The sequence below is a fragment of the Streptomyces sp. NPDC059787 genome, assembly GCF_042732315.1.
Taxonomy (GTDB): Bacteria; Actinomycetota; Actinomycetes; order Streptomycetales; family Streptomycetaceae; genus Streptomyces; species Streptomyces atrovirens.
The window spans coordinates 229721-284999 of record NZ_JBHWHX010000001.1 but is presented as its reverse complement, the minus strand read 5'-3'; the positions used below and the strand labels follow the sequence as shown (position 1 = coordinate 284999).

At 69.1% G+C, this 55279-nt stretch carries 62 protein-coding genes and 2 pseudogenes; 6 read left to right on the top strand and 58 right to left on the bottom strand.

Annotated features, from left to right (window positions below; translation table 11 throughout):
• Positions 1–364: 364 nt before the first annotated feature.
• The 4 genes from glmM to ACFV5H_RS01440 all read right to left on the bottom strand — a co-directional run bounded on the left by glmM (position 365) and on the right by ACFV5H_RS01440 (position 4456).
• Positions 365–1723 carry a phosphoglucosamine mutase gene (gene glmM, locus ACFV5H_RS01455; protein WP_385052225.1) on the bottom strand — a complete coding sequence of 453 codons (1359 nt, stop codon included), beginning with the start codon at positions 1721–1723 and terminating at the stop codon, positions 365–367.
• A 306-nt stretch (positions 1724–2029) separates the two neighbouring features.
• Entirely contained in the window at positions 2030–2542 is a 513-nt protein-coding gene (rpsI, locus tag ACFV5H_RS01450; protein WP_004927169.1) for a 30S ribosomal protein S9, read from the bottom strand.
• Between the two features lie 42 nt (positions 2543–2584).
• Complete coding sequence (gene rplM, locus ACFV5H_RS01445) at positions 2585–3028, bottom strand: 50S ribosomal protein L13 (RefSeq protein ID WP_019526965.1); 444 nt, start codon at positions 3026–3028, stop codon at positions 2585–2587.
• A 231-nt stretch (positions 3029–3259) separates the two neighbouring features.
• Positions 3260–4456: a glycosyltransferase family 87 protein gene (locus ACFV5H_RS01440; RefSeq protein WP_385192127.1), complete on the bottom strand. Its 1197-nt coding sequence runs from the start codon at positions 4454–4456 to the stop codon at positions 3260–3262.
• A 296-nt stretch (positions 4457–4752) separates the two neighbouring features.
• On the opposite strand from ACFV5H_RS01440, the gene ACFV5H_RS01435 reads away from it, so the two are divergent.
• The gene (locus ACFV5H_RS01435) at positions 4753–5640 is read left to right on the top strand and encodes a hypothetical protein (protein WP_385052219.1); all 888 of its coding nucleotides are present in this window, start codon (positions 4753–4755) and stop codon (positions 5638–5640) included.
• Positions 5641–5654: 14 nt separating this feature from the next.
• Here ACFV5H_RS01435 and ACFV5H_RS01430 read toward each other — a convergent pair whose 3' ends face one another.
• The 44 genes and pseudogenes from ACFV5H_RS01430 to ACFV5H_RS01215 form a co-directional block, all read right to left on the bottom strand.
• Entirely contained in the window at positions 5655–7469 is a 1815-nt protein-coding gene (locus ACFV5H_RS01430; protein ID WP_385192125.1) for a glycosyltransferase family 39 protein, read from the bottom strand.
• Positions 7466–8500, bottom strand: coding sequence for a glycoside hydrolase family 26 protein (locus ACFV5H_RS01425; protein ID WP_385192123.1), 1035 nt, complete (start codon positions 8498–8500; stop codon positions 7466–7468). The genes ACFV5H_RS01430 and ACFV5H_RS01425 overlap by 4 nt, the downstream gene beginning before the upstream one ends.
• Positions 8500–9915 carry a glycosyltransferase family 2 protein gene (locus tag ACFV5H_RS01420; RefSeq protein ID WP_385192250.1) on the bottom strand — a complete coding sequence of 472 codons (1416 nt, stop codon included), beginning with the start codon at positions 9913–9915 and terminating at the stop codon, positions 8500–8502. The genes ACFV5H_RS01425 and ACFV5H_RS01420 overlap by 1 nt, the downstream gene beginning before the upstream one ends.
• A gap of 270 nt (positions 9916–10185) precedes the next feature.
• The gene (truA, locus tag ACFV5H_RS01415; RefSeq protein WP_385052210.1) at positions 10186–11052 is read right to left on the bottom strand and encodes a tRNA pseudouridine(38-40) synthase TruA; all 867 of its coding nucleotides are present in this window, start codon (positions 11050–11052) and stop codon (positions 10186–10188) included.
• Between the two features lie 143 nt (positions 11053–11195).
• Positions 11196–11693 carry a 50S ribosomal protein L17 gene (gene rplQ / locus ACFV5H_RS01410; RefSeq protein WP_385052208.1) on the bottom strand — a complete coding sequence of 166 codons (498 nt, stop codon included), beginning with the start codon at positions 11691–11693 and terminating at the stop codon, positions 11196–11198.
• 183 nt (positions 11694–11876) lie between these two features.
• The gene (locus ACFV5H_RS01405) at positions 11877–12899 is read right to left on the bottom strand and encodes a DNA-directed RNA polymerase subunit alpha (RefSeq protein ID WP_003966937.1); all 1023 of its coding nucleotides are present in this window, start codon (positions 12897–12899) and stop codon (positions 11877–11879) included.
• Positions 12900–13143: 244 nt separating this feature from the next.
• Complete coding sequence (gene rpsK, locus ACFV5H_RS01400; RefSeq protein ID WP_003956432.1) at positions 13144–13548, bottom strand: 30S ribosomal protein S11; 405 nt, start codon at positions 13546–13548, stop codon at positions 13144–13146.
• A gap of 66 nt (positions 13549–13614) precedes the next feature.
• The gene (gene rpsM, locus ACFV5H_RS01395) at positions 13615–13995 is read right to left on the bottom strand and encodes a 30S ribosomal protein S13 (protein ID WP_004984507.1); all 381 of its coding nucleotides are present in this window, start codon (positions 13993–13995) and stop codon (positions 13615–13617) included.
• 192 nt (positions 13996–14187) lie between these two features.
• On the bottom strand, positions 14188–14301 hold the full coding sequence (rpmJ, locus tag ACFV5H_RS01390; protein WP_003998809.1) for a 50S ribosomal protein L36: 114 nt from the start codon (positions 14299–14301) through the stop codon (positions 14188–14190).
• A 59-nt stretch (positions 14302–14360) separates the two neighbouring features.
• Entirely contained in the window at positions 14361–14582 is a 222-nt protein-coding gene (gene infA / locus ACFV5H_RS01385; protein WP_004927214.1) for a translation initiation factor IF-1, read from the bottom strand.
• Positions 14583–14971: 389 nt separating this feature from the next.
• Positions 14972–15808 carry a type I methionyl aminopeptidase gene (gene map / locus ACFV5H_RS01380; RefSeq protein WP_385192120.1) on the bottom strand — a complete coding sequence of 279 codons (837 nt, stop codon included), beginning with the start codon at positions 15806–15808 and terminating at the stop codon, positions 14972–14974.
• Between the two features lie 192 nt (positions 15809–16000).
• A complete protein-coding gene (locus ACFV5H_RS01375) occupies positions 16001–16654 on the bottom strand; it encodes an adenylate kinase (protein WP_385052200.1) in 654 nt (217 codons plus the stop codon).
• Positions 16654–17967 (bottom strand): preprotein translocase subunit SecY, encoded by a 1314-nt coding sequence (secY, locus tag ACFV5H_RS01370; protein ID WP_385052197.1) that lies wholly within the window; start codon positions 17965–17967, stop codon positions 16654–16656. The genes ACFV5H_RS01375 and secY overlap by 1 nt, the downstream gene beginning before the upstream one ends.
• Before the next feature lie 243 nt (positions 17968–18210).
• Positions 18211–18666, bottom strand: a complete 456-nt coding sequence (gene rplO / locus ACFV5H_RS01365; protein ID WP_006140897.1) for a 50S ribosomal protein L15 — start codon at positions 18664–18666, stop codon at positions 18211–18213.
• A gap of 2 nt (positions 18667–18668) precedes the next feature.
• A complete protein-coding gene (gene rpmD / locus ACFV5H_RS01360) occupies positions 18669–18851 on the bottom strand; it encodes a 50S ribosomal protein L30 (protein ID WP_004984515.1) in 183 nt (60 codons plus the stop codon).
• Between the two features lie 2 nt (positions 18852–18853).
• Positions 18854–19459 carry a 30S ribosomal protein S5 gene (rpsE, locus tag ACFV5H_RS01355; RefSeq protein WP_189558415.1) on the bottom strand — a complete coding sequence of 202 codons (606 nt, stop codon included), beginning with the start codon at positions 19457–19459 and terminating at the stop codon, positions 18854–18856.
• A 40-nt stretch (positions 19460–19499) separates the two neighbouring features.
• Positions 19500–19883, bottom strand: coding sequence for a 50S ribosomal protein L18 (gene rplR / locus ACFV5H_RS01350; protein WP_030860987.1), 384 nt, complete (start codon positions 19881–19883; stop codon positions 19500–19502).
• A 3-nt stretch (positions 19884–19886) separates the two neighbouring features.
• Entirely contained in the window at positions 19887–20426 is a 540-nt protein-coding gene (rplF, locus tag ACFV5H_RS01345) for a 50S ribosomal protein L6 (protein WP_073932757.1), read from the bottom strand.
• A gap of 24 nt (positions 20427–20450) precedes the next feature.
• Complete coding sequence (rpsH, locus tag ACFV5H_RS01340; protein ID WP_030831671.1) at positions 20451–20849, bottom strand: 30S ribosomal protein S8; 399 nt, start codon at positions 20847–20849, stop codon at positions 20451–20453.
• A 212-nt stretch (positions 20850–21061) separates the two neighbouring features.
• The gene (locus ACFV5H_RS01335; protein ID WP_003948630.1) at positions 21062–21247 is read right to left on the bottom strand and encodes a type Z 30S ribosomal protein S14; all 186 of its coding nucleotides are present in this window, start codon (positions 21245–21247) and stop codon (positions 21062–21064) included.
• Positions 21248–21252: 5 nt separating this feature from the next.
• Positions 21253–21810 carry a 50S ribosomal protein L5 gene (rplE, locus tag ACFV5H_RS01330; protein WP_030860981.1) on the bottom strand — a complete coding sequence of 186 codons (558 nt, stop codon included), beginning with the start codon at positions 21808–21810 and terminating at the stop codon, positions 21253–21255.
• Positions 21810–22133, bottom strand: a complete 324-nt coding sequence (gene rplX, locus ACFV5H_RS01325; protein ID WP_030860979.1) for a 50S ribosomal protein L24 — start codon at positions 22131–22133, stop codon at positions 21810–21812. Before rplX ends, rplE begins: the two co-directional genes overlap by 1 nt.
• A gap of 2 nt (positions 22134–22135) precedes the next feature.
• Entirely contained in the window at positions 22136–22504 is a 369-nt protein-coding gene (gene rplN / locus ACFV5H_RS01320) for a 50S ribosomal protein L14 (protein ID WP_030831680.1), read from the bottom strand.
• Between the two features lie 145 nt (positions 22505–22649).
• The gene (gene rpsQ, locus ACFV5H_RS01315) at positions 22650–22937 is read right to left on the bottom strand and encodes a 30S ribosomal protein S17 (RefSeq protein WP_004927263.1); all 288 of its coding nucleotides are present in this window, start codon (positions 22935–22937) and stop codon (positions 22650–22652) included.
• A complete protein-coding gene (gene rpmC, locus ACFV5H_RS01310) occupies positions 22934–23158 on the bottom strand; it encodes a 50S ribosomal protein L29 (RefSeq protein ID WP_007494763.1) in 225 nt (74 codons plus the stop codon). Before rpmC ends, rpsQ begins: the two co-directional genes overlap by 4 nt.
• Positions 23158–23577, bottom strand: coding sequence for a 50S ribosomal protein L16 (rplP, locus tag ACFV5H_RS01305; RefSeq protein ID WP_004927269.1), 420 nt, complete (start codon positions 23575–23577; stop codon positions 23158–23160). The genes rpmC and rplP overlap by 1 nt, the downstream gene beginning before the upstream one ends.
• A gap of 5 nt (positions 23578–23582) precedes the next feature.
• A complete protein-coding gene (gene rpsC, locus ACFV5H_RS01300; protein WP_030860973.1) occupies positions 23583–24410 on the bottom strand; it encodes a 30S ribosomal protein S3 in 828 nt (275 codons plus the stop codon).
• Positions 24410–24757 (bottom strand): 50S ribosomal protein L22, encoded by a 348-nt coding sequence (rplV, locus tag ACFV5H_RS01295; protein WP_019329637.1) that lies wholly within the window; start codon positions 24755–24757, stop codon positions 24410–24412. Before rplV ends, rpsC begins: the two co-directional genes overlap by 1 nt.
• A 43-nt stretch (positions 24758–24800) precedes the next feature.
• Positions 24801–25082, bottom strand: coding sequence for a 30S ribosomal protein S19 (gene rpsS, locus ACFV5H_RS01290; protein WP_003948639.1), 282 nt, complete (start codon positions 25080–25082; stop codon positions 24801–24803).
• 12 nt (positions 25083–25094) lie between these two features.
• The gene (gene rplB / locus ACFV5H_RS01285) at positions 25095–25931 is read right to left on the bottom strand and encodes a 50S ribosomal protein L2 (RefSeq protein WP_004927281.1); all 837 of its coding nucleotides are present in this window, start codon (positions 25929–25931) and stop codon (positions 25095–25097) included.
• A 38-nt stretch (positions 25932–25969) separates the two neighbouring features.
• Positions 25970–26389, bottom strand: a complete 420-nt coding sequence (gene rplW, locus ACFV5H_RS01280) for a 50S ribosomal protein L23 (protein WP_385052182.1) — start codon at positions 26387–26389, stop codon at positions 25970–25972.
• A complete protein-coding gene (gene rplD, locus ACFV5H_RS01275) occupies positions 26389–27048 on the bottom strand; it encodes a 50S ribosomal protein L4 (RefSeq protein ID WP_385052179.1) in 660 nt (219 codons plus the stop codon). The genes rplW and rplD overlap by 1 nt, the downstream gene beginning before the upstream one ends.
• Positions 27049–27056: 8 nt before the next feature.
• Complete coding sequence (gene rplC / locus ACFV5H_RS01270) at positions 27057–27701, bottom strand: 50S ribosomal protein L3 (RefSeq protein ID WP_030046373.1); 645 nt, start codon at positions 27699–27701, stop codon at positions 27057–27059.
• Between the two features lie 17 nt (positions 27702–27718).
• On the bottom strand, positions 27719–28027 hold the full coding sequence (gene rpsJ, locus ACFV5H_RS01265; RefSeq protein WP_003948644.1) for a 30S ribosomal protein S10: 309 nt from the start codon (positions 28025–28027) through the stop codon (positions 27719–27721).
• 546 nt (positions 28028–28573) lie between these two features.
• The gene (locus ACFV5H_RS01260) at positions 28574–28774 is read right to left on the bottom strand and encodes a DUF397 domain-containing protein (RefSeq protein ID WP_385052176.1); all 201 of its coding nucleotides are present in this window, start codon (positions 28772–28774) and stop codon (positions 28574–28576) included.
• A pseudogene (locus ACFV5H_RS01255) lies at positions 28771–29313 on the bottom strand (DUF5753 domain-containing protein); the annotation flags it as partial. The pseudogene ACFV5H_RS01255 and the gene ACFV5H_RS01260, both read right to left, overlap by 4 nt.
• A gap of 228 nt (positions 29314–29541) precedes the next feature.
• A complete protein-coding gene (locus ACFV5H_RS01250; protein ID WP_385192117.1) occupies positions 29542–30108 on the bottom strand; it encodes a hypothetical protein in 567 nt (188 codons plus the stop codon).
• Between the two features lie 175 nt (positions 30109–30283).
• A complete protein-coding gene (locus ACFV5H_RS01245) occupies positions 30284–30925 on the bottom strand; it encodes a hypothetical protein (RefSeq protein WP_385192115.1) in 642 nt (213 codons plus the stop codon).
• Positions 30926–30980: 55 nt separating this feature from the next.
• Entirely contained in the window at positions 30981–31454 is a 474-nt protein-coding gene (locus tag ACFV5H_RS01240; RefSeq protein WP_385192113.1) for a hypothetical protein, read from the bottom strand.
• 10 nt (positions 31455–31464) lie between these two features.
• Complete coding sequence (locus ACFV5H_RS01235) at positions 31465–31998, bottom strand: hypothetical protein (RefSeq protein ID WP_385192110.1); 534 nt, start codon at positions 31996–31998, stop codon at positions 31465–31467.
• Positions 31999–32014: 16 nt separating this feature from the next.
• Entirely contained in the window at positions 32015–33607 is a 1593-nt protein-coding gene (locus tag ACFV5H_RS01230) for a VWA domain-containing protein (protein ID WP_385192107.1), read from the bottom strand.
• 8 nt (positions 33608–33615) lie between these two features.
• Positions 33616–34824 (bottom strand): AAA family ATPase, encoded by a 1209-nt coding sequence (locus ACFV5H_RS01225; protein WP_385192104.1) that lies wholly within the window; start codon positions 34822–34824, stop codon positions 33616–33618.
• 27 nt (positions 34825–34851) lie between these two features.
• A complete protein-coding gene (locus ACFV5H_RS01220; protein WP_385192101.1) occupies positions 34852–35499 on the bottom strand; it encodes a hypothetical protein in 648 nt (215 codons plus the stop codon).
• 214 nt (positions 35500–35713) lie between these two features.
• Positions 35714–36046 carry a cupin domain-containing protein gene (locus ACFV5H_RS01215; RefSeq protein WP_385192098.1) on the bottom strand — a complete coding sequence of 111 codons (333 nt, stop codon included), beginning with the start codon at positions 36044–36046 and terminating at the stop codon, positions 35714–35716.
• Between the two features lie 139 nt (positions 36047–36185).
• On the opposite strand from ACFV5H_RS01215, the gene ACFV5H_RS01210 reads away from it, so the two are divergent.
• The gene (locus ACFV5H_RS01210; RefSeq protein WP_385192095.1) at positions 36186–36953 is read left to right on the top strand and encodes a YqjF family protein; all 768 of its coding nucleotides are present in this window, start codon (positions 36186–36188) and stop codon (positions 36951–36953) included.
• Positions 36954–36971: 18 nt separating this feature from the next.
• Here the strand turns inward: ACFV5H_RS01210 and gdhA are convergent, their stop codons facing one another.
• Entirely contained in the window at positions 36972–38330 is a 1359-nt protein-coding gene (gdhA, locus tag ACFV5H_RS01205) for an NADP-specific glutamate dehydrogenase (protein WP_385052149.1), read from the bottom strand.
• A 791-nt stretch (positions 38331–39121) separates the two neighbouring features.
• On the opposite strand from gdhA, the gene ACFV5H_RS01200 reads away from it, so the two are divergent.
• Complete coding sequence (locus ACFV5H_RS01200) at positions 39122–39943, top strand: SAM-dependent methyltransferase (protein ID WP_385192093.1); 822 nt, start codon at positions 39122–39124, stop codon at positions 39941–39943.
• 64 nt (positions 39944–40007) lie between these two features.
• Here the strand turns inward: ACFV5H_RS01200 and ACFV5H_RS01195 are convergent, their stop codons facing one another.
• Positions 40008–41189, bottom strand: a complete 1182-nt coding sequence (locus ACFV5H_RS01195) for an endo-1,4-beta-xylanase (protein WP_385192091.1) — start codon at positions 41187–41189, stop codon at positions 40008–40010.
• A gap of 222 nt (positions 41190–41411) precedes the next feature.
• Between ACFV5H_RS01195 and ACFV5H_RS01190 the strand changes: the two genes are divergently transcribed.
• Together ACFV5H_RS01190 and ACFV5H_RS01185 are read left to right on the top strand one after the other, a co-directional pair.
• Positions 41412–42359, top strand: a complete 948-nt coding sequence (locus tag ACFV5H_RS01190; protein WP_385192089.1) for a LysR substrate-binding domain-containing protein — start codon at positions 41412–41414, stop codon at positions 42357–42359.
• Between the two features lie 17 nt (positions 42360–42376).
• Positions 42377–42712 (top strand): annotated as a pseudogene (locus ACFV5H_RS01185) (carbohydrate-binding protein); the annotation flags it as partial.
• A gap of 70 nt (positions 42713–42782) precedes the next feature.
• On the opposite strand, the gene ACFV5H_RS01180 reads toward ACFV5H_RS01185, so the two are convergent.
• Positions 42783–43442: an SMI1/KNR4 family protein gene (locus ACFV5H_RS01180; protein WP_385192087.1), complete on the bottom strand. Its 660-nt coding sequence runs from the start codon at positions 43440–43442 to the stop codon at positions 42783–42785.
• A gap of 284 nt (positions 43443–43726) precedes the next feature.
• On the opposite strand from ACFV5H_RS01180, the gene ACFV5H_RS01175 reads away from it, so the two are divergent.
• Positions 43727–44392 carry a DUF4241 domain-containing protein gene (locus tag ACFV5H_RS01175; RefSeq protein WP_385192084.1) on the top strand — a complete coding sequence of 222 codons (666 nt, stop codon included), beginning with the start codon at positions 43727–43729 and terminating at the stop codon, positions 44390–44392.
• Positions 44393–44790: 398 nt separating this feature from the next.
• On the opposite strand, the gene ACFV5H_RS01170 is transcribed toward ACFV5H_RS01175, so the two are convergent.
• The 7 genes from ACFV5H_RS01170 to ACFV5H_RS01140 form a co-directional block, all read right to left on the bottom strand.
• Complete coding sequence (locus ACFV5H_RS01170; RefSeq protein WP_385192081.1) at positions 44791–45699, bottom strand: hypothetical protein; 909 nt, start codon at positions 45697–45699, stop codon at positions 44791–44793.
• A 180-nt stretch (positions 45700–45879) separates the two neighbouring features.
• Positions 45880–47073, bottom strand: a complete 1194-nt coding sequence (tuf, locus tag ACFV5H_RS01165) for an elongation factor Tu (protein ID WP_030839706.1) — start codon at positions 47071–47073, stop codon at positions 45880–45882.
• Positions 47074–47242: 169 nt separating this feature from the next.
• Positions 47243–49369: an elongation factor G gene (gene fusA / locus ACFV5H_RS01160; protein ID WP_385052123.1), complete on the bottom strand. Its 2127-nt coding sequence runs from the start codon at positions 49367–49369 to the stop codon at positions 47243–47245.
• A 39-nt stretch (positions 49370–49408) separates the two neighbouring features.
• Positions 49409–49879, bottom strand: a complete 471-nt coding sequence (gene rpsG / locus ACFV5H_RS01155) for a 30S ribosomal protein S7 (protein ID WP_003992340.1) — start codon at positions 49877–49879, stop codon at positions 49409–49411.
• A gap of 2 nt (positions 49880–49881) precedes the next feature.
• Positions 49882–50253, bottom strand: a complete 372-nt coding sequence (rpsL, locus tag ACFV5H_RS01150; protein ID WP_003948652.1) for a 30S ribosomal protein S12 — start codon at positions 50251–50253, stop codon at positions 49882–49884.
• Between the two features lie 278 nt (positions 50254–50531).
• Positions 50532–51077: a DUF1707 and DUF4190 domain-containing protein gene (locus ACFV5H_RS01145; protein ID WP_385192079.1), complete on the bottom strand. Its 546-nt coding sequence runs from the start codon at positions 51075–51077 to the stop codon at positions 50532–50534.
• A 138-nt stretch (positions 51078–51215) separates the two neighbouring features.
• Positions 51216–55115, bottom strand: a complete 3900-nt coding sequence (locus tag ACFV5H_RS01140) for a DNA-directed RNA polymerase subunit beta' (RefSeq protein ID WP_385052117.1) — start codon at positions 55113–55115, stop codon at positions 51216–51218.
• Positions 55116–55279: the final 164 nt, after the last annotated feature.

Genomic DNA, 55279 nt, shown 5'->3' with positions numbered 1-55279 from the left:
CGTGCGGACCGGGGATGGCCGCACGGTCCGGCGCCGTACGGGGTGCCCCGGCGTGGGGGTGGGCCGGGGGTGGTTCGCGCTGCCCGGCGCCGTACGGGGTGCCCCGCGTTGGTGCGGGCCGGGGGTGGTTCGCGCTGCCCGGCGCTTGCGGGGTGCCGTCGCGCCCACCCGTGCCGCCCCAGCGGCACGACTGCCCGCGGCAGCAGCGGCAGGCAACCACCCGCGGCAGCGACGGCAGGCAACCACCCGCGGCAGCGACGGCAGGCAACCGCCCGCGGCAGCGGCGGCAGGCGACCGCCCGCGGGAGCGGCGGCAGGCGACCGCCCGCGGGAGCGGCGGCGGGGCGGCGGCACCCCGTGCCGTGCTAGCCCAGCGCCGACTTCACCGCGTCCGCCAGGCGGCTCGCGACCGAGCGGGCCTGGTCGATGTCCGCTGCCTCGACCATGACGCGGACCAGGGGTTCCGTGCCCGAGGGGCGGAGGAGGACGCGGCCGGTCCCGCCCAGTTCGCCTTCGGCCTCGGTGACGGCCGTGGCGAGTTCCGCGGAGGTCTTCACGCGGGACTTGTCGACGTCCGGGACGTTGATCAGGACCTGCGGGAGGCGTTCCATCACCGAGGCCAGGTCCCGCAGCGTACGGCCGGTCTGGGCGACCCGTGCCGCGAGCAGCAGGCCGGTGAGCGTGCCGTCGCCGGTCGTCGCGTGGTCGAGGACGATGACGTGGCCGGACTGCTCGCCGCCGAGGGCGTAGCCCTTCTCCTTCATCTCCTCCAGCACGTAGCGGTCGCCGACCGCGGTCTGCACGAACCGGATGCCCTCGCGCTCCATGGCGAGCTTGAAGCCGAGGTTGGACATGACGGTCGCGACGACGGTGTCGGAGCGCAGTGCGGAACGCTCCCGCATCGCCAGCGCGAGCACGGCGAGGATCTGGTCGCCGTCGACCTCCTCACCGGTGTGGTCCACGGCCAGGCACCGGTCGGCGTCGCCGTCGTGGGCGATGCCCAGCGCGGCCCCGTGCTCGACGACCGCGGCCTTCAACTGGTCGAGGTGGGTCGAGCCGCAGCCGTCGTTGATGTTGAGCCCGTCCGGGTCGGCGCCGATGGTGACGACCTCGGCCCCGGCCCGGGTGAACGCCTCCGGCGAGACCTTCGCGGCGGCGCCGTGCGCCTCGTCGAGGACGATCCTCACACCGTCCAGCCGGTTCGGGAGGACGCCGACGAGGTGGGCGACGTACCTGTCGAGCCCCTCCTCGTAGTCCCGTACGCGGCCGACGCCGGCGCCGGTCGGACGGTCCCAGGGGGCGCCGGTGCGGTGCTCCTCGTACACGGACTCGATGCGGTCCTCCAGCTCGTCGGCGAGCTTGTGGCCGCCGCGGGCGAAGAACTTGATGCCGTTGTCCGGCATGGCGTTGTGGCTGGCGGAGAGCATGACGCCGAGGTCGGCGCCGAGCACGCCGGTGAGGTGCGCCACGGCCGGTGTCGGCAGCACGCCGACCCGCAGGACGTCCACGCCCGCGCTGGCGAGGCCCGCGACGACGGCGGCCTCCAGGAACTCCCCGGACGCGCGTGGGTCACGTCCGACCACGGCGGTGGGCCGGTGTCCTTCGAACGTGCCCGCCTCGGCCAGTACGTGCGCGGCGGCGACGGACAGGCCGAGCGCCATCTCCGCCGTCAGGTCCGCGTTGGCGACACCGCGCACACCGTCCGTGCCGAAGAGTCGTCCCACTTGTCCTCCTGAGGAAGCGTCAGTATCGAAAGCCGTCGCCGAGGCCGTGCCGGGGCGCTGGGCCCGTCCGTGCGGTCGCCGGTCGTACCGCTGACGGAGCTTGTGATGTGTTCGACGGTCGTGACGCGTATGCGGCTCCGCGTCTCCGTCCGGCATGCGCGCCATGGCGACATGCCCGACCATCCGATCACATTAGCCTTTGAGCGCCTTGTGCCGTTATACGCCCACAGCTATGAATAAACGAACGCCCCGACAGCACTGTGGCGTGCCGCCGGGGCGTTCGGAGTACGCGCGAGCGCCTGCGATTTAGCGCTTGCTGTACTGCGGGGCCTTACGGGCCTTCTTCAGACCGGCCTTCTTGCGCTCGACCGCACGGTCGTCGCGCTTGAGGAAGCCGGCCTTCTTCAGCGGGCCGCGGTTGTTGTCGACGTCCGCCTCGTTCAGCGCGCGGGCGACACCGAGACGGAGCGCACCGGCCTGACCGGAGACACCGCCACCCGCGATGCGGGCGATGACGTCGTAGCGGCCCTCGAGCTCGAGCACCTTGAAGGGCTCGTTGACTTCCTGCTGGTGCACCTTGTTCGGGAAGTAGTCCTCGAGGGTGCGACCGTTGATCTTCCACTTGCCGGTGCCCGGGACGATCCGGACGCGGGCGATGGCGTTCTTGCGACGGCCCAGGCCGGCGGCCGGCTGGGGCTCACCGAAGCGGGAGGCCATGGACTCCGAGGTGTACTCGCCCTCGACGGGCACCTCGGACTCGGTGGTGTAGCTGTCGATGTCAAGCTCTTCGAGCGGCTGCTCGGCAGTGGTCTCGGCCACGATTCTCCTCAGATTCTGTTCAGTCTTAGGGGGTGGCCGGACTTACTGCGCGACCTGGGTGATCTCGAACGGCACCGGCTGCTGGGCAGCGTGCGGGTGCTGGTCGCCCGAGTAGACCTTCAGCTTCGAGAGCATCTGACGGCCCAGGGTGTTCTTGGGGAGCATGCCCTTGACGGCCTTCTCGATGGCCTTCTCGGGGTTCTTGGCGAGCAGCTCGTCGTAACGGACGGAGCGCAGACCACCCGGGTAGCCCGAGTGGCGGTACGCCATCTTCTGGGTCCGCTTGTTGCCGGACAGGTGCACCTTGTCGGCGTTGATGATGATGACGAAGTCACCGGTGTCGACGTGGGGCGCGTAGATCGGCTTGTGCTTGCCGCGCAGGATGGAGGCCGCAGTGGAGGCCAGACGACCCAGGACGACGTCCTGAGCGTCGATGACGTGCCACTGGCGCGTCACATCGCCGGGCTTGGGGCTGTACGTACGCACGGTTCGTAGCCTTCGCTTCTTCAGTGAATGGTCCTGACAAGGTCACCGAAGACGATCACGACAGCCTTGACCGCACCACGGTGACGCAAACCGGGTACTGGTCGCTGGTCATCGGTCCGGTGGACCGGTGTAAGGGCCCCTCACGTGAGAATGAGCAAGCCACTACACACAACGAACATGCAGAATACCCGCCCCCGGCCGGGCGGGTCAAAACGGCTCCGCCCCGGCGGGCTACGCAGGTTCCACGGCCGTACTCCGCTCCCCCGGCGCCCCGCTCGGGCCGTCCGCGTCCCGCGTCCCGCGTACGCAGTGGTACGCGACCGTCACCGCCAGGACGCACAGCGTGAAGGCGTCCCGGAAGGCCCGGCGCCTCCCCGACTCCAGCCACGGCCAGGTCACCCCCGGAAGCTGCGGCACCAGGGCGAGCCAGAACCAGGGCCGCCGCGCCACCGCCCCGGCGTACGGCAGACCGGCGAGCAGCAGCGGCAGGACGGTCAGGAGGTAGTGGTTGTAGGAGGGGCGGGAGACCAGGAACGCCGAGAGCATCAGGCCCGCCGACGTCTCCGCCAGCCGCGGCTCCGCCGGGCCCGGCCCGCGCCGGCGCCGGTACGCGCACACCACTCCCGCGGCGGCCGCGAGCAGCGCGAGCAGCGTGGCCGGGACCCTGGGCACACCGAGCCGGGGCAGCACCGCCGCCGGCGAGGCCTCGTAGAGCCGCACGAAGGCGTCGTCGCCGCTCAGCAGGAAGGGCAGGGTCCGGGTGAGGAAGCCGGTGGGGTCGGGCAGGAGCAGTGCCGCCACCACCGAGGCGACCGCCGGGATCAGCACCAGCACCGCCAGCGCCCGCCACCGGCGCGCGAACAGGAACAGCAGCGCCATAGGGGCAAGCAGCGGCTTCAACGCCACCGCCACCCCGATGACCACGCCCGCCGCGACCCACCGGCCCCGGCTCGCCAGCAGCAGGCACAGCGGCAGCGCCAGCACGGCCGTCACCGTCCAGTTGCCCAGCCGCACCAGCTGCCCGAACGGCGCGAAGCCGGCCGCGAGGCCCAGCAGCCCGAGGACGGCGAGCCTGCTGTGCAGCGGCACCCGGTGCAGCCGCAGGGCGCAGGCCCAGCCCAGCGCGAGGGCGAGGACCACCACCACCGGCACGGCCACGTCGAGCACGGACCGCGGCAGCAGCGCCTGCGGGGCGGCGGCCACGACCGCGCTCGGAAAATAGAGGAAGTGCCGGTCGTCGTAGGGCGAACCGCCGTCCAGCCAGGTCCGCCCGGCGTCCACGACGATCGCGTTGTCCATCCCTCCGTCCGAGGTCACCAGCACCGTATGCACCGTCAGCGCCCCCAGCACCGCCACGAGTCCGGCCCACAGGGGCCCGCTCGCGGGGCGCACCAACCACCCGGAGATGTCGCTTTTGCCCGTCGCCATGCGGGCAACGCTAGGGCCCCCGAGGCCCGTTGACGGGGACCAGCACACCCGGTGCCCCGTTAGGGCCTGTCCGGCGGATCATGCCGCAGACGCGGGGCCTGGCACGCCCATCTGCCGCGTTGTCGTCACTCTCCCCCACTATCGGCTTCGCTCGAGCGGGAGGGGCCCCCATCGCTCCGCGTCGACTCCCTCCTCCGCCTTGCAGCTGGACGCACCAGGCCCCGCTCGCCTGAGCTGACCAGGCACCGTAAGCTTCCTGCGACTTGACCCCCCGGACAGGCCCTAAGATGCGCCCCATGAGTCTTGGGCAGGGGGGACCTCAGCAGCAGTGGGATCCCTGGAAACCGAATTCCCAGCAGCCCTGGAGCGGCGGCGGCTCCGGTGAGTCACCCGACTGGGCCGCGCTCGCCGACGCCTCCGAGGCCCGCGCCAAGCGGCGCCGGCTGCTGTTCATAGGCGGCGGGGCGCTCGCCACCGTCGCGATAGGCACGGCCGTGGCCGTCGCCGTCGTCTCGGCGAACGGCGGCGACGAGGCCTCGCCGGGCGCCTCCTCCCAAGTGCCCGGGGCCACCGACTTCGACATACCGAGCCCGACGGGCACGGCCCCGTCGTTCGCCCCGACGAGCGCCCCGCCGCCACTGGACCCGAAGGACTTCATCGCCAGCGCGAAGAAGGACAAGGCCCCGCTGAGCCCCGACATCCTCTTCCCCGGCACCCAGCTCACCATGGGTGAGACGGTGTACAGGAAGGGCCCGACGGCGGACACCGGGAACTGCGCCTCGGCCGCGAAGTCCACGCTCCCGAAGGTCCTGAACGACAACGACTGCACCCGCCTGATCCGGGTCACCTACACCAAGGACGGCATGGCGGTGACGGTCGGCGTGGCCGTCTTCGACACCGAGGCCCAGGCGACCAGGGCGAAGCAGCAGGCCGACAAGAAGAGCATCGTCAAGTCGCTGTCGGGCGGTGGCGTCAAGGACTTCTGCTCCGGCGCGGTCTGCCGCTCCACCACCAACTCCTACGGCCGCTACGCCTACTTCACCATCGCCGGGTTCACGGCCGGCAAGGACGTGACGACGAAGGACACGGCCGTCTTCGCCACGGGCGACGACCTCCAGGAGTTCACGTTCCGCCAGATCCGCCGCAGGGGCGAGGCCCAGGCGTCGGCGGCCGCGAACGAGTAGCCGCCGCCCGGTGCTCAGGAGGTCTTGATCCAGACGCGGTACTCGCCGGTGCCGGCGGAGTTGCGGAACGGCAGGTCCGCCAGGAGCCGGTAGTGCGGATTGCCCCTGACCGCGTCCGCGATGATGTCGTCCACACGCGGGTTGGTGAGCCCGTCGAGGACGATCAGGTCGAACTCGCCGTCGCGCAGCGCCGCCCGGTAGGCCTCGTCCCCGGAGAGGTATGTGCCCTTCTCGTCCGTGTACTCCATGCCGAAGACGCTCTGCCACTGGCGGTGCGTGGTCTCCTCGCGGAAGTAGTAGAGGGGCACCTCCGGGGTGGAACCGAGGTAGTGGCCCCGGGAGTTCATGTAGGGCTCGATGACCCGGACCATCTTCGAGGAGTCGGGCCAGAGGGCGAACCGCCAGTCCGCCTGCGTGATGCCCAGGCAGAGCATCGCCGTCCACAGCATGATGCCGAGCTGCGGGTACCGGAAGTGCGCGCCCACCAGGCGGGTCACGCCGACACCGGCCATGGGCGCGGCGAAGAGCAGACCGAAGCCGATGTGCTTGAACAGCGACACCTGGGTGGCCAGGTGAACCTGGTAGGCGGGCGCGAGCACCGCCGTGCCGCACAGCACCAGCCCGAGCAGGGCCCGCCGGCGCCGGCCGGGGTCGTCCAGCCGCCGCGCGAGGGGTGACTCGTGCATGCGGCTGCGCCGGACGTAGGAGACGGCGCCGCCGACGGCGGTGAGGAACATCAGGCCGCCCCACTCCGCCGACCGCCGCAGCAGGAAGCCCGCACCGTCGGTGCCGTGCTCCCGGTCGGTGGTGGTCTGCCGTACGCCGGCCAGCAGGTCGGTGGCGTACACGCCGGCCGCGAGGAGCGCGCCGATGCCCAGGCCGAGCAGCACCATCCGCCCGACCGCCGCCCCGGCGCCCCGGCGGGGCCGGGCGGTGAGCAGGGCCAGTACGACGACGGTCGGCAGGTACAGCGCGGCCGCGTACTTCACGCCGACGGCCAGGACCGCCACGGGCGCGGCGAGCAGGACGGCAGCGGCGGGCGCCCGGTCGGTGCGGACGACGATCCAGGTGGCGAGCGCCAGCAGGAACACGGCGGCGGCGTCGTAGGTGGCGTAGTACCCCATGACGACGGTCGAGTGCAGCACCGCGAACAGCGCCGCCGCGGCCAGTGCCGCCCGCTCGTTGAACAGGCGGCGGCTGAGGGAGTACAGCAGCCCGGTGGTGGCGAGCATGAAGGCCAGGCTCAGTGACCGCGCCCCCGCCAGCCCGAACCGCCCGTCCACGAGCGCGGCGAGCACCGGGTAGAGCTGCGGCGAGCCGGAGAAGTACGCCGCGTAGTCCTTCGGGAGCGGGGTGCCGTGCAGCAGTTGGTCGAGCTGGGCGTGCCCGGCCGCCAGGTACAGGGCCTCGTCCTGGAAGGCCGTGTTGGACAGTCGCAGCGAGAGCACGGCCTGGACGGTCAGGACGCACAGCAGCACGGCCCGGCTGATCCGGACCCGCCGTCTGCCGGCGGCCATGTCCCAGGCCACCTCGGGGGCGTCGGGCACGTGGTAGCCCGGCTCGGCCGGCGCCTGTTCCGCCACGACCCGCAGCGCGCGGGTCGGCCGGTCGTCGTGACCGCCCTGCGGCTGCTCCGGGATGCCGGGCCGGTACGACTGCTGCTGGTACGGGTAGGTCCGGGCGTCGTGGCCGTGGCCGTGGCCGTACCCGTCCTGTGGATCGCCCGGCTGCCGCGGTACGAACCCGTCGGAGTCGAACCAGCCGCCGGCCGTGCCCTCCTCGGCGTACGGGTCGTGGGGGCCCGGCGCGTAGTGGTCGTGTCGGCTCATCGCGGCTTCCGTACGTCGAAGCCGAACCGGTCGTCGGCGGCCAGGCGTCTGAACTCCTCCAGCGCCAGAGGGCTCGCCTCCAGCCGCCAGTCGGCGCGCTTCCTGTGGTTGAACCAGACGAAGCCGAGCATGTCGTCGTCGGCCGTGACGCCCTCGAAGAGGCTGCGGATGTCGGCCCGCCGCCGCTCGCCGGCCATGGCCGCCGTCTCCAGCAGCAGCATCGGCTTCCCGGTGAAGGTGCGGACCTGGTCCCGGGTCGGCCCGAAGACGCTGTCGAAGGTGCTGCCCCCCTCGGTCGTCCAGTAGCCGATCAGGCCGATCCAGTCGACGTAGCCGTCGCCCGGGTAGTACGGCTCGAGCTCGACCTCGCTGACCGGGTTGACGATGTTCGGCGACCAGGCCCAGATGACGTTCGAGGCGCCGGCGTCGACGAAGGTGTCGTGGACGCGCCGCCAGGCGGCCACGTACTCCTCGGGGGTGGTGTGCTCGGTGCCCCACTTCTCCCAGTGGCCGTTGAACTCGTCCGCGAAGGAGATCACGACGGGCAGGTTCAGCTCGCGCACCGCCGTCGCGTACTCCTTGACGTAGGCGTCCGACCCGCCGGCCGCGATGTCGGCCGGCGGGGTGTCGAAGGGCTCCCAGGACATCAGCGTCAGGGCGCCCTCCGCCCAGGCGTTGCGCACACCGGTGGCGTCGAAACCGTCGCCCCAGGCGGCGTAGTACTCGATCAGGTTCGGCTGCTTGCCGACCATCCCGGTGTAGGCATTGATGCCCTTCATCGAGTGCGGCGAGCCCTCGACGGCGGCGCCGAAGTACTTCCTCGACGGCTTCAGCAGCGGTACGACGTCGTAGGGGACGCTCGCCCCGGCGCTCCCGGCGCTCCCGGCGCTCCCGGTGCTCCCGGCGCTCGGGCCGCCGCCGGCCGCGTCCGGTCCGGCCGGCTCGTCGCCGGGCGACGAGCAGCCGCCGAGCAGCAGTGCCGCGAACAGGCAGGAGGACAGCACCGTACGGGTGCGGGCGAGGAAGCGCATCAGGCCGTCACCTCCGCCCGGGGCTGCACCAGGACGCGGGCCACCACCAGGGCGTAGAAGAGCCCGGAGGACAGGATCAGCGCGAAGTCCGGGGCGTTCATGGTGAACGTGCGGTACACCGCGGCGACCACCCACACCAGGGCGGTGCCGCCGCTCCACACCCACATGCCGATCCAGAGGCGCCGGGTCCTGTTCCTCCTGGCACCGGACGAGCCGGTGGGCTGCCAGCCCATGCGGTTCTTGCGGAGGATGTCCCAGATGGCGAAGACGTGCGCCCAGCCGTACATCATGCGGGCCGCCCACGCCTCCAGGCGGTAGGGCGCCTTGTGCCACATCGGGAAGACGATCGTGGTGTAGACGATGCTCGGGAGCACCAGGACCAGGTGTTCGAGCAGGAGCTTCTCCGGCATCGCCAGCAGCAGCACGATCGGGATCACGGGGGCCGCGAAGGTGAACAGCGCCGTGTGGATGTAGTAGAAGAAGCCGGACAGGTAGCACAGGCGGCTCGCCGGCCTGATCCTGACCCGCCAGAACTTCCTGCTGCCCAGCAGGCTCATGGAGCCGGAGCACCAGCGGTACTGCTGGTCGAAGAAGGCGCCCGCGCTGTCCGGGCACACGCCCGTCGACACCGCGACCGGCACGTAGCGCAGGTCCCAGCCGAGACTGCGCAGGTCGAAACCGGTGTGCACGTCCTCGGAGTGCTCGATCAGCGTGGTTCCGCCGTTGGTGTCCAGGGCCGCGCGCCGGTAGACGGCGCAACTGCCCACGCAGATCGCGCCGTCGCTGCCCTGCCGGGACACCTGCACGGACCGGTAGAACAGCTCCTGCACGGCGCCCGCGCCGCGCTCGATCCAGTTCTGCGAGTCCAGGACACGGAAGTACTGCGGCGACTGGACGATGCCGATGCGCGGATCCGCCGCCATGTACGGCAGCAGTTCCTGGAGCAGGTCGGCGCGCGGTGTGAAGTCGGCGTCGAGGATCAGGATGAACTCGCCGTCGGACCGGCCGAAACCGAAGTGCAGGTTGCCCGCCTTCTTGAACCAGCCGCGGTTCTCGCGGGTCCCGTAGCGGAAGCCGAAGTCCCTTGCCATCGCCTCCAGTTCGGGGCCGACGCCGTCGTCCAGCACGAACGGGACGCAGACGCCCGGGTAGTGGTCGGCCATCACCCGCACGTGCTTCCAGGTGTTGTGCAGGACCTCGATGGGCTCACCGCACACGGGCAGGAACACGTCGACGGTGGGGTACACCTCCGGCCGCCAGTCGTGGACCAGCCGTCTGTGGCGGGCGATGTCGAAGTCACGGCTGAAACCGTTCACCCGGAGCGACACCAGGTAGTAGACGACCGTGAAGGCGAGCAGCGGCGTGTACGCCCACAGCAGCGGCGCGGACTGCGCCAGCTTGACCTGACTGACCACCAGGCAGCAGAAGCTGACCAGCGAACTGATCGTCAGGATCCATAAATGCCGGCGCGCGTAGGCGTACTTCTCCCTGTCCGTCGGCGGCAGCGGCAACAGCCCCGGCGGAGCCTCAGCACCGCGTAATGCCCTGCGTCGCCCCCCGGTCCGCACCGGTCCCACTGACCCCATAGGCCCCCCCGGACCTCGACCGGCCTCCCCGAACCCACGATCGAGCTGCACAAGGTTATACGAGGGACAGGAGGACCGTAAGGGGGTGAAGGGATGGAACTAACAGGCCGTGCACCCTGAACTGCCGGGCAGCGACCGCTTGTTGCGGGCCTCCTTGCTGCGGGCGGCGAGGAGGCCGTCGGCCGGGTAGCCGACCTCCTCCAGGGTCAGGCCGTGCGGGCGTACGACATGGACGGCCGAATCCCGTACACCCGCCGCCAGCACCTTGCCCGGCCAGTCCGGCGACCGGTGGCCGTCTCCGACGAACAGCAGCGCGCCGATCAGCGAGCGGACCATGTTGTGGCAGAAGGCGTCGGCCCGGACGGTGGCGGTGATGATCCCGTCCTCGCCGCGCACCAGGCTCAGCTCCTGGAGGGTCCGGATGGTCGTGGCGCCCTCCCGCTTCTTGCAGTACGCGGCGAAGTCGTGCTCCCCCAGCAGACCGCGGGCCGCCTCGTTCATGGCGTCGACGTCGAGCGGCCAGTCGTGCCACAGCACATGGCCGCGCAGCAGCGGGTCCACCCCGCCCGGGTTGTCGGTGACACGGTAGGCGTAGCGCCGCCAGATCGCGGAGAACCGGGCGTTGAATCCGTCGGGCGCCTCCCTGAGCGCCCACACCCGTACGTCCCTCGGCAGCCGCCCGGCGAGCCGCTTGAGCAGCTTCGTGTGATGCTCGGCCCAGACCTCCCCCGGCAGATCGACGTGCGCGACCTGCCCCCGCGCGTGCACCCCGGCGTCGGTACGGCCGGCCACGGTCAGCTCGTACGTCGTCCCCCCGGACCGCGTCACGGTCCGCAGCGCGTCCTCGATCTCCCCCTGCACGGTCCGCCGCCCCCCGGCCTGCTTGGCCCACCCGGAGAACTCGGTCCCGTCATAGGAAAGGTCCAGACGCACTCGTACGAACCCGGCCTGCACTTCGTCACTCACACGGAGATCCTCTCACCCACACGAAAGCGGGCCCGCTCCTCGAAAGGAACGGGCCCGCAACAACGCCCTGAAGGGGCGCGGGGAACTGCGCGACAAGCCACAACGGTGCCGCAGCCGCTGTCACACAGCCCCCGGCAGAACGCTTACGCGTCCTTCGACTCCTCGGCCGGAGCCTCGGCAGCCTCGTCCTTGGTCGTGTCGACCTTGGTCTCGGCGGCCTCGGCTTCCTTGACCGCACGCTTCGTCGCGGCCTCGGCCTCGCCGGTGGCCTCCTGCGCCACCGTCAGCGCCTCGACCAGCTCGATGACGGCCATGGGCGCGTTGTCGCCACGGCGGTTACCGATCTTGGTGATACGGGTGTAGCCACCGGGACGGTTCTCGTACCGCGGGCCGATCTCGGTGAAGAGCGTGTGGACGATGCCCTTGTCCGTGATCACCTGGAGCACCTGACGGCGGTTGTGAAGGTCGCCCTTCTTCGCCTTGGTGACCAGACGCTCGGCGTACGGACGCAGCTTGCGCGCCTTCGCCTCGGTGGTGGTGATGCGGCCGTGCTCGAACAGCGCCTTCGCGAGGTTCGCGAGGAGCAGCTTCTCGTGCGCGGCACTGCCGCCCATACGGGCACCCTTGGTGGGCCTCGGCATGGTGTTTCTCCTAGGTGTCTGCCCCGGCCGTATCAGGTACCGGGGTCAGTATCCGAGCAGGCGGTCGCCCGTCGGAGATCCGAGCACAGGTCCCGAAGGGGCCGTGCCCGGAAGGGGCGCGGGGAACTGCGCGACAAGCCACAGCGCACCCGCACCCGAAAATCCGGCCTCCTCGCGGAGCGCTCAGTACTGCTCGGTCTCCACGAAACCGGCGTCCGCGTCGTCGTCCGCGCCGAACGCGTCCGCCGCAGCGGTGGGGTCGAACCCGGGAGGCGAGTCCTTGAGCGCGAGGCCCATGCCGGCCAGCTTCGCCTTGACCTCGTCGATGGACTTCGCACCGAAGTTACGGATGTCGAGCAGATCCGCCTCGGAGCGGGCGACGAGCTCACCCACGGAGTGGATGCCCTCACGCTTGAGGCAGTTGTACGACCGAACGGTGAGCTCCAGCTCCTCGATCGGCAGCGCCAGGTCGGCGGCGAGGGCGGCGTCCGTGGGGGACGGGCCCATGTCGATGCCCTCGGCGTCGATGTTCAGCTCGCGGGCGAGACCGAACAGCTCGACCAGGGTCTTGCCGGCGGAGGCCATGGCGTCACGCGGACGCATCGCCTGCTTGGTCTCGACGTCGACGATCAGCTTGTCGAAGTCGGTGCGCTGCTCGACACGGGTCGCCTCGACCTTGTAGGTGACCTTGAGGACCGGCGAGTAGATCGAGTCGACCGGGATACGGCCGATCTCCTGGCCGACCTGCTTGTTCTGCACGGCGGAGACGTAGCCGCGACCGCGCTCGACGGTCAGCTCCATCTCCAGCTTGCCCTTGCCGTTGAGCGTGGCGAGGACGAGGTCGGGGTTGTGCACCTCGACACCGGCCGGCGGGGCGATGTCGGCGGCGGTGACCAGACCCGGACCCTGCTTGCGCAGGTACATCACGACCGGCTCGTCGTGCTCCGAGGAGACGACCAGCTGCTTGATGTTGAGGATCAGGTCGGTGACGTCCTCCTTGACGCCCGGCACGGTGGTGAACTCGTGCAGAACGCCGTCGATGCGGATGCTGGTGACGGCGGCACCGGGGATCGACGACAGGAGGGTGCGGCGGAGGGAGTTGCCGAGGGTGTAGCCGAAGCCCGGCTCCAGCGGCTCGATCACGAACCGGGAGCGGAATTCGTCGACGACCTCTTCGGTCAACGAGGGACGCTGAGCAATCAGCATGTGGTGATCCTTCAGTCAGGGGCGCCCGCTATTTGACGCCCGACCAGTACTGCAAGGGTACGGGCGATACGACCCGAAAGAGTCGTACCGCCCGTGAAAACCCTGGTGAAGCAAGATCAGACGCGTCGGGAACGACGCGACGGATCAGACGCGACGGCGCTTCGGCGGGCGGCAGCCGTGCTGCGGCATTGCGGGGGACGACCCCCGCACCCCCAGCAGGGAGCCGACCGCCTGAGCCCGTGCGTCAGACGCGACGACGCTTCGGCGGGCGGCAGCCGTTGTGCGGGGTCGGGGTGACGTCCTGGATGGAGCCGACCTCGAGACCGGTCGCCTGAAGCGAACGGATGGCGGTCTCACGACCGGAACCCGGGCCCTTGACGAACACGTCGACCTTGCGCATGCCGTGCTCCTGGGCGCGGCGGGCGGCCGACTCGGCAGCCATCTGCGCGGCGAACGGCGTGGACTTGCGGGAGCCCTTGAAGCCGACGTGGCCGGCGGAGGCCCAGGAGATCACGTTGCCGGACGGGTCCGTGATCGACACGATCGTGTTGTTGAACGTGCTCTTGATGTGCGCGTGGCCGTGAGCGACGTTCTTCTTTTCCTTGCGGCGCACCTTCTTGGCAGCGCCCTGACGTCCCTTGGGGGGCATGTCGTTCTCCTACGGGAGGTGGTCGGTCCTACAGCGAAGACCGCTGGACGGCGAGTCCGCTGCGGACTACTTCTTGCCCGGCTTCTTCTTGCCGGCGATGGCGCGACGCGGGCCCTTGCGGGTACGCGCGTTGGTGCTGGTGCGCTGACCGCGGACGGGCAGACCGCGACGGTGACGCAGACCCTGGTAGGTGCCGATCTCGACCTTGCGGCGGATGTCGGCCTGGATCTCGCGACGGAGGTCACCCTCGGTCTTGATGTTGTTGTCGACGTACTCGCGGATCGCGACGAGCTGCTCCTCGGAGAGGTCGCGAACGCGGGTGTTCGGGTCGACGCCGGTGGCGGCCAGCGTCTGCTGCGAAAGGGTCCGGCCGATGCCGAACACGTAGGTGAGGGCGATCTCCACGCGCTTTTCGCGCGGGATGTCAACACCGGAAACGCGTGCCATTCAATGGCTCCAGTTGATTGTCGGAGGTCTTCCACAGGACCGGATCCCGGCCCGCCGTACCAGGTACGGGCCAGGTCCCCGGCCTCCGAGCCGGGGGTGTCGAGCCGTGCGGCTCGGGACCTGCGTATGAACATGTACTGCTCGCGTCGCGCGAATTTCTGCGGAAGTCGCAGAGGGTCGATCGTGCTGCGGTCAGCCCTGGCGCTGCTTGTGGCGCGGGTTCTCGCAGATGACCATGACCCGGCCGTGACGGCGGATCACCCTGCACTTGTCGCAGATCTTCTTGACGCTCGGCTTGACCTTCATGGGTGTGAGGTTCTCCGGGTCAGTGCCATCACCCCGGCGGGCCGGGGAGCGGGCAAGATCTACTTGTACCGGTAGACGATCCGGCCACGCGTCAGGTCGTACGGAGACAGCTCCACCACGACCCGGTCGTCAGGGAGGATGCGGATGTAGTGCATGCGCATCTTGCCGCTGATGTGTGCCAGGACCTGGTGGCCGTTCTGGAGCTCGACCCTGAACATGGCGTTCGGAAGAGACTCGACGACAGTGCCCTCGATCTCGATGGCACCTTGCTTCTTGGCCACGCTTCGCCCTTCGAATCGACTACCTTGATCGACTCTGGCGTGCACCGTGTGTAGCACATGCAGACATGCGGGTGCACAAGAGCCGACGAGTCAGTCTACGTCAGCGCACCCGGAAACACGAATCGGGGAAGTCTGCCCCACGAGGCTGATCCTTAACCGAGCGGAACTCGTCCCTTGACGCCGCTCTCCGGCCGGCGGACCGGCGGACCGCCCGGGGCCGGCCGTCAGCCGAGCGGATCCGGCGCGGCCGTGACGCCCATCTCCGCGAGCTTCGCCTTGCCGCCGGCCCGATCCTTGACGCCGCTCTCGCGGGCTCGGCGCCCGGGGCGCCTCACAGGCTTCGAGCGGCTGCGCCGGCCTCCGGCCGGCGGACCGCCCGGGGCCGGCCGTCAGTCGAGCGGATCCGGGGCGGCCGTGACGCCCATCTCCGCGAGCTTCGCCTTGCCGCCGTCGGGGGCCGTCAGGACCAGGGGGCCCTGCTCGGTGAGGGCGACCGAGTGCTCCCAGTGGGAGGACCAGGTGCCGTCGGTGGTGATGACCGTCCAGTCGTCGGAGAGGACCTTCGTCCTGGGGGCGCCCAGGGAGACCATCGGCTCGATGGCGAGGCAGAAGCCCGGGACCAGCTTGGGGCCCTTGCCCCGCTTGCGGTCGACGTAGTTCAGCAGGTGCGGGTCCATGTGCATCTCGGTGCCGATGCCGTGGCCGCCGTAGTCCTCGATGATCCCGTACTTGCCGCCGCCCGGCTTGGGCTGGCGGCGGATGTACGTCTCGACCGCGCGGGAGATGTCGACGAGCCGGTTGCCCTGCTTCATGGCCGCGATGCCGGCCCACATCGACTCCTCGGTCACCCGGGACAGCTCGACCAGCTCCGGGGAGTGGCCGGACCCGACGAACGCGGTGTACGCGGCGTCGCCGTGCCAGCCGTCGATGATCGCGCCGCAGTCGATGGAGATGATGTCGCCGTCCTTGAGGACGACGTCGTCGGAGGGGATGCCGTGGACGACGACGTCGTTCACCGAGGTGCAGATCGTCGCGGGGAAGCCGCCGTAGCCGAGGAAGTTCGGCTTGGCGTTGTGCTCCGCGAGCACCTTGCGGGCGACCTGGTCCAGATCCTTCGTCGTGGCCCCGGGCACGGCGGCCTCACGGGTGGCCGCGTGGATGGCGGCGACCACCAACCCCGCCTCACGCATCTTGGCGATCTGCTCAGGGCTCTTGATCTGCACCATGGGGAGGACGGCCTTTCTGGACCAGGAAGGGATACGAACGCTGTCCACGATAACCGCGGGCAATCGTGCCGCAGGGCGGCACGGGTGGGCGCGACAGCACCCCGTAAGCGCCGGGCTGCGCAACCCGCCCCCGTCAAGCCACAGCCGCGGTCCCTTACCCGAAGGAACCGCGGCTGCGACCGACGTACAGAGCTACTCGCCGCTCTTCAGCGCCTCCAGCGCACGCCCCGTGACCTCGTCGACGGGACCCATCGCGGAGATGGTCACCACCAGCCCCTGCGCCCGGTAGTAGTCGATGATCGGCTCGGTCTGCGTGTGGTAGACCTCCAGCCGCGTCCGCACGGTCGACTCGGAGTCGTCGTCCCGCTGGTACAGCTCACCACCACAGACGTCGCACACGCCCTCCTGCTTCGGCGGGCTGTACGTCACGTGGAACACGTGCGCGGACTCGTTGCGGCAGATCCGCCGCCCGGCGATCCGCTTGACGACCTCGTCCTCGGGGGCCTCCAGATCGAGGACCGCGTCCAGCTTGATGCCCTCGGTCTGCAGCAGCTCGTCCAGCGCCTCGGCCTGCGACACATTGCGCGGGAAGCCGTCCAGCAGGAAGCCGCCCTCGGCGTCGGGCTGCTCCATGCGGTCCTTGGCCATGGCGATGGTGACCTCGTCGGGAACGAGATTGCCCGCGTCCATGTAGGACTTCGCGAGCTTCCCCAGCTCGGTCTGCCGGCTGATGTTGGCGCGGAACAGGTCGCCTGTCGAAATGTGCGGGATGCGCAGTTTCTCGGCAAGGCGGGTGGCCTGCGTACCCTTACCGGCACCCGGCGGCCCGACGAGGACGATTCGCATCAGCGGAGGAACCCTTCGTAATTGCGCTGCTGGAGCTGGCTCTCGATCTGCCTCACCGTCTCGAGACCGACACCCACGATGATCAGGATGCTGGTCCCGCCGAACGGGAAGTTCTGGTTCGCCCCGAAACCAGCCAACGCCATTGTCGGCACGAGAGAGATCAGACCCAAGTACAGCGAACCCGGCCAGGTGATCCGGTTGAGTACGTAGCTGAGGTACTCAGCGGTCGGTCGGCCAGCCCGGATGCCCGGGATGAAGCCACCATACTTCTTCATGTTGTCGGCGACTTCCTCGGGGTTGAAGGAGATCGCCACGTAGAAGAAGGCGAAGAACACGATCAGGAGGAAGTACAGAACGATGTGCGCCGTGGCCCCGGGGTCGGCGAGATTCGCCTCGATCCACGTCGCCCAGCCCGCCGTCGAGCTGGAGAACTGGACGATCAGCGCCGGGATGTACAGCAGCGACGCGGCGAAGATGACGGGGATCACGCCCGCCTGGTTCACCTTGAGCGGGATGTACGTCGACGTACCGCCGTAGGAACGGCGGCCGACCATGCGCTTGGCGTACTGCACGGGGATCCGGCGCTGGGCCTGCTCGACGAAGACGACCAGGCCGACCATGACGAACCCGACGAGCATCACGGTGCCGAACTCGATCCAGCCGTCCGCGAGGCTGCCCTGCTGCTTGATGGCCCACAGGGCGGAGGGGAAGGTCGCGGCGATCGAGATGAACATCAGGATCGACATGCCGTTGCCGATGCCGCGGTCGGTGATGAGCTCACCGAGCCACATGACGACGGCCGTACCGGCGGTCATGGTGACGACCATGGTGACGGTCACGAAGATCGACTGGTCCGGGACGATCTGGCTCGCGACCGGGCAGCCCTGGAACAGGGCGCCGCTGCGGGCGGTGGCCACCAGGCCGGTGCCCTGGAGGATGGCCAGCGCCACCGTCAGATAACGGGTGTACTGCGTGATCTTCGCCGTACCGGCCTGGCCCTCCTTCTTGAGGGCTTCCAGACGCGGGATCACCACGGTCAGCAGCTGCAGGATGATCGACGCGGTGATGTAGGGCATGATGCCCAGCGCGAAGATCGTGATCTGGAGCAGCGCCCCGCCGCTGAACATGTTGACCAGACCGAACAGACCCGAATTGGCTTCGGCATTGTCGATGCAGGTCTGGACGTTGCGGTAGTCGACACCCGGAATGGGAACGTTGGTACCGATGCGGTACACCACGATGATGCCGAGCGTGAAGAGCAGCTTCTTGCGCAGGTCGGGCGTCTTGAACGCCCGGGCGAACGCGGTGAGCACGGTGCCTCCTGCGACCCCCCGCGCAACTGCGTCAAGGGTGACGGTCTTGAGATTCCGACTAAGGACGAATACGTAACGGTCAACTGCCGCCCTGAGTGCCCCGCTGGGGCGCCCGAGGTCAGTGGGCAGCGCAGGCCACCTTACCGGCGACCATGCCGCCCTAGGAACGACCAACCGGGGATACCCCAAATGTGGGGTATCCCCGGTCGGGATCGCTCTACGTCATCGAGACACCTGAAAGGGTCAGACGAGCTCGGTGACGGTACCGCCGGCGGCGGTGATCTTCTCCTTGGCGGAGCCGGAGACGGCGTCGACCGTCACCTGCAGCGCCACGGAGACCTCGCCCTGGCCCAGGACCTTGACGAGGCTGTTCTTGCGCACGGCACCCTTGGCCACGAGGCCCTCGACGGTGACCTCGCCACCCTCGGGGTAGAGCGCGGCCAGCTTGTCGAGGTTCACGACCTGGTACTCGGTCTTGAACGGGTTCTTGAAGCCCTTCAGCTTCGGGAGGCGCATGTGGAGGGGCATCTGGCCACCCTCGAAGCGCTCCGGAACCTGGTAACGGGCCTTGGTGCCCTTCGTACCACGACCGGCCGTCTTACCCTTCGACGCCTCACCACGACCGACACGGGTCTTGGCGGTCTTGGCGCCGGGGGCGGGACGGAGGTTGTGGATCTTGAGCGGGTTGTTCTCCGCCATGATCAGTCGACCTCCTCGACCGTCACGAGGTGGCGGACGGTGTGCACCATGCCGCGGAACTCGGGGCGGTCCTCCTTGACGACCACGTCGTTGACCTTCTTCAGGCCAAGCGAGCGCAGCGTGTCACGGTGGTTCTGCTTGCTACCGATGTAGGACTTGACCTGCGTAATCTTGAGCTGCGCCATGATTACGCACCCGCCCCGGCACGCGCACGGAGAAGAGCCGCGGGGGCGACGTCCTCGAGCGGCAGACCACGGCGGGCCGCGATCTCCTCGGGACGCTGCAGGCCCTTGAGGGCCGCCACGGTCGCGTGCACGATGTTGATCTGGTTGTCGGAGCCGAGCGACTTCGACAGCACGTCGTGGATACCGGCGCACTCGAGCACGGCGCGCACCGGACCACCGGCGATAACGCCGGTACCCGGGGACGCGGGCTTGAGCAGCACGACGCCGGCAGCCTTCTCACCCTGGATGGGGTGCGGGATGGTGCCCTGGATGCGGGGGACCTTGAAGAAGTGCTTCTTGGCCTCCTCAACGCCCTTGGCGATGGCGGCCGGCACCTCCTTGGCCTTGCCGTATCCGACACCCACGGTGCCGTCACCGTCGCCCACCACGACCAGCGCGGTGAAGCTGAAGCGACGACCACCCTTCACAACCTTGGCGACGCGGTTGATCGCGACGACGCGCTCAACGTACGCGGTCTTCTCGGCGGCAGCTGCGCCGCCGTCACGGCCCTTCCGGTCCCGCCGCTCGCCGCCACCGGCACCGCCACCGCGGCGCTGGGGTCCAGCCATTGGAATTACCTCTCTCTGTTTCCGCTAGCTCGGAACCGGCTCAGAACTTCAGGCCGGCTTCGCGGGCGGCGTCCGCCAGAGCGGCGATGCGCCCGGCGTACTGGTTACCACCACGGTCGAACACGACGGCCTCGACACCGGCGGCCTTGGCACGCTCGGCGACCAGGGCGCCGACCTGCTTGGCCTGCGCGGACTTGTCGCCCTCGCCACCGCGGACCGACGCGTCCAGGGTGGACGCCGACGCCAGGGTGTGACCCTTCAGGTCGTCGATCACCTGCGCCACGATGTGGCGGTTGGAGCGGGTCACGACCAGACGGGGACGCTCCGCGGTACCCGCGATCCGCTTGCGGATCCGGATGTGACGGCGCTTGATCGCGGCGCGCTTGTAGGCGTCGCCCTTGAGGATCTTCTGCCCGTATGCCATGGCTTACTTACCCGCCTTTCCGACCTTGCGGCGGATGACTTCGCCCTCGTACTTGACACCCTTGGCCTTGTACGGGTCGGGCTTGCGCAGCTTGCGGATGTTGGCCGCAACCTCGCCGACCTTCTGCTTGTCGATGCCCTCGACCGAGAAACGGGTCGGAGCCTCGACCTTGAAGGTGATGCCCTCGGGCGCCTCGACGGTGATCGAGTGGCTGTAGCCGAGGGAGAACTCCAGGTTCGAACCCTTGGCGACAACGCGGTAACCGACACCGCTGATCTCGAGCTTCTTCACGTAACCCTGGGTCACGCCGGTGATCATGTTCGCCACCAGCGTGCGGGACAGGCCGTGAAGGGCCTTGTTCTGACGCTCGTCGTTGGGGCGGGTGACGTTCAGCACGCCGTCCTCACCCTTGACGATCTCGATCGGCGCCACGACGGTGTGGGTCAGCGTGCCCTTGGGGCCCTTGACCGAGACCGTACGGCCGTCGATGGTGACGTCCACGCCGGCGGGAACCGCGATGGGGAGCTTGCCGATGCGCGACATAGCTGTTTCCTCCGTTCCCTTCCGCTACCAGACGTAGGCGAGGACTTCCCCACCCACGCCCTTCTTGCCGGCCTGCTTGTCGGTGAGGAGCCCGTGCGACGTGGAGATGATCGCCACGCCGAGGCCGCCCAGCACCTTCGGCAGGTTGGTGGACTTCGCGTACACCCGGAGACCGGGCTTGGAGATCCGCTTGATGCCCGCGATGGAGCGCTCACGGTTCGGGCCGAACTTCAGCTCGAGGACGAGGTTCTTGCCGACCTCGGCGTCCTCGGTCTTCCAGCCCGTGATGAAGCCCTCCTGCTGGAGGATCTCCGCGATGTGCGACTTGATCTTCGAGTGCGGCATCGCCACGGAGTCGTGGTACGCCGAGTTCGCGTTCCGCAGACGCGTAAGCATGTCTGCGATCGGATCAGTCATGGTCATGAATTGGCCTTCGGCCTCTCTCGCCGGGGTTTCCTGGTGCGCCATCCCTCTCCCCGATCCGAGACGGGACGGGTGCGGCGCGGTGGACCTACGGCGTAGTAAGTCGTACGGGCACGGCAGGTGCCCAACCCCGCAAGCCTAAGCCATACGGAGTGGGCCTCCTGCCGTTCCCATTGCTTACCGAGAGCCCTGGGAGTCCGGAATTACCGGGACTACCAGGAGCTCTTGGTCACGCCCGGCAGCTCGCCACGGTGAGCCATCTCACGAAGGCACACGCGGCACAGGCCGAACTTGCGGTACACGGAGTGCGGGCGGCCACAGCGCTGGCAGCGGGTGTAGCCACGCACGCCGAACTTGGGCTTGCGAGCAGCCTTCGCGATCAGAGCCTTCTTCGCCATCTCGCTCACGCCTCCTTGAAGGGGAAGCCGAGGTGACGGAGAAGGGCGCGGCCCTCTTCGTCGTTGGTCGCCGTGGTCACCACGGTGATGTCCATACCCCGGGTGCGGTCGATCTTGTCCTGGTCGATCTCGTGGAACATGACCTGCTCCGTGAGACCGAAGGTGTAGTTGCCACGGCCGTCGAACTGCTTGGGGGACAGGCCGCGGAAGTCGCGGATGCGCGGCAGCGCGAGCGACAGGGTGCGGTCCAGGAACTCCCACATGCGGTCGCCACGGAGCGTGACGTGGGCACCGATCGGCTGGCCCTCACGCAGCTTGAACTGCGCGATGGACTTGCGGGCCTTGGTGACGGCCGGCTTCTGACCGGTGATCGTGGTGAGGTCGCGGATGGCGCCCTCGATCAGCTTGGAGTCGCGGGCGGCGTCGCCCACACCCATGTTGACCACGATCTTGACGAGGCCGGGAACCTGCATGACGTTCTCGTAGGAGAACTGCTCGCGCAGCTTGCCCGCGATCTCCTCGCGGTACTTCGTCTTCAGACGCGGAGTGGTGGTGGTCGTCATCAGATGTCCTCACCCGTCCGCTTGGCAACGCGGATCTTGTTGCCTTCGTCGTCGAAGCGGTAACCGACGCGCGTGACGACCTTCTTGCCGTCCTTCTCCACGACCAGCTGGACGTTGGAGACGTGGACCGGGGCCTCGGTGGTCACGATGCCGCCGGCCTGCGAGCCACCGGCGGTCGGGCCGGCCTTGGTGTGCTTCTTGACCCGGTTGACACCCTCGACCAGGACACGGTCCTCGCGGGGGTAGGCCGCGATGACCTTGCCCTGCTTGCCCTTGTCCTTGCCGGTGATGACCTGGACCAGGTCGCCCTTCTTGATCTTCATGCTCACAGCACCTCCGGCGCGAGGGAGATGATCTTCATGAACTTCTTCTCGCGCAGCTCACGGCCGACCGGGCCGAAGATACGGGTGCCGCGAGGGTCGCCGTCGTTCTTCAGAATGACGGCGGCGTTCTCGTCGAAGCGGATGTACGAGCCGTCCGGACGGCGGCGCTCCTTGACGGTGCGAACGATGACCGCCTTGACGACGTCACCCTTCTTCACGTTGCCACCGGGGATCGCGTCCTTGACGGTGGCGACGATGACGTCACCGATGCCCGCGTAGCGGCGACCGGAGCCACCGAGCACACGGATGCAGAGGACTTCCTTCGCACCCGTGTTGTCGGCGACACGCAGTCGCGACTCCTGCTGGATCACGTCTATCTCCTGTTTGTCTGCCGGTTCCCCGACGGGGTCGACCTGCTTTTGTCAAGCACAGCGACCCCGTCGGAGCCTGGCGGAACTGTCCTGCGAGGGATGCCCCGCAGGAACGTACTTTTGGGAATTCCCTTACGGGAACTACCTACTTGGCCTTCTCGAGGATCTCGACGATGCGCCAGTGCTTCGTGGCGGACAGCGGCCGGGTCTCCATCAGGAGGACGCGGTCGCCGACGCCGGCGGCGTTCTGCTCGTCGTGGGCCTTGAGCTTGCTCGTGCTGCGGATGACCTTGCCGTACAGCGCGTGCTTCTTGCGGTCCTCGACAGCGACGACGACGGTCTTGTCCATCTTGTCGCTGACGACGATGCCCTCACGGGTCTTGCGGTCGCCCCGAGCCTCGGTGTTCGTCTCAGTCACGTTGTTCTCGCTCATGCGTTCTCCACCGTTTCGATGCCCAGCTCGCGCTCGCGCATCAGGGTGTAGATCCGCGCGATGTCCTTACGGACGGCCTTCAGCCGACCGTGGTTCTCGAGCTGACCGGTCGCCGCCTGGAAGCGGAGGTTGAACAGCTCTTCCTTGGCCTCGCGGAGCTTCGCGAGAAGCTCCTCGTTGCCCAGCTCGCGCAGCTCGGACGCCTTGGTACCGGCCGACATCACGCTTCACCTGCCTCGCGCTTGACGATCCGGCACTTCATCGGCAGCTTGTGGGCCGCACGGGTCAGCGCCTCACGGGCGATCTTCTCGTTGGGGTAGGACAGCTCGAACATGACCCGGCCCGGGTGCACGTTCGCGATCCACCACTCCGGCGAACCCTTACCGGAACCCATGCGGGTCTCGGCCGGCTTCTTCGTGAGCGGGCGGTCCGGGTAGATGTTGATCCAGACCTTGCCACCACGCTTGATGTGGCGGGTCATCGCGATACGGGCCGCCTCGATCTGGCGGTTGGTCACGTACGCCGGCGTGAGGGCCTGAATGCCGTACTCGCCGAACGCAACCGTCGTACCGCCCTTGGCCTGGCCACGGCGCTTCGGGTGGTGCTGCTTGCGGTGCTTGACCCTACGGGGGATCAGCATGTCGGTCAGGCCTCCGTTCCGGTGCTCTCAGCCGGAGCGGCAGCCGGAGCGTCGGCCTTGGGGGCCTCGGCAGCGGGAGCCTGCTGCGGCTTGCGGCCGCGGCCGCCACGCTCGCCACCGCGGCCACCACGGGCCGGGCGGTCGGCGCCACCGCGGGCCGGGCGGTTACCCGCACGGGCAGCGGCGTTCTCGGCGCGGACCTCGGCGATGTTCTTGACGTCGCCCTTGTAGATCCAGACCTTCACACCGATGCGGCCGAAGGTCGTCTTGGCCTCGAAGAAGCCGTAGTCCACGTTCGCGCGGAGCGTGTGCAGGGGCACACGGCCCTCGCGGTAGAACTCCGAGCGGGACATCTCGGCGCCACCGAGGCGGCCACCGCACTGGATCTTGATGCCCTTGGCGCCGGCCTTCATCGTGCCCTGCATGCTCTTGCGCATGGCGCGACGGAAGGAGACGCGGGAGGAGAGCTGCTCGGCGACGGCCTGGGCCACCAGCTGAGCGTCCGTCTCGGGGCTCTTGACCTCGAGGATGTTCAGCTGGACCTGCTTGCCGGTCAGCTTCTCCAGGTCACCGCGGATGCGGTCGGCCTCGGCGCCGCGGCGGCCGATGACGATGCCGGGACGGGCGGTGTGGATGTCCACACGCACGCGGTCACGGGTGCGCTCGATCTCCACCTTCGAGATGCCGGCGCGCTCCATGCCGGACGTCATCATCCGACGGATGGCGACGTCTTCCTTGACGTAGTCCTTGTACAGCTTGTCGGCGTACCAACGCGACTTGAAGTCGGTCGTGACACCGAGCCGGAACCCATGCGGGTTAACCTTCTGGCCCATTACCGGGTTCCTTCCTTGCTGCTGACGACCACGGTGATGTGGCTGGTCCGCTTGCGGATCCGGTAGGCACGGCCCTGGGCGCGCGGACGGAACCGCTTCAGGGTCGGGCCCTCGTCGACGTACGCCTCGGAGATGTAGAGGCTGTCGGCGTCGGTGTGGTCGTAGTTGTGCGCGGCGTTGGCGATGGCGCTGTCCAGCACCTTGCCGACCGGCACGCTCGCGGCCTGCGGGGCGAAACGCAGGACCGCCTGAGCCTCCGTGGCGTCCATGCCACGGATGAGGTCCACCACGCGGCGGGCCTTCATGGGCGTGACGCGGATGTACCGCGCCTGGGCCCTGGCTTCCATGGTTGTCCCTTCAGTGTTTGTCATGGTCAATCCACCCCGCTGACTAGCGGCGCTTCGACTTCCGGTCGTCCTTGACGTGACCCCGGAAGGTGCGCGTCGGCGAGAACTCGCCGAGCTTGTGGCCGACCATGGACTCGGTGACAAACACCGGGATGTGGGTCTTGCCGTTGTGCACCGCGATCGTGTGGCCCAGCATCGCCGGGACGATCATCGAGCGACGGGACCAGGTCTTGATGACGTTCTTGGTACCGGCTTCGTTCTGGACGTCCACCTTCTTGATCAGGTGGTCGTCGACGAAGGGTCCCTTCTTCAAGCTACGAGGCATCTCAACCCGTCCTTAGCGCTTCTTGTTCGTCTTGCGGCGGCGGACGATGTACTTGTTCGACGCCTTCTTGGGCGAACGAGTACGGCCTTCCTTCTTGCCCCACGGGGACACGGGGTGGCGACCACCGGAGGTACGGCCCTCACCACCACCGTGCGGGTGGTCGACCGGGTTCATGACGACACCACGGACGGTCGGGCGGACGCCCAGCCACCGCTTGCGGCCGGCCTTGCCCCAGTTGATGTTCGACTGCTCGGCGTTGCCGACCTCGCCGACCGTGGCGCGGCAGCGCTGGTCGACCAGGCGGATCTCTCCGGACGGCATGCGCAGGTGGGCCATCGAGCCCTCCTTCGCGAGCAGCTGCACGGAGGCACCGGCGGAGCGGGCGAACTTGGCGCCGCCACCGGGACGGAGCTCGATCGCGTGGATCGTGGTACCGACCGGGATGTTGCGGAGGGCCAGGTTGTTGCCCGGCTTGATGTCGGCCCCGGGACCGTTCTCGACGCGGTCGCCCTGCTGCAGGTTGCGCGGGGCGAGGATGTAGCGCTTCTCGCCGTCGGCGTAGTGCAGCAGCGCGATGCGCGCGGTGCGGTTGGGGTCGTACTCGATGTGCGCGACCTTCGCCGGCACGCCGTCCTTGTCGTGACGACGGAAGTCGATCACTCGGTAGGCGCGCTTGTGGCCACCGCCCTGGTGGCGGACGGTCACACGACCGGAATTGTTACGGCCGCCCTTGCTGTGCAGGGGACGGACCAGCGACTTCTCCGGCGTGGACCGCGTGACCTCGACGAAGTCGGCGACGCTGGAGCCACGACGGCCCGGAGTCGTCGGCTTGTACTTGCGGATACCCATTTCTCAGTCCTCGTCCGATATCGAACGATCCTGACCGCTTACGCGGTCGGACCGCCGAAGATGTCGATACGGTCGCCCTCGGCGAGGGTCACGATCGCGCGCTTGGTCGCCGCACGCTGACCGAAACCGGTCTTGGTGCGCTTGCGCTTGCCGATGCGGTTGATCGTGTTGACCCCGGTGACCTTGACCTCGAAGACCGCCTGGACGGCCTGCTTGATCTGGGTCTTGTTCGCGTTGGGGTCGACGATGAACGTGTACTTGTTCTCGTCGATGAGCGCGTAGCTCTTCTCCGACACGACCGGCTTCAGCAGGACGTCACGGGGGTCCGTGTACGCCTTGCTCGCCGGGGTGACGACGGTGTTCTTGCCTTCGGCCTCGTGGCGGCGCGCCTTGGCGACGCGCGCGGCCTTGGCCTTCTTGGCCGCCTTGGAGGCGATGGAGGGGTGACGGGCAGCCATCAGACCTCGCTCCCTTCGTTGTCGTTGGCCTTGTTCGGGCCGGCGACGAAGGACTCGAAAGCGGCCTTGGTGAAGACCACGTCGTCCGAGACGAGAACGTCGTACGTGTTCAGCTGGCCCGGCTCCAGGATGTGGACCTGGGGCAGGTTGCGGGCGGACAGCCACGCGGCCTCGTCGGCGCGGTCGACGACCAGGAGCAGGTTCTTGCGCTCCGAGATCTTGCCGAACAGCGACTTGGCGGCCTTCGTGGAGGGGGTCTCGCCCTCGATCACGCCGGTGACGACGTGAATGCGGTTGTGGCGCGCCCGGTCGGTGAGGGCGTGACGCAGAGCGGCAGCCTTCATCTTCTTGGGGGTGCGCTGCGAGTAGTCGCGCGGCACGGGACCGTGCACGACGCCACCACCGGCGAACTGCGGCGCGCGGGTCGAGCCCTGACGGGCGCGGCCGGTGCCCTTCTGGCGGTACGGCTTCTTGCCGCCACCACGGACCTCGCCGCGACGCTTGGTCTTGTGCGTGCCCTGGCGGGCAGCGGCGTTCTGCGCGACGACGACCTGGTGGATCAGCGGAATGCTGATCTTCTCCACGCCGAAGATCTCCGCGGGGAGCTCGACGCTACCGGTCTTCTCGCCCGCAGGCGAAAGGATGTCAACAGTGCTCATCGGTTACCTCAGGCCCCCTTGGCCGCGGTGCGGACCAGGACGAGGCCGCCGTTCGGACCGGGAACCGCGCCCTTGATGAGCAGCAGACCCTTCTCCGCGTCAACGGCGTGGACGGTCAGGTTCTGGGTGGTGACCCGCTCGTTGCCCATGCGACCCGCCATGCGGAGGCCCTTGAACACGCGGCCCGGGGTGGCGCAGCCACCGATGGAGCCCGGCGAGCGGTGCTTGCGCTGGGTGCCGTGACCGGCGCCGAGGCCCTTGAAGTTGTGACGCTTCATGACACCGGCGAAGCCCTTGCCCTTGCTCTTGCCGGTGACGTCGACCTTCACGCCCGACTCGAAGACCTCAGCGGTGACTTCCTGGCCCAGCGTGTACTCGGAGGCGTCCGCGGTGCGGATCTCGACGAGGTGACGACGGGGGGTGACGTCGGCCTTGGCGAAGTGGCCCTTGAGGGGCTTGTTCACCTTGCGCGGGTCGATCTCGCCGAAGGCGATCTGGACCGACTCGTAGCCGTCGACGTCGTTCGTGCGGACCTGGGTGACGACGTTGGGGCCGGCCTTGACGACGGTGACCGGAACAACACGGTTGTTCTCGTCCCACACCTGCGTCATGCCGAGCTTCTCGCCCAGGATGCCCTTGATCTGCTTAGCCATTCTCAGATCACCGGCCTTCAGAGCTTGATCTCGATGTCGACACCGGCCGGGAGGTCGAGTCGCATCAGAGAGTCAACGGTCTTGGGGGTCGGGTCGAGGATGTCGATCAGGCGCTTGTGCGTGCGCATCTCGAAGTGCTCGCGCGAGTCCTTGTACTTGTGCGGCGACTTGATGACGCAGTACACGTTCTTCTCAGTGGGCAGCGGCACCGGGCCCGCGACCGACGCACCAGTGCGAGTCACCGTCTCGACGATCTTCTTCGCCGAAGAGTCGATGACCTCGTGGTCGTAGGCCTTGAGCCGGATGCGGATCTTCTGTCCCGCCATGGCTACTCCGTAGTCCTGTCTCTCTTTACGCCCTGGAACCCGGTGTTCCAGCTCTCGTCCTCCGACCCACGCGGTCGGGTGTGTCGCGCTCCCGCCGACATGAATGTCCCCTGTTCGAACATCCCTGCGGGATTGACACGGCCCTACCAGAACCGCGGACCGAGGGCGAAAGGCCCACCGGGCGCCTGGTCGGCGCTGCGCATACGCTTCCCGGAAGATTCCCGTACGTCCGCCCCTCATCAGGGACGACGAGTACCGTGGGACTCGCTTCCGGTCCTCCCGACGGGAGGCGCGCAGCATCAACACTCGACCGAGCAACTCGGACAGTCTGCCACACGGGGACCGGGGCTGGCCAATCGGGCGGAAGACATTACCCCGAAGGTGACGGGGATCAAACGCCGGAGCGCCGGAACCGCGGTTCGCCACTCCGGGACACGCTGCCGGACGATCTCACCGAGTCGCAGCACTCAGCGCGGCGTGACGGAGCGAACCGTCCCTTACGGGAAACATGGGGTCACGGAGGGCACGGAGCTTGCGCCGTCGCGATCAGTCGGACGTACGCGCCGAGCCGAGCGGCGCGATGAACGCGGCCCACGCCCGCGGCGTGAGCGCGAGGCGCGGGCCGGATACGTTCTTGGAGTCACGGACGTGGACGGTGGTGGGGGTGGGGGCGATTTCGATGCAGTCGTTGCCGTTGCTGCTGTCGCTGTAGCTGCTCTTGAACCAGTGGAGTTCCGGCGTACTCATAGCTCTCCCAGCGTTTGCTCGATGAAGACCAGAGACTCCTCTGGTGTGAGCGCCTGAGCCCGGATGATGCCATAGCGCAGATCAAGGACGCGGAGCTGCCTGGGGTGCGAGACCGGGCGGCCCCCGAAGTCACCATCGGTACGCCCCATCCCCGTACCGTCCGCGAACTTGAGCACCTGGATACGGCCGCCCGTTCCCGGGTGGTTCGCACAGGCGGTCGGCATCACCTGAAGCTCCACGAACGGCAACCTCGCTACTTCCAGCATGTGTTCGAGCTGTCGGCGCAGCACCATTGTGTCCCCGATCGGGCGGCGCAGCGTCACCTCTTCCAGGACGAAGCCGAACTCCGGTGCGGGTGAGCGCTCGAAGACGGACTTCCGGACCATCCGAGCGGCCACCATACGTTCCAGCTCATCCGGCGAGTAGGCCGGACGTCAGGTGCGAAGCAGCGCTCGCGCGTACTCCTCCGTCTGCAACAACCCGTGGATGTTGTGATTGCTGTACAGCGACATCTCCACCGCCCGCTCCTCCAGCTCGGCCCGCGTCCCCATCGTGGCCTCCAGCGTCCAGACGCGGACCTCGGCCCTCGCCCGGTCCGCGTACAGGTCCCGCTCGGAGACGATGCTCAGGTCGCCGGTGCCCAGCTGCTGTCGTACGGCGTGCGCGCCCAGGTCCATGCCGGTGGTACCACCGTCACAGAGCGCGGTGAGGAAGGAGCCGCCCCAGGCCCGCCGGTGCAGCGCCCTGGCGTGCCACGCCCATGGCGCCTATGCCCCGCCGAGCATGTCGTCCTCATCGAATCCGAGCTCGTCCTCGATGCCCAGTTCCTCCGCCGCGTGCCGGCGCAGAGGGTCCGGCCAGGCGCCCGGCTCGCTCACGGCCACGCTCCGCAGGAACCGCTCGGCTTCGGCACCACCGATCTCCCCCAGCGCCTGGATGCCTTTGACGCAGAAGGTGAAGAAGGGGCCGTCCGTGTCCTTCCTCTCCCGAACGAGTGTGGAGATCGGCTCCACCCCCTCCGGGGCCCGCAGCTCACCGAGCATGTCGACCAGGTCCTCGGTGTTCACGCCCAAGGGGCGCGAGGCGAGTACCGAAGCCAGCAGCGGGGCGAGGCCGTCGGGGCGCAGGTGGACCGCCACGCCCGCAAGCCGTTCGAACCGGCGCCAGTCCTCCGCTTCCGAAACGGTCCGCAACCAGCCGAGAATCCGGGTGCGCACCTCGGGGACCTCCGCCACGACGTCCTCGGCGCACTCCCGTCCCACGTATCCGCGGCCGGCGACGAGAGAGTCCGCCCGTTCCATCAGCGCCTTCGCTTCCACCGTGTCGTCCGACATGTGCGCCGCTCTCCTGGTCCCGGTCCCGGCAGCCCCGCTGGTGCGCGGTCAGAACGGTTGGTGTGTCTCTCTGAGAATGCTCGCGTCGAGCACGTAGGCGGATCCTTCATGGAGGCCGAAGCCCAGCCCGTCCCGCTCCGGCGTGGGAGACGCCGAACGAGCGGATCACACGCCGTCACGGATCGATACGGTCCTCCAGCACGTGGGCGAACGAGCGGAACGCCGACCTGCCCGCGGCGGTGGCGTCCGAGTCCGGACGGAGGATGTCGGGCAGGCACGCCGTCCGCCACATCCTGAAGACCGTGGCCGCCGCGGCGGGCTCGCTCCGGTTCGCCAGCAGCAGAGCGATGTCCAGCGCCTCCGCGATCTCCCCCGCCGAGTCGTCGGCGGTCCTCCGGCCGGCGACGGCAGCGGTCACCATCGCCTGCAGCAGACGGGTGAGCCGGAGATCCGCGCCCGTGCGGCACATGCGCCGTACCGCGCGCAGTTGTCCCAGATCCTCGAGCCGTGGCGTGATCTCCTCAATGCCGACGGCCCACAGCAGCAACGAGGGGGCTGTGACGGGGTGGTCGCGCAGCCAGCTGAGTTCGTCCACGATCGCCATACTCAGCTCGGAGAACTGTCCGGTCTCACGCAGGAGCACCAGGAGGCGGTCCACCTCGCTCCGATGACGGCTCAACCAGCCGGCCACCGAGGCCCGCGCGACATCCCAGGTTCCCGTGGCGGCCACGGCTCCGATCTCGACGACACCGCCCAGCGGGCCGAAGATCTCACGAGCGAGCGCCTGTTCCGGAACCGCGGAGTCGTTCACTGTCATCGTGCGTTTCCCCGCGCCTTCCTGAAGCCCGACGGAAAGGCCGGCCCGTCACTCCTCAGGGACGCCGGCCGCGCAGAGCCCGCCAGGCGTCACCCACCGTATCCTCGGACCGCAGCCACCAGCCCTCCAGCTTGTTCCGGACCGTCGTATACGCCTTCCACCGCTTGAGCCACGGCGGCAGCTCCCGGAAGGGAACAAAGGTCAGGGTGTCGTCGACGGCATTCACGGCGATGCTCATGCGGCCGGGGCCCGCCGCCCGCAGCACGTCGTACAGCTCCGGCGTCAACGCCCCGTTGAGCCGCGCCGCAGTGCCCACCGCCGTGAACGCGAACCCCCGCTGAGCGACGTCCGGCAACCGCGTCGCCCGGACGATCCGGGGCGACGCCTCCTCCAGCGGGCAGTTGAAGGCCAACCCGATCGCCGCCGTTCCGAGATGGCTCTCACCGCGCTCGAACGCGGCATCCCAGTCCGCGGGGTCGTCGATACCCAGCAGCCCTTCGCCGGTTTCCCAGTCCCATGCGGATTCCACAGGGCCCCACTCACCTTCCCTTGTCGTCCGGACCCGGTTCCGTCGCGAGGATGTGCAACACCTGCCAGCGGGCCTCCTCCCAGCGGGCACGGCGGGCGGCGAGCCGCTCGTCGGCGCCGTCGGGGGCCCGCTGCGCGTACCAGCGCCCGGCCCTCGCCTGCATCTCGCGGGCGACGGAGAAACAGGGGAGGAGACTGACCTGTCCGTACCCTTTCGCGTCGCTCATCAGCTGCTCGGTGCCGACCCGTGCGGCCTGCAAGGTCGGCTCCACTCCCCTGGCGGCGTCGTATCGGTGGCCCTCCCACCGCATACCGGTCTCCAGGAGCCGCTCGTGTGCCCGGAACAGCCGCGGGTGTGCCTCGCCGAGGTCGATCGCCTCGTGGGCCGCCGCGATGTGGACCAGGCAGGCCTCCAGTACCGGTTCCTCGATCTCAGCCCGCTCGATGTCGAGCACATGCCGTGCGAAGTCCAGGGCCAGATGTGCCGCGCGTGTCTCGTCGACCTCGTCGAGCAGGTCGCGCAGCAAGCTGGGAAGGACGATCACTCGCGGCTCCTGGAAGTCAGATCACGCGGAAGAGGTCGGCGGTGGTGTGGACGTCGGTGAGGTCCTCGATGAGGCGGAGGTTGTCGCACAGGGCCTGGAGGACCGAGTCGGCCGCGGCGGCGCGCGGGGCGCCGATGACCAGGCCGAAGACCCGGAAGCCGAGCCGGTGCCGGGTGTCGTTCCAGGTGCGCGTCCACTCCTCGGTGACGCCGCAGTCGTCGTCGGTGATCATCACGATGTCGCCGCGCATGCGGGCGGTGTCGTCGAATTCCGCCTCCAGCAGCTCGCCCGCCGCCGACAGCGGGGTCTGGTAGCTGGTGCCGCCGCCGAGGAAGGTCTCGGCGAAGTCGACGGTCCGCTCGACGGGGGCCGGCTCGTCCGCCGGGAAGCGGAAGACCTGGAGCCTGCCGGGGGCGGAGAACAGGATGCCGACGAAGTCACGTCCGGCGTGGCGGGCCTGGTCGAGCAGGGCCAGGGCGCACGCCTTGGACCAGGCCTCCCGGGTGATTCCGCCCGGCCCCTCCTCGTACATGGAGTGCGAGGTGTCCACGCACGCGATGATCGCGCCCCGGCCGGTGGTCTGCTCGCCCCGGCTGTCGTAGAGCATCAGTTCCCCGGCGGCGTAGCGGGCGGCGAACACCGCGCGCAGTTCGGGCAGGCCGAGGTGGGCCAGTTCGGAGGGGACGACGCGGGAGAGGTCGTCGCCGAGGGTGACGCCGACCAGTTCCCCGGTGGCGTTCTCCACCTTGCGGGCGCGCTCGCCGCTCGCCATCTGCCGGAAGCGTCCGATCAGGTCGGCCCACCGGGCGAGGCGGCCGGTGCGCAGCCGTTCGGCGAGGCGGGCGCGCTCGGCGAACGGCATCCGCTCCAGTTCGCCGGATCCGACTCCCCACGCCCGCATCAGCGCGGCCTCCTGTCGGACGGTCTCCGCGGCCCTCGCGACGGCGCCGCGTGCGGTGGCGCGGATTCCGGGGACGGCCGTCGCGGCGGCCCGGGCGGCCTGCCGTGCCGCGGCCTCGGCCGCCTCGGCTGTTTCGGCGGTCCCGATCGCCCGGCGTACGGCGTCGGAGGCCCGCGCGGTGCCGGCCTCGTCGGCCTCCTCGGCGGCCTCCTGGAGCGTCTCGTCCACGGCGGTCGCCGCCGCTTCGGCGGCCCGCTGGGCCTGTTTCGCCCGCTCGCCCTGCTCCTGCGCGTCCCGGGCGCGCTCCAGCAGCCCGCGCAGCGCTCCGGCCTGGGCGAGTACGGCCATGGCGGCGGCGTAGGGATCGCCGGCCGTCTCCCGGCGCAGTCCGGTGAACTCCGGTGACTCCGTCAGTGCGGTCATGATCTGGTGGTTGACCAGCCGGGAGGGGTCCATCGCGGCCGGTTCGCGCAGCCGCGGGCCGGCCTTGTACGCGGCCAGGAACACGTCGGTGAGGAGGTCGGCGGTGTGGTGGCCGTGGCGGTCGCCCAGCTCCGCCGCCAGATCGCGCAGGGCGGCCGACTGCTCGTAGGTGTCGTGCCAGGTGATGCGGTCGAACCGGTCCGCGACCACAGCGGCGGTGTGCCGTTCGACAGTGGTGGCGGGCCGGGCGAGCCATGCCCCGGCCCTGGTCGCGAGCTCGTCCATGGTGCCGCTCAGAGCTGCGCCCGCACCGTGCTCGCGTCCACGCCGAGGGCCTCGGTGAGGACGCGAGCGCGGACGGCGCGCTGGCGGCCGGTGACCCGGTCGATGGCGGTGGTCGAGCGGCCGGCGCCCACCGCCTCGGCACGCAGCCTCTCCAGCCGTCTGCCCGCCGTGGCGAGCTGGTGGTGTGCCTTCTTGATGACCCACTCGCTCAGTGCCTCGCGGGACTGTCCGGCCATGGCGTCGAGCTGGGCCTCCAGTTCCTCGATGGTGTCGGCCAGGTCGAGCGCCTCCTTGGCGTCGGGGTTGACCAGGTGCAGCACCTCGCGTTCGACGGTCGGGCGCTGGGCCGGGGAGTCCCACAGCACATGGGTCAGCACCGGCAGGTCGGTCTCGGCGACCGCCGTACGGCCGTCGAGGTACGCGGAGGCCTGGAGCAGGCCCACCGCCTGCCGCCAGCGGCGGTCGGAGGCGACGAGTTCCTTGCGGCGCAGGGCGGCCCGCAGGGTGCACACCGCGTCCACGATCGCGTCAGGGACGTCCACGGCCGGTACGGTCTCGGTCACGGCGTGCCGCAGCGCGGTCAGCTCGATGGTCGTCCGGGCCGGGGCGGCCGGGCGGTGGACGGCGGAGCGGACGAGCGCGGCGAAGTTCGAGGGGTCCTCCAGGTAGCCGACCTCGATCCGCACCAGCAGCCGGTCGTAGATCGCGGCCGAGTCCTCCCCACTGGGGAGTTCGTTGCTGGCGGTGATGGCCCCGATGAGGGGGCAGCGGATCGGTTCGCCGCCGTTCTCGGGGTGGTAGATCCGCTCGTTGAGGTAGCCCAGGGTCTCGTTCAGCGCCGCCGTGGAACATTTGAAGATCTCGTCGATGAACGCGACGTGGGCGGTGGTGGCGCGGCCGTCGTAGACCTGGCGGTACTCGCCCCGGGCGAGCGCGGCGACGTCGATGGGGCCGAACATCCGCGTCGGCGCGGTGAACTTCGACAGCAGGATCTCCCAGTAGGCCGCGCCCTCGATCCGGCCCGTGAGTTCCCGCGCCATCTCGGACTTCGCCGTCCCGGGCGGTCCGAGCAGCAGCGAGTGCTGTCCGGCCAGCAGGGTCACCAGCAACGTCCGTACGACGTCGGCGCGTTCGTAGAACCGCTCCGACAGCTCGTCGCCGATCGCCCGGAGTCGGCGGGCCGTGCCCTCCGCGTCCTCCGCATCCGCCGTGTCCATGGCCGCTCCCCTTTCCCTCCGCGGTTCTCAGTCCACGAAGCGGAACGTCGACGTGATCGCGTCGAAGATGTCGAAGAAGGAGTCCGCGAGGTCCAGGACCTGGCTGCTGCCGGCGACCAGGGCGACCTTGCCCTCCTGGCCGGGCACGGGGACGAAGGTCTGCATCAGCACGGCACGGACGGTCCGGCCGAGTTCGTCGCCGGGGACCGGGATGTCCTCGATGCCGTACGTCCGCGCGGCCGGGCCGGTGCCGGGTATGTCGACGGTGGTGACCTTGCGCCAGGAGTCGCCCGCCTTCTTCGCCTCCTTGACGGCGAGCTGGGCGGCGACGGCGGCCGGGTCGGTGGGCAGCGGGTCGCCCTTGCTCGTACGGCCGCCGACCAGGGAGACCGTCACCGAGCCGGTGATCGGGGTGTCACCGCCGAAGCTCTCCGCCATGCAGCCGCAGTACAGCGCGCCGGACTTCCAGGCGTCCGCGGCGGCCTTCCGCAGGAAGGAGATGTACGTGTCCCGGTGCGGGGCCAGTTCCGGGTGGGCGCGCAGGCGTTCGTTCACCATCCGGTGGACGGAGTCGTCCCGCGACTCCGGCCGCACGTCGAACTCCCACCACGACTCCGGCACCTTGATCCGGAAACCGCCCCGCTCGACGGTCAGCGCCTCCATGTAACGGGCCATGACGCCGGCGTCCCCCTTCGGTCGACACACTCGATCACCTGTTCCGACATCGTCCCATCGAGTGGTCCGTTCGTGTGACGGGATCCGGCTCGTATGCGGGGTGGGGAGGCGCCGGACATCCGGTGACGCGCCCCGCCGCCACGGACGACCTGCCGGGCCGGGAGCGCCCGAAGGAGCGCGGGGAACTGCGCGACCGGCCACGACGGCGGAGCGCTCAGCCCTGTTTGGCGACCGTGAGGAGGACCGCCGCGTCCTCCAGTGCCTCCAGGCCGTGGCGGACCGGAGGGATGACGATCAGATCACCCGTCCGCCCCTCCCACTCCGTGTCGCCGCTGGTGAGGCGGACGCGGCCGCGCAGGACCAGCAGGGTCGCCTCGCCGGGACTGTCGTGCTCGGCGAGGGACGTGCCGGCGGTCAGCGCGAGGAGGGTCTGGCGCAGGGTGTGCTCGTGGCCGCCGTGGACGGTGGTGGCGCTGCGGCCGCTGGAGGCGGCGGCGGCGCGTTCCAGGTGTTCGCGGGCGAGGGCGTCGAGGGAGAGCTTCTGCATGGCACCGAGCCTTCCCGAGGGGCCTTGCCGGTCACCAGGGCCATGTGGGGTACATCGTGGTGTCCGCGGCGTCCGTGGTGTCCGCCACGTGCACTCGTACTGCCGTACGGCTGTCGGTGCCCTCCGCGATACTGGCGCGGTGCCGCCGACACCGCCTCCCCCGCAGCCGATCACGCCCGACCCGCCGGAGGCGATCGCGCGTCCGCTGCTCACCCAGTCGTGGCTGGACCTGACGTTCGTCCACTGGGCGGTGGACCCGGCCGACGTGGCCCCGCTGCTGCCGCCGGGCACCGTGCCGGACACCCTGGACGGTGTCACGTACGTCGGTCTCGTCGCGTTCCGGATGCACAGGGTGGGGTGGCTGCGCCTGCCGGGTGTGCCGTATCTCGGGAACTTCCCGGAGACCAACGTCCGCCTGTACTCGGTGGACGCGCACGGGCGGCGCGGGGTCGTCTTCCTCTCCCTGGACGCCTCCCGGCTGATCCCGGTGGCGGTCGGCCGGCTGGGGTTCCGGATGCCGTACCTCTGGTCCCGGATGCGTGTGGAGCACCTCGACGGCGGCACGGTGACGTACACCGCTTCCCGGCGCTGGCCCGGACCGCGGGGCGCCGGCGGCCGCATCACCGTACGCAGGGGCGAGCTGATCGCGGAGCCGACCGGTCTTGAGCACTTCCTGACCGCCCGCTGGGGCATGCACGGCGCCTTCTTCGGGCGGTCGATGTACCTGCCCAACGCCCATCCGCGCTGGCCCCTGCACCGGGCCGAGCTGCTGGAGTGCGAGGAGGACCTGGTCGCCGCGGCCGGGCTGCCGGGGCCGGCCGGGGAGCCGGTGAGCGTGCTGTACTCACCGGGCGTCCCCGCCCGCTTCGGACGCCCGGCCCGTCCGGCCGGCATCCCCACACCGTGACGGCGTGACGCGGGTGCGTCAGATGACGCCCTGCGCGAGCATCGCGTCCGCCACCCGCTCGAAGCCGGCGATGTTCGCGCCGGTCACGTAGTCGCCGGGGGCGCCGTAGCGCTCGGCGGTCTCCGCGCAGGTGGTGTGGATGTCGGTCATGATGCGGGCCAGTTCGTCCTCGACCTGGTCGGCCTTCCATGACGTACGCGACGCGTTCTGCGTCATCTCCAGCGCGCTGACCGCGACGCCGCCCGCGTTGGCCGCCTTGCCGGGGCCGAAGGCGACACCGGCCCGCTGGAAGAGCTGCACGGCCTCCGGCGTGGTCGGCATGTTGGCGCCCTCGGAGACCGCCTTCACGCCGTTGCGGATGAGGGCGTCGGCGTCGACGGCGTTCAGTTCGTTCTGGGTCGCCGACGGCAGGGCGACGTCCGCCGGGACCTCCCAGACCCGCCCGCCGGGCACGAACCGCGCGGAGGCGCCCCGGCGCTCCGCGTAGTCGCTCACCCGGCCGCGCTCGACCTCCTTGATCTGGCGCAGCAGGTCGAGGTCGATGCCCTTCTCGTCGACGACGTAGCCGCCGGAGTCGGAGCAGGTCACCGGGTTGGCGCCGAGGGCGGCCAGCTTCTGGATGGTGTAGATCGCGACGTTGCCGGAGCCGGAGACGACCGCGGTCTGCCCCTCCAGGTCCTCGCCGCGGGCGCGCAGCATGGCCTCCGCGAACAGCACGTTGCCGTATCCGGTCGCCTCCGGGCGGATCAGCGAGCCGCCCCAGCCGGCGCTCTTGCCGGTGAGCACGCCGCCCTCCCAGCGGTTGGTGATCCGCCGGTACTGGCCGAAGAGGTAACCGATCTCGCGGGCGCCGACGCCGATGTCACCGGCCGGGATGTCGGTGTACTCGCCGATGTGCCGGTACAGCTCGGTCATGAAGGACTGGCAGAAGCGCATGACCTCGGCGTCGCTGCGGCCCTGCGGGTCGAAGTCGCTGCCGCCCTTGCCGCCGCCGATGCCGAGGCCGGTCAGCGCGTTCTTGAAGATCTGCTCGAAGCCGAGGAACTTGATGATCCCGAGGTTCACGGAGGGGTGGAAGCGCAGGCCGCCCTTGTAGGGGCCGAGGGCGCTGTTGTATTCGATCCGGAAGCCCCGGTTGACGTGGACCCGGCCCTGGTCGTCCTGCCACGGCACCCGGAACATGATCTGCCGCTCCGGCTCGACCAGCCGCGCGACGAGCCCCGGCTCGGCGTACTCGGGGCGCGCGGCGAGCACCGGGGCGAGGGTCTCCAGCACCTCGCGCGCGGCCTGGTGGAACTCGGGCTCCGCGGGGTTGCGGCGCTCGATCTCGGAGCGCAGCAGGTCGAGCGAGGTCTTGGGGTCGGGTCGTGAGGTCACGGGGTCCCTTTCTGGCGCGGCTGACACCGGTACGTACAGCCGGTGATGGGCGTACGTATAGCCGGTGATGGGCGCTCGGCGCCGTTGCCGCGCGCAGGACAGCGGCCGCCCATGTCGTATACGACAGGTCGGCCGACCCTCCCAGTGTTACTCCTGTGTTAACTCGATACCAAGAGCCGGGCCCGATTGTCCGCTATCTGGACAGGGCGACCGGAGTCCGGAGGGTCGGCGGGTTTCGCTCCGCCGCGTACGTCACGGAGCTCGCCCACGCCTCACCCCGCCGGAACCGCCGGCATCCCGCGCTTCGGTACGACAGGCGGAAAGGTGATGCCGGCCCGCGCCCGGACGTGGCTCGCTCTCCGGGGCGTGCACACTTCGGTCGCCATTGCCCATATGCCGCTCATTCGAGCGCTTACGTGGCATTTCATCGCCGAATGATCGCAGTTTCCGGCAAAGCACCCCCTTGCCATCCACCGGCCCATGAGGTCGACGCCCCTCCTCCAGCCTCCGCCGCCGGCCGCCCCCGTCCGGGACCACACGGACATGCCGCACGCAAAGAGAGGGGGGACGGCAGCCGACGGTGCTGCCGGGCCGGCCGAACCGCTCCCCGTCCGAGGCCAGCGCCGTTCCGGCACGCGGAGAACGGCAGTCCCTCAGCCCGGTGCGGGGCCGGGTACCGGCCCGGGCGCGGGACACCGAGATCGACCCGCGCGTCGTGGCGGTCAAGGCCCGGCTATCGTGGCGATCACGACCGTGAAAGGTCAACCGCCGGGCGGACAAGGGGAATCGACGTGGATCAGCAGGGCTCCGGCATGGACGCTCCCATACGGATCGACACCGGCAAGCCGCATCCCGCGCGGATGTACGACTGGTTCCTCGGCGGCAAGGACAACTACCCGGTGGACGAGGCGCTGGGCAGGCAGCTCGTGGGGTTCGCGCCGGGCATCCCGGTCATGGCGCGGATGAACAGGGCGTTCATGCACCGTGCCACCCGCTGGACGGCCGGCCAGGGCGTGCGGCAGTTCCTCGACATCGGGACCGGTATCCCGACGGAGCCGAACCTGCACCAGGTGGCCCAGGGGACCGCCGCCGACGCACGGGTCGTGTACTGCGACAACGACCCGATCGTCCTGGTCCACGCCGAGGCGCTGCTGCGGGGCACCTCCGAGGGGGTCGTCGACTACGTGCAGGCCGACGCACGCGACACCGCCGCGATCGTCGAACGGGCCCGCAGGACGCTGGACTTCGAGCGGCCGGTCGCGCTCTCCCTGATCGCGCTGCTGCACTTCATCGGCGACGAGGACGGGGCGTACGAACTGGTGGAGCGGCTCAAGGACGCGCTGGCGCCGGGCAGTTACCTGGCCATGTCGCACCTCACGCCCGACTTCCACCCGGAGGAGGCATCCCGGAAGGTGACCGACCTGTACCGGGCGGGCGGGCTCACCATGGACATGCGCAACCGGGAGCGGTTCGCCCGGTTCTTCGAGGGACTGGAGATCGTCGACCCCGGCATCGTGGCGGCCGAGGAATGGCACCCGGAGCTCGGCGAGCCGGTTCCCGGACAGGAAGGCGTCCACAGCGGGGCGTACGTGGCGGTGGCCCGCAAGGCCTGAGCCCTCGCCCCACGGAGCGAGACGGCGGGGCCGCCCCGGTCAGGGGCGGCCCCGCCGGGCGTTCTCAGCCCTTCCCGTGCTTGTGGTGCTTCCCGTGCTTCTCGCAGTCCTCCTCCCGGGCCGCCTCCTTCAGCGTGTCCCGCAGGGCGTAGAAGGCGGGCTTGCGCTCGAAGTCGTCGGTCATGACGTTCGCGAAGCCCTCGCCCTCGAAGAACACCGGCACCCACGAGTACTTGTCGGTGAAGCCCCAGATGGTGAACGAGTTGCAGCCGTCGACGGCCAGGCACGCCTGAAGCATCCGCTGGTAGTAGTCGGCCTGCTTCCGCTCCTGCGCCTCGGTGGGCACACCGCTCTCCGGCAGGTCCATGCGGACGTCCAGTTCGGTGACGGCGGTCTCCAGACCGAGCGCGTCGAACCGGCGCAGGTTGTCCTCCAGGTCGCCCGGGAAGCCGTAGCGCGTGCTCAGGTGGCCCTGTACGGAGAAGCCGTCCACGGGTACGCCCTGCTCCAGCAGGTCCTGGACGAGCGCGTAGTAGGCGTCGCTCTTCGCGTTGACGCTCTCGACGTTGTAGTCGTTGAAGAACAGCTTCGCCTTCGGATCGATCGCGTGGACCCACCGGAAGACGTCCGCGACGATGCCCGGGCCCAGCTCGCGGATCCAGATGTTGTCCTGGGTGCGCAGGCTGCCCTGGTCGTCGAAGATCTCGTTGGCGACGTCCCACTGCTGGATCCTGCCGGCGTACCGGCCGACGACGGTGGTGACGTGCTCGCGCAGGATGGTGCGCAGCTCCTCCTTCGAGAAGTCGCCCTCCTCCAGCCACGCCGGGTTCTGGCTGTGCCACAGCAGGGTGTGGCCGCGTACGACCTGGTGGTTCCGCTTGGCGAACGCGACGATGGCGTCGGCCTGCGCGAAGTCGTAGCGGTCCCGCTCGGGGTGAATGTGGTCCCACTTCATCTGGTTCTCGGGGGAGACCGAGCTGAACTGCTGCCCCAGGACCTTCCGGTACTCCTTGTCGTACGTGAAGGGGTCCGGGTAGTCCTGCTCCAGGTGGTGGCCGCCGCCTGCCACGGCGGTGCCCACGACGAAGCCCTCGGGAGCGGCCGAGCGCAGCCGGTCGGACGTGGCGTGGGAGTGCGGCGCGGCCTTCTTGCCGGCCGACGGGTCGGCGGCGGCCGAGCCCGTCGCGAGCGGCAGGGCCAGGGCGGCGGTGGCGAGGGCCACGGTGGCGAAACGAATGGATCTCATGCGGGGAGTCTCATTCCCATCGTCATTCTCGAAAGTTTCGAACATCGATCCGAAACATTAGGGATGGGCGGACGCTAAGGTCTGGCCGAACCGCGCGTCAATACCTGTGCGCGTATCGATGCCCGCACCTGTGCTCAGGTCGTGTCCGCGCCGACGACCGGCCGGACAGCAGGTCCGTACCAACCTCTTGCTCCCGCACCCGTCACGTCGCAAGCTCCCCTCATGGAGCTGGAGTTGCGGCATCTGAAGACGATCCGGGCGATTGCCGACGCCGGCAGCCTGACCAGGGCGGCGACGGCCCTCGGACTCGCGCAGCCCGCGCTGAGCGCACAGCTCAAGCGGATCGAACGCGCCCTGGGCGGTCAGCTGTTCGAACGCGGACGGCACGGAGTGCGGGCCACCGCGCTGGGCGAACTCGTACTGGAGCGCAGCCGGATCGTGCTGCCCGCGGTGACCGAACTGCAGCAGGAGGCGGCGCGGTTCGCCCGCACCTCGCGCGCGACCGCCTGCTTCCGGCTGGGCGGCACCCACGGGCCGCTGCTGGGCGCCCTGGTGGACCGGCTGGCGGACGCGGTGCCGGACGCCCGCGTCACCACCTGCACGTCCTGGTCCGAGCGGGAGCTGGCCGCACTGCTCGTCGAGGGCCGGCTGGACTACGCCCTCGCCGGGACCTGCGGCTCGGCCGAACCGCCCGGCGCGGAGGGCCTGGTCTGGCGGGAGGTCGCGGTCGACCCGGTGTTCGTCATGGTGCCGGAGGGCCATCCGCTCGCCCGCCCCGGCGAGGTGGACCTGACCGAGCTGGCCGGCGAGGAGTGGGCCTGTGTCCCCGGCGACGGCTGCTTCGGGGACTGCTTCACGGCGGCCTGCGCCCGCGCCGGCTTCACCCCGCACCGGATGTACGAGACGGACACCTCGTCCCTGGTCCATCTGGTGCAGGTCGGCCGGGCGGTCGGGCTGTGCCGGGCGACCTTCCCGACCACGCCCGGAATCACCACCCGGCCACTGACCGGTACGCCCCTGGCCTGGCGGCATCTGCTGGGCTGGCACCGGGGCACACAGCGGGCGGAGACCGCCGCCACCGTCCTCGAACAGGCCCGGCTGGCCCACGCGGGCGTGGCGGCGCGCAGCGACAGCTACACGGAGTGGCTCGCCGCCCAGCCCGTTCCATAACACCGGGGAGGGGGCCGGCCGGGCCCGGCGACTCGGGCGGCTCGTACATCTCCGGCAGCCAGGCGCAGGGCGTCACCTCGGGCGGCTCGGGCGACTGCGGCAGCGGCGGTACGACGTTCTTCCAGCCGATCAACCCGCTGCTCCAGAACTACGGCCTCACCCTGAGGACGACCGACGGCGGCGAGGAGCCGCCCGGGGAGGAGGAGCCGGGAGGCACCTGGTCGGCGGGCACCGTCTACCGGCCGGGCGACACGGTGACGTACGGCGGTACCACCTACCGCTGCCTCCAGGGCCACCAGGCCCAGGCCGGCTGGGAGCCGCCGAACGTCCCGGCGCTGTGGCAGCGGGCGTGAGCTGACGTTTCCGGCGGGGGAAGACCGGCCCCGGGTGCGCTGCGGTCAGCGCGCCCGGGGCCGGGCACGCTCACAGAAGGATGACGTCACGGCCGACCGGGGGAAGCCCCCAGGGCTCCAGGCCGCCGTCGCAGTACTCGGCGAGGAACTGCACGGCACCGCCCTCGTAGTGCCACCAGCCGCCGTTGCGGGAGGCGACGGTGACGGGCCACTGCCGCGGGTCGGTCCCGTCCGTGGTCCAGAGGAGCTTGTCGCCCTCGTTGGATTCCGCCCACGGCAGCAGACCGCCCGGTGCCGGATGCGGGCGCAGGCCGATGGACATGTCGGCCTCCCACCAGGCCTGAACGGTCCCTTCCAGCTCATTGCGGATGCCTCGGAGCCAGTCGTGCTCCTCACCCGGGTCGGGAAAGGCGACGAGGAGGAAGTCCCCGAGGACGAAGGTGGGGTACCACTCCGCGAGCCGCTTGTAGTCGGACGGCAGCGTGATGCCGAGGCCGTCTTCGATCACGGCCCAGTCCAGGACGGCGGGCTCCGGCCGACGGTGCGGGAGCAGTTCCGGCACGGCACGTTCCAGTGCCGCGATCGCCTCGTCCGGATCGGTGATGCGCCGTGCCGGTGCCTGGGTACCGATCGGATCGTCCGTTACCGCCGCCGACTGCTCGTGGGCGGTCGGGGAGGACGATCGGTCCGACGGTTCGTCGGGACGGCAAGGAGGCGGGACGGTGCTCACGTACTCACTCTCGTCGACGGGCGAGAGCCCACCATGCCCGTTGTTCCGGCTGCTCGCTGGCGCGGACCCGTGTCGTGAGGCAGTTGTGACCCGACCGGCGCGGCTCCGACGCCCCGGGGACGGCGGCTGTCCCTGTGGATCGTCCGGGTCGCCACAGGCGACCCGGACGCCTGGACTGTCACCGTGGCCGCCCGCGGCGGCGACCGGTGGCACCACCGGGGGCACGGACCATCCCGGAGCGTGGCCTACAGTCAGATGCCACCACTGCCCACCTGGTCCCTTCCATGCCCCTCACCCCACCGGACTTCACCGCCCTCTTCACAGAAGGCCACCGTTGCACGCTTCTCGGTGGCCGGCCTGCCACCGTCACCCTGAGCGAATCCGTCGACCTCGCACTGCCCACGGGCCGGGTCGTCGTCTGCGACCCGTTCACCGGCCTCGGCCCGTTCGCGCCCCGTCCCTTCACCGCCGAAGTACCTCCCGGCCGGTATTCCGTCACTGTGGCGACGGTGTCCTTCGACAGCGACGGCACACCGGCTCGAGTGGCCGCCGCGGCTCGGCTGTCCGTCACGACGCTCCCCGCGGCCACATGGGAACTCGCCGTCGGCGCGGACGACGATGTCGCCGATCTCGGCGAAGGCGAGTTCTTCGGCTACGAGACGGACCATGGGGACGTGTGCTTCGTCGACGGTTCCGCCGTCCCCGCACTGGCCGATCACGAGGACCGGCTCAACGAGGCGCTGATCGCCTATGCGACAGCCGACTTCGCCCTGCCTCCGGTGCGGGCCACCGGGCCCGCCGGGGAGGAGGTCGTGGCGTTCAACACGGGCCGGCGCCGCAGCGGGTTCTACCCGACGTGGGTCGGCCGCACCGGCAGCGGCGCTGTCGCCTCCTTCGTCACCGATTTCCTCGTCCTCGACGACCCGCCCGGCCACGACACCCGGCGGTGACGCGTCTGTCCGTTCGCTCTCGGCCACCCAGCGGGGTCCTGGAGATCCCGACCGAGCCCGACGAGGCGGGCGGGACCGGCCGGACTGCCGAGTGGACCGAGGAGCGTGCTCCGACGCCACATGGCAGATCTGTCCGTCCACGGCACCTGCCGCAGGTGTCCAGGACCGGCACGTGGACGATGGGGTACTCGCCGAAATCACCGGAACCGAACCAGTGGACGTGCTCCTCGTAGCCCACCGGCAGGCGCCTCCCGACGGCCGCCTCGGCCCGCTCCCGGTCCACGAGGCCGGACCCGGGCACCCCGGAGTCGGCCGAGGCCCTTACCGAGGCCGACCCGGGTTTCGCGGCGGGGAGCGACGGCGATGCCTCCGGGATGGCGCTGCCCCACCGAGCAGGCTCAGTCCGCCTCGCCCTCGAAGACCTCCGCCGTCGACGTCGCGGTGATGGCCCTCGTGAGCCACAGGTCCAGTACGTCAGGGTCACCGCAGCCGATGATGCGTTCCCGGTCCTCTTCGCCGACCTCGACGCCCCGGTGACCCAGCAGAACCAGAACGGCTTTCGCCTGGCCCTTTGCTTCGCCCTTCGCCTCGCCCTTCGCCTCGCCCTCGGCTCGGAGCTGCTGGGCGGTCTGCGACTGGAAGAACGAGAGGTCGACGGCCATGAGATGCCTCCAGAGATCCGCGGCCTGCGTAGTGCCGAGGCCTTGTTCCATGAGTTCGATGAAGGTGCCTGCGGTGCTCTCGTCGTCGGCCGACAGGCCTTTCAGTGCCTTTGCCAGCGCGTTCAGTATGGCATCGGCTTCCGGCTCGCAGCGGTGAAGAGCCGCCGACAGGATCGTGAGCGGGATGTCACGAGCTGCTTCGGCAGGACTGTCGATCACCGGCAGATCATTGGGCCCCAGAACCAGGGGCCGCAGCGTGAGCGAGGGCCACTGGCGTGGGCCGATGTCGAACTGCTGGGCTGCCCAGGCAGCCGTCTTCCGGTCCGGACACACGACGAGGAGGACCGGCGGCACGCCGTACTTGGCGTACACGTGGGACAAGTAGTAGGCCCAGCTGGCCGGCTTGTGCGTGCTCGGCCGGCTCTGCGACTCCACGGCCAGGACGAAACTGCCGTCCTCCGTGTCCATGCGCAGCAACGTGTCCACCCGCCGCTCCAGCGGCCGGGTCTCCGTGAGGTCGGTGGAGAGTTCGGAGGCTGACACGGGTGGGGGGAAGGCGACGCCGAGGTTCCTGGCGACGCGTGCGAAGAGGCCCGGTTCCTGCTGGAAGATCCGGTGCAGGGCCTCATGGGATGAGCTGACCATGAGGCGAAGCTATGAGCGGAGCGGCATGTGCCATGCGCAAATGCGCCACCGTTCCCACGATCTAGTGACCGATACGGCGGCAGAGTTGACGCCCGCACAGACGAAAGGGCCCGTACGACCGAAGTCGTACGGGCCCTTCCAGGTGCTCGCGGCAGGAGCTACCAGGTCAGATCAGCAAGCTCACTTGTTGATCTTGGTGACCTGGCCGGCGCCCACGGTCCGGCCACCCTCACGGATGGCGAACTTCAGGCCCTCCTCCATGGCGACGGGCTGGATGAGCTCCACCTTCATCTCGGTGTTGTCACCCGGCATGACCATCTCGGTGCCCTCGGGGAGGGTCACGACGCCGGTCACGTCCGTCGTACGGAAGTAGAACTGCGGGCGGTAGTTGTTGAAGAAGGGGGTGTGACGGCCACCCTCGTCCTTCGACAGGATGTAGGCCTGGGCCTCGAACTCGGTGTGCGGGGTGACCGAACCGGGCTTGATGATGACCTGGCCGCGCTCGACGTCCTCGCGCTTGATGCCGCGGAGCAGCAGACCGACGTTCTCACCGGCCTGGCCCTCGTCGAGCAGCTTGCGGAACATCTCGATGCCGGTGACCGTGGTGGTGGTCTTCTCCTGCTTGATGCCCACGATGTCGACGGTCTCGTTGACCTTGAGGACACCACGCTCGATACGACCGGTGACGACGGTGCCACGACCGGTGATCGTGAAGACGTCCTCGATCGGCATCAGGAACGGCTTGTCGACGTCACGCTCGGGCTGCGGGATGTTCTCGTCCACGGCCTTCATCAGCTCGAGGACGGAGTTGCCCCACTCCTTGTCGCCCTCGAGGGCCTTGAGCGCGGAGACCTTGACGACCGGCAGGTCGTCGCCCGGGAACTCGTACTCGGAGAGCAGCTCACGGACCTCGAGCTCGACGAGCTCCAGGATCTCCTCGTCGTCCACCATGTCGGCCTTGTTCAGGGCGACGACGATGTACGGAACGCCGACCTGGCGGGCCAGGAGCACGTGCTCCTTGGTCTGCGGCATCGGGCCGTCGGTGGCGGCGACCACGAGGATGGCGCCGTCCATCTGCGCCGCACCCGTGATCATGTTCTTGATGTAGTCCGCGTGACCGGGGCAGTCGACGTGGGCGTAGTGACGCGTCTCGGTCTGGTACTCGACGTGCGCGATGGAGATGGTGATACCGCGCTGGCGCTCTTCGGGAGCCTTGTCGATCTGGTCGAAGGCCGAGGCCTCGTTCAGGTCCGGGTACGCGTCGTGCAGCACCTTGGTAATGGCGGCCGTGAGGGTCGTCTTACCGTGGTCGATGTGACCGATGGTGCCGATGTTGACGTGCGGCTTAGTCCGCTCGAACTTCGCCTTCGCCACTGGGGTCCTCCTGTGGAGTGGTTCTGTACGCCTTACTTCATCGGCGCCAGGTGATCTTTGCTGGGAAACCCGGGCCCGGGGCATTCCGCCGGGTTGGCGGTGGAATGCCCCTTGCAGGCTCCGGGGTCAAGCCTAAAGCGTGTGAACGGGGTCCGTTAAACGGAGTCCGTTACTCGCCCTTGGCCTTCGCGATGATCTCCTCGGCGACGTTCCGCGGAACCTCGGCGTAGGAGTCGAACTGCATGGAGTAGCTGGCACGGCCGGACGTCTTGCTGCGCAGGTCGCCGACGTAGCCGAACATCTCCGAGAGGGGCACGAGACCCTTCACGACGCGGGCACCGGCCCGCTCCTCCATGGCCTGGATCTGGCCACGGCGGGAGTTGATGTCGCCGATGACCTCACCCATGTAGTCCTCGGGCGTGGTGACCTCGACGGCCATCATCGGCTCCAGGAGCACGGGCGAAGCCTTGCGCGCGGCCTCCTTGAAGGCCTGCGAACCGGCGATCTTGAACGCGAGCTCGGAGGAGTCGACCTCGTGGTAGCCACCGTCGATGAGCGTGACGCGGACGCCCGTCATCTCGTAGCCGGCCAGGATGCCGAACTGCATGGCCTCCTGCGCACCGGCGTCCACCGAAGGGATGTACTCCTTCGGGATGCGGCCACCGGTCACCTTGTTCACGAACTCGTACGAGGCGTCGCCGCCCTCGATCGGCTCGATCGCGATCTGCACCTTGGCGAACTGACCGGTACCACCGGTCTGCTTCTTGTGGGTGTAGTCCACGCGCTCGACGGCCTTGCGGATCGTCTCGCGGTAGGCGACCTGGGGCTTGCCGACGTTGGCCTCGACCTTGAACTCACGGCGCATACGGTCGACCAGCACCTCGAGGTGCAGCTCGCCCATACCACCGATGATGGTCTGGCCCGTCTCCTCGTCCGAGTGGACCTGGAAGGACGGGTCCTCCTCGGCCAGACGCTGGATCGCGACGCCCAGCTTCTCCTGGTCGCCCTTCGACTTGGGCTCGATGGCGACCTGGATGACCGGCGCCGGGAAGTCCATGGACTCCAGGATGACCGGGTTCTTGTCGTCGGACAGCGTCTCACCGGTGGTGGTCTGCTTCAGGCCCATGACGGCGACGATGTCGCCGGCGCCCACCGACTCGATCTCCTCACGCTTGTTGGCGTGCATGCGGTAGATCTTGCCGATGCGCTCCTTCTTGCCCTTGACGGAGTTCAGCACGGCGGTGCCGGACTCCAGGCGGCCCGAGTAGACCCGGACGAAGGTGAGCTTGCCGAGGTGCGGGTCGCTCATGATCTTGAACGCGAGCGCGGCCAGCGGCTCGTCCTCGGACGGCTTGCGCTTGACGACGACCTCGGCGTCCTTGACGTCGTGACCCTCGATGGCCTCGACGTCGAGCGGGGTCGGCAGGTAGCGCACGACCGCGTCGAGCAGGGGCTGGACGCCCTTGTTCTTGAACGCGGTGCCGCAGAACACCGGGGTGACCGTGGTGTCGCTGGACTTGCCGGAGGCGATGGTGATGCGACGGATCGCGGCGTACAGCTGCTCCTCGGTGGGCTCCTGGCCCTCCAGGTACAGCTCCATGATCTCTTCGTCGTTCTCCGCGACGGCCTCGACCAGCTTGCCGCGCCACTCCTCGGCGGCCTCGGTGTGCGTGGCCGGGATGTCGACGACGTCGTACATCTCGCCCTTGGCGGCCTCGGCGGACCACACGAGCGCCTTCATGCGGACCAGGTCCACGACGCCCTGGAAGTCGGCCTCGGCACCGATCGGGAGCTGCATGACGAGCGGCTGGGCGCCCAGACGGTCCGAGATCATGTCCACGCAGCGGTGGAACTCGGCGCCGGTACGGTCCAGCTTGTTGACGAAGCAGATGCGCGGGACGCCGTAACGGTCGGCCTGACGCCACACCGTCTCGGACTGCGGCTCGACACCGGCGACACCGTCGAACACGGTCACGGCACCGTCGAGCACACGCAGGGAGCGCTCCACCTCGACGGTGAAGTCGACGTGCCCCGGGGTGTCGATGATGTTGATCGTGTAGTCGTTGTCCTCGAGCGGCCAGTGACAGGTGGTGGCAGCGGACGTGATCGTGATGCCACGCTCCTGCTCCTGCTCCATCCAGTCCATGGTGGCGGCGCCGTCGTGGACCTCACCGATCTTGTACGACACACCGGTGTAGAACAGGATCCGCTCGGTGGTGGTCGTCTTGCCCGCGTCGATGTGGGCCATGATCCCGATGTTGCGGACCTTGGCCAGGTCAAGTGAAGTGGTAGCCATAAGGCTTCAGTCTTCTCTCGGTCTCGATGTGGGTAGCGACTACCAGCGGTAGTGCGCGAAGGCCTTGTTGGACTCGGCCATCTTGTGCGTGTCCTCGCGCTTCTTCACAGCGGCACCCAGGCCGTTGGAGGCGTCGAGAAGCTCGTTGAGCAGACGCTCGGTCATGGTCTTCTCGCGACGGGCGCGGGAGTAACCGACCAGCCAGCGCAGCGCGAGCGTGTTGGCGCGACCGGGCTTGACCTCGATCGGAACCTGGTACGTCGCACCACCGACACGGCGGGACTTGACCTCGAGGGTCGGCTTGATGTTCTCCAGCGCGCGCTTCAGCGTGATGATCGGGTCGTTGCCCGTCTTCTCACGCAGACCCTCCATGGCGCCGTAGACGATGCGCTCGGCGGTGGAGCGCTTGCCGTTGAGCAGCACCTTGTTGATCAGGGAGGTCACCAGAGGAGAACCGTAGACCGGGTCGATGATGACCGGGCGCTTCGGGGCGGGGCCCTTACGAGGCATTCTTACTTCTCCTTCTTGGCGCCGTAGCGGCTGCGGGCCTGCTTGCGGTTCTTCACACCCTGGGTGTCAAGCGAACCGCGGATGATCTTGTAGCGAACACCCGGCAGGTCCTTCACACGGCCGCCGCGCACGAGCACGATGGAGTGCTCCTGCAGGTTGTGCCCCTCACCCGGAATGTAAGCGGTGACCTCGATCCCGCTGGTCAGACGCACACGCGCGACCTTACGCAGGGCCGAGTTCGGCTTCTTCGGGGTGGTCGTGAACACACGCGTGCAGACGCCACGACGCTGGGGCGAACCCTCGAGTGCGGGCGTCTTGTTCTTCTCGACCTTGTCCTGCCGGCCCTTCCGGACCAGCTGCTGGATCGTAGGCACTACTTCTCCGGTTTCTGTGTGCCGAATGGTGAAGCTAACCTGGAACGTCGCCGACCCACGCGGTCGGGTGTGTCGGATCCTGCGGACTTCCGCCGCAAGGCGGAAAGAACGCGTGGATCGCGGTGGCCGTTCATCGGCCCCCGGTGCGGTGTGATGGCACGCACGAAGGCCAGGGCACACCCCAGGCACAAGGTCTGAGCGTACCTATCGCATTCGCTGCGGTCAAAACAAATGGGCCCGGCCCGCGCCGCCGGGCGGAACACGCCGGTCTTCGATTGTCAACCGGAGGCCAGCGCGAGCGCGAACGACAGGAGCATCAGGACCACCCACGCCCCGTTCGCCAGCCAGCCGAGCGCCAGACCGGTCAGCGCCAGTCCGTCGCCCTCCTCCCCCGTGCGCGTGATCTCGGCCCGCGCCATGTGCCCCAGGATCACCGCCGGGATGCCGGTGAACCCGAAGGTGACCAGACAGAGCCCGCCGCAGACGGCGGAGGCGACCGCCTTGCCGTTCACCCGCGCCCGGGACACCGGCCGGAACACCGCCGGCACGACGGGCGCCGCATGCGGTACGGGCCCCTGCGGCAGGTCGGCCACCAGCAGCGCCAGCTCCCCCACCGTACGGGCGGCGTACGCCCGCGCGACCCTCCGGTCGAACTCGGGCTTCTCCAGCCGCCCCTCCCCGTACCCGGCTCTGAGGACGTCCACGGTCCGCTCCCGGTCGGCGTGCGAGGCCAGCATCGACGGGGCGGCCTGCCCGCCCCACGGCTGCGGCACACCGGGCCCCTGCTGCCAGGGCTGTCCCTGCGGATACGGCGAATACGACACCGAGCACCATCTCCCCCGTCACACCGGGTCCCTCCATGATGCACTCGGACGGCCGTTCCGGCACGGGTTCGGCACACGACGCCGAGGGGCGGCCACCCCGTACGGAGTGACCGCCCCTCAGTGCTTCAGACGTACGCCTTACTGGTTGTACGGACCGTAGTCGTAGTCCTCCAGCGGAACGGCCTGGCCGGAGCCCGTGCCGAACGGCGAGTAGTCGATGTCGTCGTAGCCGACGGCCGAGTACATCGCGGCCTTGGCCTCCTCGGTCGGCTCGACCCGGATGTTGCGGTAGCGGGACAGACCCGTACCGGCCGGGATGAGCTTACCGATGATGACGTTCTCCTTGAGGCCGATGAGGCTGTCGGACTTGGCGTTGATCGCCGCGTCCGTCAGGACTCGGGTCGTCTCCTGGAAGGAGGCGGCCGACAGCCAGGACTCCGTCGCCAGCGAGGCCTTGGTGATACCCATCAGCTGCGGACGACCGGAGGCCGGGTGACCGCCCTCCTGGACCACACGACGGTTCTCGGTCTCGAACTTGGAGCGCTCGACCAGCTCGCCGGGCAGCAGCTCGGCGTCGCCCGACTCGATGATCGTCACACGGCGCAGCATCTGCCGGATGATGATCTCGATGTGCTTGTCGTGGATCGACACACCCTGCGAGTTGTAGACCTTCTGGACCTCGCCGACCAGGTGGACCTGGACGGCACGCTGACCCAGGATGCGCAGCACGTCGTGCGGGTTGGTGGCACCCACGGTGAGCTGCTGGCCCACCTCGACGTGGTCGCCCTCGCCGACCAGGACCTTGGCGCGCTTCGAGATCGGGAACGCCGTCTCGTCGCTGCCGTCGTCCGGGGTGACGACGAGCTTCTTGGTCTTCTCGGTCTCCTCGATCCGCACGCGGCCGGAGGCCTCGGAGATCGGGGCGACACCCTTCGGCGTACGGGCCTCGAAGAGCTCGACGACACGGGGCAGACCCTGGGTGATGTCGTCACCGGCCACACCACCGGTGTGGAAGGTACGCATCGTCAGCTGGGTACCGGGCTCACCGATGGACTGGGCGGCGATGATGCCGACCGCCTCACCGATGTCGACCAGCTTGCCGGTGGCCAGCGAACGGCCGTAGCACATCGCGCAGGTGCCGACGGCGGACTCGCAGGTCAGGACCGAGCGGGTCTTGACCTCCTCGACGCCGCGGGAGACGAGCTCCTCGATGAGGACGTCGCCCAGGTCGGTGCCGGCCGGGGCCAGCACCTGTCCGTCGACCACGATGTCCTCGGCGAGGCAGCGCGCGTACACGGAGGTCTCGACGTCGCCCTCCTTGCGGAGCACGCCCGTCTCGTCCCGGCTCGCGATCTTGAGGCGCAGACCGCGGTCGGTGCCGCAGTCCTCCTCGCGGATGATGACGTCCTGGGAGACGTCGACCAGACGACGGGTGAGGTAACCCGAGTCGGCGGTACGCAGAGCGGTGTCCGCCAGACCCTTACGGGCACCGTGCGTGGAGATGAAGTACTCCAGCACGGACAGGCCCTCACGGAACGACGCCTTGATCGGACGCGGGATCGTCTCGTTCTTCGCGTTCGACACCAGACCACGCATACCGGCGATCTGACGCATCTGCATCATGTTGCCTCGTGCGCCCGAGTTCACCATCATGAAGATCGGGTTGGTCTTCGGGAAGTTGTCGTTCATCGCCTCGGCGACCTCGTTGGTCGCCTTGGTCCAGATGTTGATGAGCTCCTGCGTGCGCTCGTCCTTGGTGATCAGACCGCGCTCGTACTGCTTCTGGACCTTCTCGTCCTGCGCCTCGTAACCGCGGACGATCTCCTTCTTCGCCTCGGGAACGACGACGTCGGAGATGGCGACGGTGACACCCGAGCGGGTGGCCCAGAAGAAGCCGGACGCCTTCAGGTTGTCGAGCGTCGCCGCCACGATGACCTTCGGGTAGCGCTCGGCGAGGTCGTTGACGATCTCGGAGAGCTGCTTCTTGCCGACCTCGTAGTCGACGAACGGGTAGTCCTCGGGCAGCAGCTCGTTGAAGAGCGCGCGGCCCAGGGTGGTGTTCAGCCGGAAGCTGTCACCCTGCTGCCACTCCGGCTCGCCCTCCTCGCGCGCCGGCGGGGTCCAGCCGCGCGGCGGGATGGTGCCGACCGGGAAGCGGACGTCGATCCTCGACTGGAGCGACAGCTCGCCCGCGTCGAAGGCCATGATCGCCTCCGCGACCGAGGCGAAGGAACGGCCCTCGCCCTTGAGGTCGCGCATCTCGCCGTCGGTGGTGAGGAAGAACAGACCGAGGACCATGTCCTGGGTCGGCATCGTCACCGGACGGCCGTCGGCCGGCTTGAGGATGTTGTTCGAGGACAGCATCAGGATGCGGGCCTCGGCCTGCGCCTCCGCGGACAGCGGCAGGTGCACGGCCATCTGGTCACCGTCGAAGTCCGCGTTGAACGCGGTGCAGACGAGCGGGTGGATCTGGATGGCCTTGCCCTCGACCAGCTGCGGCTCGAAGGCCTGGATGCCGAGGCGGTGCAGGGTGGGCGCACGGTTCAGCAGGACCGGGTGCTCCGCGATGACCTCTTCGAGCACGTCGTACACGACCGTGCGGCCGCGCTCGACCATGCGCTTGGCCGACTTGATGTTCTGCGCGTGGTTCAGGTCGACCAGGCGCTTCATCACGAACGGCTTGAAGAGCTCCAGCGCCATGGCCTTCGGCAGACCGCACTGGTGCAGCTTCAGCTGCGGGCCGACGACGATCACGGAACGCGCCGAGTAGTCGACTCGCTTGCCGAGCAGGTTCTGACGGAAGCGGCCCTGCTTGCCCTTGAGCATGTCGGACAGCGACTTCAGCGGACGGTTGCCGGGGCCCGTCACCGGGCGGCCACGACGGCCGTTGTCGAAGAGCGCGTCGACGGCCTCCTGGAGCATGCGCTTCTCGTTGTTCACGATGATCTCGGGCGCGCCGAGGTCGAGAAGCCGCTTCAGGCGGTTGTTGCGGTTGATGACACGGCGGTACAGGTCGTTCAGGTCGGAGGTCGCGAAGCGGCCACCGTCGAGCTGCACCATCGGACGCAGGTCCGGCGGGATGACCGGCACGCAGTCGAGCACCATGCCCTTGGGGCTGTTGGACGTCTGCAGGAACGCGGAGACGACCTTCAGCCGCTTGAGCGCACGGGTCTTCTTCTGGCCCTTGCCGGTGCGGATGATCTCGCGGAGACGCTCGGCCTCCTCCTCGAGGTCGAAGGACTCCAGGCGCTTCTGCAGCGCCGCGGCACCCATCGAGCCGTCGAAGTACGTGCCGAAGCGGTCACGCAGCTCGCGGTAGAGCAGCTCGTCGCCCTCGAGGTCCTGGACCTTGAGGTTCTTGAACCGGGTCCACACCTCGTCGAGGCGGTCGATCTCGCGCTGCGCGCGGTCGCGCAGCTGCTTCATCTCGCGCTCGGCGCCCTCGCGCACCTTGCGGCGCACGTCGGCCTTGGCGCCCTCGGCCTCCAGCTCGGCCAGGTCGGTCTCGAGCTTCTTGGCGCGGGCCTCCAGGTCGGCGTCGCGGCGGTTCTCGACCTGCTGGCGCTCGACGGAGACGTGGGCCTCCAGCGAGGGCAGGTCGCGGGTGCGGCGCTCCTCGTCGACGTACGTGATCATGTACGCCGCGAAGTAGATGACCTTCTCCAGGTCCTTCGGGGCGAGGTCGAGCAGGTAGCCGAGGCGCGACGGAACGCCCTTGAAGTACCAGATGTGCGTGACGGGCGCGGCCAGCTCGATGTGGCCCATCCGCTCGCGGCGCACCTTGGCGCGCGTGACCTCGACGCCACAGCGCTCACAGATGATGCCCTTGAAGCGGACGCGCTTGTACTTGCCGCAGTAGCACTCCCAGTCCCGGGTCGGACCGAAGATCTTCTCGCAGAAGAGTCCGTCCTTCTCGGGCTTGAGGGTGCGGTAGTTGATGGTCTCGGGCTTCTTGACCTCGCCGTGGCTCCACTGACGGATGTCGTCAGCGGTGGCCAGGCCGATCCGGAGCTCGTCGAAGAAGTTGACGTCGAGCACTATGCGTCAATCCCTCTCAGGGTCGTGAGTCTTGGGGTCTGATACGGGGGTCCTGGGGCGGGGGGGCGGGAACGGGGGGGCGCCCCCCCAAACCCCCAAACAAAAAGAGACCGAGAAGCAGGGGACCGCGCGCGAGGGACGGCCGGCGAACCCCCACCCCCCCA

Bases quoted from the DNA above. Each gene is read 5' to 3' on its own strand.
- rplB (WP_004927281.1), bottom strand. From the start codon at position 25,931: ATGGGTATCCGCAAGTACAAGCCGACGACTCCGGGCCGTCGTGGCTCC.
- rplF (WP_073932757.1), bottom strand. From the start codon at position 20,426: ATGTCGCGCATCGGCAAGCTCCCCATCGCGGTTCCCGCCGGCGTGGAC.
- ACFV5H_RS01190 (WP_385192089.1), top strand. From the start codon at position 41,412: ATGGAGCTGGAGTTGCGGCATCTGAAGACGATCCGGGCGATTGCCGAC.
- rpmC (WP_007494763.1), bottom strand. From the start codon at position 23,158: ATGTCGGCCGGTACCAAGGCGTCCGAGCTGCGCGAGCTGGGCAACGAG.
- map (WP_385192120.1), bottom strand. From the start codon at position 15,808: ATGGTGCAGATCAAGAGCCCTGAGCAGATCGCCAAGATGCGTGAGGCG.
- rplE (WP_030860981.1), bottom strand. From the start codon at position 21,810: ATGACGACCACCACCACTCCGCGTCTGAAGACGAAGTACCGCGAGGAG.
- ACFV5H_RS01245 (WP_385192115.1), bottom strand. From the start codon at position 30,925: ATGACAGTGAACGACTCCGCGGTTCCGGAACAGGCGCTCGCTCGTGAG.
- rplO (WP_006140897.1), bottom strand. From the start codon at position 18,666: ATGGCGGAGAACAACCCGCTCAAGATCCACAACCTCCGTCCCGCCCCC.
- ACFV5H_RS01195 (WP_385192091.1), bottom strand. From the start codon at position 41,189: ATGAGATCCATTCGTTTCGCCACCGTGGCCCTCGCCACCGCCGCCCTG.
- rplQ (WP_385052208.1), bottom strand. From the start codon at position 11,693: ATGCCGAGGCCCACCAAGGGTGCCCGTATGGGCGGCAGTGCCGCGCAC.
- rplW (WP_385052182.1), bottom strand. From the start codon at position 26,389: ATGGCTGCCCGTCACCCCTCCATCGCCTCCAAGGCGGCCAAGAAGGCC.
- rpsQ (WP_004927263.1), bottom strand. From the start codon at position 22,937: ATGAGCGAGAACAACGTGACTGAGACGAACACCGAGGCTCGGGGCGAC.
- rplX (WP_030860979.1), bottom strand. From the start codon at position 22,133: ATGAAGATCAAGAAGGGCGACCTGGTCCAGGTCATCACCGGCAAGGAC.
- rpsE (WP_189558415.1), bottom strand. From the start codon at position 19,459: ATGGCTGGACCCCAGCGCCGCGGTGGCGGTGCCGGTGGCGGCGAGCGG.
- ACFV5H_RS01335 (WP_003948630.1), bottom strand. From the start codon at position 21,247: ATGGCGAAGAAGGCTCTGATCGCGAAGGCTGCTCGCAAGCCCAAGTTC.
- ACFV5H_RS01425 (WP_385192123.1), bottom strand. From the start codon at position 8,500: ATGCGCTTCCTCGCCCGCACCCGTACGGTGCTGTCCTCCTGCCTGTTC.
- rpsM (WP_004984507.1), bottom strand. From the start codon at position 13,995: ATGGCACGCGTTTCCGGTGTTGACATCCCGCGCGAAAAGCGCGTGGAG.
- rplP (WP_004927269.1), bottom strand. From the start codon at position 23,577: ATGCTGATCCCCCGTAGGGTCAAGCACCGCAAGCAGCACCACCCGAAG.
- ACFV5H_RS01215 (WP_385192098.1), bottom strand. From the start codon at position 36,046: ATGCAGAAGCTCTCCCTCGACGCCCTCGCCCGCGAACACCTGGAACGC.
- ACFV5H_RS01260 (WP_385052176.1), bottom strand. From the start codon at position 28,774: ATGAGTACGCCGGAACTCCACTGGTTCAAGAGCAGCTACAGCGACAGC.
- ACFV5H_RS01405 (WP_003966937.1), bottom strand. From the start codon at position 12,899: ATGCTGATTGCTCAGCGTCCCTCGTTGACCGAAGAGGTCGTCGACGAA.
- rpmJ (WP_003998809.1), bottom strand. From the start codon at position 14,301: ATGAAGGTCAAGCCGAGCGTCAAGAAGATCTGCGACAAGTGCAGGGTG.
- rpsH (WP_030831671.1), bottom strand. From the start codon at position 20,849: ATGACCATGACTGATCCGATCGCAGACATGCTTACGCGTCTGCGGAAC.
- rpsK (WP_003956432.1), bottom strand. From the start codon at position 13,548: ATGCCCCCCAAGGGACGTCAGGGCGCTGCCAAGAAGGTGCGCCGCAAG.
- ACFV5H_RS01430 (WP_385192125.1), bottom strand. From the start codon at position 7,469: ATGAGCCGACACGACCACTACGCGCCGGGCCCCCACGACCCGTACGCC.
- ACFV5H_RS01375 (WP_385052200.1), bottom strand. From the start codon at position 16,654: ATGCGAATCGTCCTCGTCGGGCCGCCGGGTGCCGGTAAGGGTACGCAG.
- ACFV5H_RS01250 (WP_385192117.1), bottom strand. From the start codon at position 30,108: ATGTCGGACGACACGGTGGAAGCGAAGGCGCTGATGGAACGGGCGGAC.
- ACFV5H_RS01435 (WP_385052219.1), top strand. From the start codon at position 4,753: ATGAGTCTTGGGCAGGGGGGACCTCAGCAGCAGTGGGATCCCTGGAAA.
- ACFV5H_RS01225 (WP_385192104.1), bottom strand. From the start codon at position 34,824: ATGGACACGGCGGATGCGGAGGACGCGGAGGGCACGGCCCGCCGACTC.
- ACFV5H_RS01170 (WP_385192081.1), bottom strand. From the start codon at position 45,699: ATGGTCAGCTCATCCCATGAGGCCCTGCACCGGATCTTCCAGCAGGAA.
- ACFV5H_RS01230 (WP_385192107.1), bottom strand. From the start codon at position 33,607: ATGGACGAGCTCGCGACCAGGGCCGGGGCATGGCTCGCCCGGCCCGCC.
- rplV (WP_019329637.1), bottom strand. From the start codon at position 24,757: ATGGAAGCCAGGGCCCAGGCGCGGTACATCCGCGTCACGCCCATGAAG.
- rplR (WP_030860987.1), bottom strand. From the start codon at position 19,883: ATGGCATACGGGCAGAAGATCCTCAAGGGCGACGCCTACAAGCGCGCC.
- fusA (WP_385052123.1), bottom strand. From the start codon at position 49,369: ATGGCTACCACTTCACTTGACCTGGCCAAGGTCCGCAACATCGGGATC.
- ACFV5H_RS01220 (WP_385192101.1), bottom strand. From the start codon at position 35,499: ATGGCCCGTTACATGGAGGCGCTGACCGTCGAGCGGGGCGGTTTCCGG.
- rplD (WP_385052179.1), bottom strand. From the start codon at position 27,048: ATGAGCACTGTTGACATCCTTTCGCCTGCGGGCGAGAAGACCGGTAGC.
- rpsC (WP_030860973.1), bottom strand. From the start codon at position 24,410: ATGGGCCAGAAGGTTAACCCGCATGGGTTCCGGCTCGGTGTCACGACC.
- ACFV5H_RS01175 (WP_385192084.1), top strand. From the start codon at position 43,727: ATGCCCCTCACCCCACCGGACTTCACCGCCCTCTTCACAGAAGGCCAC.
- rpsS (WP_003948639.1), bottom strand. From the start codon at position 25,082: ATGCCTCGTAGCTTGAAGAAGGGACCCTTCGTCGACGACCACCTGATC.
- rpsG (WP_003992340.1), bottom strand. From the start codon at position 49,879: ATGCCTCGTAAGGGCCCCGCCCCGAAGCGCCCGGTCATCATCGACCCG.
- ACFV5H_RS01440 (WP_385192127.1), bottom strand. From the start codon at position 4,456: ATGGCGACGGGCAAAAGCGACATCTCCGGGTGGTTGGTGCGCCCCGCG.
- rpsJ (WP_003948644.1), bottom strand. From the start codon at position 28,027: ATGGCGGGACAGAAGATCCGCATCCGGCTCAAGGCCTACGACCACGAG.
- rplC (WP_030046373.1), bottom strand. From the start codon at position 27,701: ATGGCTAAGCAGATCAAGGGCATCCTGGGCGAGAAGCTCGGCATGACG.
- rpmD (WP_004984515.1), bottom strand. From the start codon at position 18,851: ATGGCGCAGCTCAAGATTACGCAGGTCAAGTCCTACATCGGTAGCAAG.